The 54,060-nt window shown below is 62.6% G+C and carries 56 protein-coding genes and 1 riboswitch (1 of these 57 only partly in view); of the genes, 34 read left to right on the top strand and 22 right to left on the bottom strand.

Translation table 11 applies throughout. From position 1 onward, the window contains the following. Positions 1–817, bottom strand: the 5' portion of a protein-coding gene (gene ahpF / locus Q7P63_03670) for an alkyl hydroperoxide reductase subunit F (GenBank protein ID MDP0499177.1). The gene continues 761 nt to the left of window position 1, outside the view; the window shows 817 of its 1,578 coding nt (coding positions 1–817); it begins with the start codon at positions 815–817; its stop codon lies beyond the left edge, outside the window. A gap of 202 nt (positions 818–1,019) precedes the next feature. Beyond that, positions 1,020–1,583 (bottom strand): alkyl hydroperoxide reductase subunit C, encoded by a 564-nt coding sequence (gene ahpC / locus Q7P63_03665; GenBank protein ID MDP0499176.1) that lies wholly within the window; start codon positions 1,581–1,583, stop codon positions 1,020–1,022. A gap of 97 nt (positions 1,584–1,680) precedes the next feature. Here ahpC and Q7P63_03660 point away from each other — a divergent pair, with 97 nt between their 5' ends. Both Q7P63_03660 and ilvD read left to right on the top strand, forming a co-directional pair. Beyond that, positions 1,681–2,568, top strand: a complete 888-nt coding sequence (locus Q7P63_03660; protein ID MDP0499175.1) for a LysR family transcriptional regulator — start codon at positions 1,681–1,683, stop codon at positions 2,566–2,568. Positions 2,569–2,637: 69 nt separating this feature from the next. Then, positions 2,638–4,305, top strand: a complete 1,668-nt coding sequence (gene ilvD / locus Q7P63_03655) for a dihydroxy-acid dehydratase (protein MDP0499174.1) — start codon at positions 2,638–2,640, stop codon at positions 4,303–4,305. 218 nt (positions 4,306–4,523) lie between these two features. Here the strand turns inward: ilvD and Q7P63_03650 are convergent, their stop codons facing one another. Both Q7P63_03650 and Q7P63_03645 read right to left on the bottom strand, forming a co-directional pair. Next, positions 4,524–5,927: a hypothetical protein gene (locus tag Q7P63_03650; GenBank protein MDP0499173.1), complete on the bottom strand. Its 1,404-nt coding sequence runs from the start codon at positions 5,925–5,927 to the stop codon at positions 4,524–4,526. 37 nt (positions 5,928–5,964) lie between these two features. Further along, on the bottom strand, positions 5,965–6,642 hold the full coding sequence (locus tag Q7P63_03645) for a hypothetical protein (protein MDP0499172.1): 678 nt from the start codon (positions 6,640–6,642) through the stop codon (positions 5,965–5,967). Positions 6,643–6,782: 140 nt separating this feature from the next. Here Q7P63_03645 and Q7P63_03640 point away from each other — a divergent pair, with 140 nt between their 5' ends. Continuing rightward, positions 6,783–7,010: a TM2 domain-containing protein gene (locus tag Q7P63_03640; GenBank protein MDP0499171.1), complete on the top strand. Its 228-nt coding sequence runs from the start codon at positions 6,783–6,785 to the stop codon at positions 7,008–7,010. A gap of 108 nt (positions 7,011–7,118) precedes the next feature. Here Q7P63_03640 and Q7P63_03635 read toward each other — a convergent pair whose 3' ends face one another. Further along, positions 7,119–7,394 carry an HU family DNA-binding protein gene (locus Q7P63_03635; protein ID MDP0499170.1) on the bottom strand — a complete coding sequence of 92 codons (276 nt, stop codon included), beginning with the start codon at positions 7,392–7,394 and terminating at the stop codon, positions 7,119–7,121. Positions 7,395–7,630: 236 nt separating this feature from the next. On the opposite strand from Q7P63_03635, the gene Q7P63_03630 reads away from it, so the two are divergent. The 9 genes from Q7P63_03630 (at position 7,631) to atpC (ending at position 15,831) form a co-directional block, all read left to right on the top strand. Beyond that, positions 7,631–8,974 carry a YiiX/YebB-like N1pC/P60 family cysteine hydrolase gene (locus tag Q7P63_03630; protein ID MDP0499169.1) on the top strand — a complete coding sequence of 448 codons (1,344 nt, stop codon included), beginning with the start codon at positions 7,631–7,633 and terminating at the stop codon, positions 8,972–8,974. 266 nt (positions 8,975–9,240) lie between these two features. Then, the gene (locus tag Q7P63_03625) at positions 9,241–10,035 is read left to right on the top strand and encodes a F0F1 ATP synthase subunit A (protein MDP0499168.1); all 795 of its coding nucleotides are present in this window, start codon (positions 9,241–9,243) and stop codon (positions 10,033–10,035) included. A 74-nt stretch (positions 10,036–10,109) separates the two neighbouring features. Next, on the top strand, positions 10,110–10,301 hold the full coding sequence (locus Q7P63_03620; protein MDP0499167.1) for an ATPase: 192 nt from the start codon (positions 10,110–10,112) through the stop codon (positions 10,299–10,301). Positions 10,302–10,380: 79 nt separating this feature from the next. Further along, the gene (locus Q7P63_03615; protein MDP0499166.1) at positions 10,381–10,926 is read left to right on the top strand and encodes an ATP synthase F0 subunit B; all 546 of its coding nucleotides are present in this window, start codon (positions 10,381–10,383) and stop codon (positions 10,924–10,926) included. 26 nt (positions 10,927–10,952) lie between these two features. Continuing rightward, complete coding sequence (locus Q7P63_03610) at positions 10,953–11,345, top strand: F0F1 ATP synthase subunit delta (protein MDP0499165.1); 393 nt, start codon at positions 10,953–10,955, stop codon at positions 11,343–11,345. Positions 11,346–11,393: 48 nt separating this feature from the next. After that, on the top strand, positions 11,394–12,935 hold the full coding sequence (atpA, locus tag Q7P63_03605; protein ID MDP0499164.1) for a F0F1 ATP synthase subunit alpha: 1,542 nt from the start codon (positions 11,394–11,396) through the stop codon (positions 12,933–12,935). Between the two features lie 32 nt (positions 12,936–12,967). Further along, a complete protein-coding gene (gene atpG / locus Q7P63_03600; GenBank protein MDP0499163.1) occupies positions 12,968–13,861 on the top strand; it encodes an ATP synthase F1 subunit gamma in 894 nt (297 codons plus the stop codon). Between the two features lie 50 nt (positions 13,862–13,911). Then, on the top strand, positions 13,912–15,375 hold the full coding sequence (gene atpD, locus Q7P63_03595; GenBank protein ID MDP0499162.1) for a F0F1 ATP synthase subunit beta: 1,464 nt from the start codon (positions 13,912–13,914) through the stop codon (positions 15,373–15,375). 45 nt (positions 15,376–15,420) lie between these two features. Then, the gene (gene atpC, locus Q7P63_03590; protein ID MDP0499161.1) at positions 15,421–15,831 is read left to right on the top strand and encodes an ATP synthase F1 subunit epsilon; all 411 of its coding nucleotides are present in this window, start codon (positions 15,421–15,423) and stop codon (positions 15,829–15,831) included. A 109-nt stretch (positions 15,832–15,940) separates the two neighbouring features. Here atpC and Q7P63_03585 read toward each other — a convergent pair whose 3' ends face one another. The 5 genes from Q7P63_03585 to xylA form a co-directional block, all read right to left on the bottom strand. Further along, positions 15,941–17,152, bottom strand: coding sequence for an AI-2E family transporter (locus tag Q7P63_03585; protein MDP0499160.1), 1,212 nt, complete (start codon positions 17,150–17,152; stop codon positions 15,941–15,943). 25 nt (positions 17,153–17,177) lie between these two features. After that, positions 17,178–17,795 (bottom strand): YceI family protein, encoded by a 618-nt coding sequence (locus Q7P63_03580; GenBank protein ID MDP0499159.1) that lies wholly within the window; start codon positions 17,793–17,795, stop codon positions 17,178–17,180. Positions 17,796–17,862: 67 nt separating this feature from the next. Then, complete coding sequence (locus tag Q7P63_03575; protein MDP0499158.1) at positions 17,863–18,939, bottom strand: hypothetical protein; 1,077 nt, start codon at positions 18,937–18,939, stop codon at positions 17,863–17,865. 12 nt (positions 18,940–18,951) lie between these two features. Next, positions 18,952–19,854 (bottom strand): DUF2167 domain-containing protein, encoded by a 903-nt coding sequence (locus Q7P63_03570; protein MDP0499157.1) that lies wholly within the window; start codon positions 19,852–19,854, stop codon positions 18,952–18,954. Between the two features lie 211 nt (positions 19,855–20,065). Beyond that, positions 20,066–21,376 carry a xylose isomerase gene (gene xylA, locus Q7P63_03565; GenBank protein MDP0499156.1) on the bottom strand — a complete coding sequence of 437 codons (1,311 nt, stop codon included), beginning with the start codon at positions 21,374–21,376 and terminating at the stop codon, positions 20,066–20,068. Between the two features lie 154 nt (positions 21,377–21,530). On the opposite strand from xylA, the gene Q7P63_03560 reads away from it, so the two are divergent. The 6 genes from Q7P63_03560 (at position 21,531) to Q7P63_03535 (ending at position 27,985) form a co-directional block, all read left to right on the top strand. Next, entirely contained in the window at positions 21,531–22,688 is a 1,158-nt protein-coding gene (locus tag Q7P63_03560; GenBank protein ID MDP0499155.1) for a substrate-binding domain-containing protein, read from the top strand. A 353-nt stretch (positions 22,689–23,041) separates the two neighbouring features. Further along, positions 23,042–24,517 carry an FAD-dependent oxidoreductase gene (locus Q7P63_03555; protein MDP0499154.1) on the top strand — a complete coding sequence of 492 codons (1,476 nt, stop codon included), beginning with the start codon at positions 23,042–23,044 and terminating at the stop codon, positions 24,515–24,517. 225 nt (positions 24,518–24,742) lie between these two features. Continuing rightward, entirely contained in the window at positions 24,743–25,198 is a 456-nt protein-coding gene (gene fabZ / locus Q7P63_03550) for a 3-hydroxyacyl-ACP dehydratase FabZ (GenBank protein ID MDP0499153.1), read from the top strand. Further along, entirely contained in the window at positions 25,199–25,996 is a 798-nt protein-coding gene (locus Q7P63_03545; GenBank protein ID MDP0499152.1) for an SDR family oxidoreductase, read from the top strand. A gap of 6 nt (positions 25,997–26,002) precedes the next feature. Then, positions 26,003–27,037 carry a 3-oxoacyl-ACP synthase III gene (locus Q7P63_03540; GenBank protein MDP0499151.1) on the top strand — a complete coding sequence of 345 codons (1,035 nt, stop codon included), beginning with the start codon at positions 26,003–26,005 and terminating at the stop codon, positions 27,035–27,037. A 3-nt stretch (positions 27,038–27,040) separates the two neighbouring features. Beyond that, positions 27,041–27,985 (top strand): alpha/beta fold hydrolase, encoded by a 945-nt coding sequence (locus tag Q7P63_03535; protein ID MDP0499150.1) that lies wholly within the window; start codon positions 27,041–27,043, stop codon positions 27,983–27,985. Here the strand turns inward: Q7P63_03535 and Q7P63_03530 are convergent. The 3 genes from Q7P63_03530 to rplU all read right to left on the bottom strand — a co-directional run bounded on the left by Q7P63_03530 (position 27,976) and on the right by rplU (position 29,050). Then, positions 27,976–28,299, bottom strand: a complete 324-nt coding sequence (locus Q7P63_03530; protein MDP0499149.1) for a hypothetical protein — start codon at positions 28,297–28,299, stop codon at positions 27,976–27,978. The genes Q7P63_03535 and Q7P63_03530 overlap by 10 nt on opposite strands. Before the next feature lie 144 nt (positions 28,300–28,443). Further along, positions 28,444–28,713 carry a 50S ribosomal protein L27 gene (gene rpmA / locus Q7P63_03525; protein MDP0499148.1) on the bottom strand — a complete coding sequence of 90 codons (270 nt, stop codon included), beginning with the start codon at positions 28,711–28,713 and terminating at the stop codon, positions 28,444–28,446. Between the two features lie 22 nt (positions 28,714–28,735). Continuing rightward, positions 28,736–29,050: a 50S ribosomal protein L21 gene (gene rplU / locus Q7P63_03520; protein ID MDP0499147.1), complete on the bottom strand. Its 315-nt coding sequence runs from the start codon at positions 29,048–29,050 to the stop codon at positions 28,736–28,738. Positions 29,051–29,179: 129 nt separating this feature from the next. Between rplU and Q7P63_03515 the strand changes: the two genes are divergently transcribed. The 4 genes from Q7P63_03515 (at position 29,180) to Q7P63_03500 (ending at position 32,981) form a co-directional block, all read left to right on the top strand. Continuing rightward, positions 29,180–29,551 (top strand): iron-sulfur cluster assembly accessory protein, encoded by a 372-nt coding sequence (locus Q7P63_03515; GenBank protein MDP0499146.1) that lies wholly within the window; start codon positions 29,180–29,182, stop codon positions 29,549–29,551. 30 nt (positions 29,552–29,581) lie between these two features. Continuing rightward, a complete protein-coding gene (locus Q7P63_03510) occupies positions 29,582–31,024 on the top strand; it encodes a sugar transferase (protein ID MDP0499145.1) in 1,443 nt (480 codons plus the stop codon). Between the two features lie 136 nt (positions 31,025–31,160). Further along, positions 31,161–31,829 (top strand): translation initiation factor IF-3, encoded by a 669-nt coding sequence (gene infC / locus Q7P63_03505; protein MDP0499144.1) that lies wholly within the window; start codon positions 31,161–31,163, stop codon positions 31,827–31,829. 147 nt (positions 31,830–31,976) lie between these two features. Next, positions 31,977–32,981: an N-acetylmuramoyl-L-alanine amidase gene (locus Q7P63_03500; GenBank protein MDP0499143.1), complete on the top strand. Its 1,005-nt coding sequence runs from the start codon at positions 31,977–31,979 to the stop codon at positions 32,979–32,981. Here the strand turns inward: Q7P63_03500 and Q7P63_03495 are convergent. Next, positions 32,959–34,326 carry a voltage-gated chloride channel family protein gene (locus tag Q7P63_03495; GenBank protein MDP0499142.1) on the bottom strand — a complete coding sequence of 456 codons (1,368 nt, stop codon included), beginning with the start codon at positions 34,324–34,326 and terminating at the stop codon, positions 32,959–32,961. The two genes, Q7P63_03500 and Q7P63_03495, sit on opposite strands and share 23 nt — an antisense overlap. Before the next feature lie 123 nt (positions 34,327–34,449). Then, positions 34,450–34,535: riboswitch (Fluoride riboswitch) on the bottom strand. A 105-nt stretch (positions 34,536–34,640) separates the two neighbouring features. On the opposite strand from Q7P63_03495, the gene Q7P63_03490 reads away from it, so the two are divergent. Next, a complete protein-coding gene (locus tag Q7P63_03490) occupies positions 34,641–36,329 on the top strand; it encodes a TIGR03790 family protein (GenBank protein ID MDP0499141.1) in 1,689 nt (562 codons plus the stop codon). Positions 36,330–36,404: 75 nt separating this feature from the next. Here Q7P63_03490 and Q7P63_03485 read toward each other — a convergent pair whose 3' ends face one another. After that, positions 36,405–37,037, bottom strand: a complete 633-nt coding sequence (locus Q7P63_03485; GenBank protein MDP0499140.1) for an ATP-dependent Clp protease proteolytic subunit — start codon at positions 37,035–37,037, stop codon at positions 36,405–36,407. Between the two features lie 163 nt (positions 37,038–37,200). On the opposite strand from Q7P63_03485, the gene glpQ reads away from it, so the two are divergent. Both glpQ and Q7P63_03475 read left to right on the top strand, forming a co-directional pair. Beyond that, positions 37,201–38,235, top strand: coding sequence for a glycerophosphodiester phosphodiesterase (gene glpQ, locus Q7P63_03480; protein ID MDP0499139.1), 1,035 nt, complete (start codon positions 37,201–37,203; stop codon positions 38,233–38,235). 13 nt (positions 38,236–38,248) lie between these two features. Continuing rightward, positions 38,249–38,644 (top strand): hypothetical protein, encoded by a 396-nt coding sequence (locus Q7P63_03475; GenBank protein MDP0499138.1) that lies wholly within the window; start codon positions 38,249–38,251, stop codon positions 38,642–38,644. Between the two features lie 21 nt (positions 38,645–38,665). Here the strand turns inward: Q7P63_03475 and ubiE are convergent, their stop codons facing one another. After that, positions 38,666–39,367: a bifunctional demethylmenaquinone methyltransferase/2-methoxy-6-polyprenyl-1,4-benzoquinol methylase UbiE gene (gene ubiE, locus Q7P63_03470; GenBank protein ID MDP0499137.1), complete on the bottom strand. Its 702-nt coding sequence runs from the start codon at positions 39,365–39,367 to the stop codon at positions 38,666–38,668. A 39-nt stretch (positions 39,368–39,406) separates the two neighbouring features. Continuing rightward, on the bottom strand, positions 39,407–39,865 hold the full coding sequence (locus Q7P63_03465) for a ribosomal protein L7/L12 (protein MDP0499136.1): 459 nt from the start codon (positions 39,863–39,865) through the stop codon (positions 39,407–39,409). A 117-nt stretch (positions 39,866–39,982) separates the two neighbouring features. On the opposite strand from Q7P63_03465, the gene Q7P63_03460 reads away from it, so the two are divergent. Then, entirely contained in the window at positions 39,983–40,966 is a 984-nt protein-coding gene (locus Q7P63_03460; GenBank protein ID MDP0499135.1) for an aldo/keto reductase, read from the top strand. 76 nt (positions 40,967–41,042) lie between these two features. On the opposite strand, the gene Q7P63_03455 is transcribed toward Q7P63_03460, so the two are convergent. After that, positions 41,043–41,963: a hypothetical protein gene (locus Q7P63_03455; protein MDP0499134.1), complete on the bottom strand. Its 921-nt coding sequence runs from the start codon at positions 41,961–41,963 to the stop codon at positions 41,043–41,045. A gap of 25 nt (positions 41,964–41,988) precedes the next feature. Between Q7P63_03455 and hemW the strand changes: the two genes are divergently transcribed. Further along, a complete protein-coding gene (gene hemW, locus Q7P63_03450; GenBank protein ID MDP0499133.1) occupies positions 41,989–43,149 on the top strand; it encodes a radical SAM family heme chaperone HemW in 1,161 nt (386 codons plus the stop codon). 3 nt (positions 43,150–43,152) lie between these two features. On the opposite strand, the gene Q7P63_03445 is transcribed toward hemW, so the two are convergent. Next, the gene (locus Q7P63_03445) at positions 43,153–43,716 is read right to left on the bottom strand and encodes a L,D-transpeptidase (GenBank protein MDP0499132.1); all 564 of its coding nucleotides are present in this window, start codon (positions 43,714–43,716) and stop codon (positions 43,153–43,155) included. On the opposite strand from Q7P63_03445, the gene Q7P63_03440 reads away from it, so the two are divergent. Beyond that, positions 43,710–44,738: an aspartate-semialdehyde dehydrogenase gene (locus tag Q7P63_03440; GenBank protein ID MDP0499131.1), complete on the top strand. Its 1,029-nt coding sequence runs from the start codon at positions 43,710–43,712 to the stop codon at positions 44,736–44,738. The two genes, Q7P63_03445 and Q7P63_03440, sit on opposite strands and share 7 nt — an antisense overlap. A 58-nt stretch (positions 44,739–44,796) precedes the next feature. After that, the gene (locus tag Q7P63_03435; protein ID MDP0499130.1) at positions 44,797–45,036 is read left to right on the top strand and encodes a GxxExxY protein; all 240 of its coding nucleotides are present in this window, start codon (positions 44,797–44,799) and stop codon (positions 45,034–45,036) included. Between the two features lie 57 nt (positions 45,037–45,093). On the opposite strand, the gene Q7P63_03430 is transcribed toward Q7P63_03435, so the two are convergent. Next, entirely contained in the window at positions 45,094–46,584 is a 1,491-nt protein-coding gene (locus Q7P63_03430; GenBank protein ID MDP0499129.1) for an MFS transporter, read from the bottom strand. 227 nt (positions 46,585–46,811) lie between these two features. On the opposite strand from Q7P63_03430, the gene Q7P63_03425 reads away from it, so the two are divergent. The 3 genes from Q7P63_03425 to Q7P63_03415 are packed head-to-tail and all read left to right on the top strand — an operon-like array spanning position 46,812 to position 49,289. Then, positions 46,812–47,213: a YciI family protein gene (locus tag Q7P63_03425; protein ID MDP0499128.1), complete on the top strand. Its 402-nt coding sequence runs from the start codon at positions 46,812–46,814 to the stop codon at positions 47,211–47,213. A 4-nt stretch (positions 47,214–47,217) separates the two neighbouring features. Next, positions 47,218–48,444, top strand: coding sequence for an RNA polymerase sigma factor (locus tag Q7P63_03420; GenBank protein MDP0499127.1), 1,227 nt, complete (start codon positions 47,218–47,220; stop codon positions 48,442–48,444). A 47-nt stretch (positions 48,445–48,491) separates the two neighbouring features. Continuing rightward, positions 48,492–49,289, top strand: coding sequence for a hypothetical protein (locus tag Q7P63_03415; protein ID MDP0499126.1), 798 nt, complete (start codon positions 48,492–48,494; stop codon positions 49,287–49,289). Positions 49,290–49,353: 64 nt separating this feature from the next. Here Q7P63_03415 and Q7P63_03410 read toward each other — a convergent pair whose 3' ends face one another. After that, the gene (locus tag Q7P63_03410) at positions 49,354–50,385 is read right to left on the bottom strand and encodes a hemolysin family protein (GenBank protein ID MDP0499125.1); all 1,032 of its coding nucleotides are present in this window, start codon (positions 50,383–50,385) and stop codon (positions 49,354–49,356) included. 57 nt (positions 50,386–50,442) lie between these two features. Beyond that, the gene (locus Q7P63_03405; protein MDP0499124.1) at positions 50,443–51,219 is read right to left on the bottom strand and encodes a DeoR/GlpR family DNA-binding transcription regulator; all 777 of its coding nucleotides are present in this window, start codon (positions 51,217–51,219) and stop codon (positions 50,443–50,445) included. Positions 51,220–51,292: 73 nt separating this feature from the next. Here Q7P63_03405 and Q7P63_03400 point away from each other — a divergent pair, with 73 nt between their 5' ends. Together Q7P63_03400 and Q7P63_03395 are read left to right on the top strand one after the other, a co-directional pair. Continuing rightward, positions 51,293–52,252, top strand: a complete 960-nt coding sequence (locus Q7P63_03400; protein MDP0499123.1) for a class II aldolase/adducin family protein — start codon at positions 51,293–51,295, stop codon at positions 52,250–52,252. 146 nt (positions 52,253–52,398) lie between these two features. Next, positions 52,399–53,685, top strand: a complete 1,287-nt coding sequence (locus Q7P63_03395; protein ID MDP0499122.1) for an aminotransferase class V-fold PLP-dependent enzyme — start codon at positions 52,399–52,401, stop codon at positions 53,683–53,685. The last annotated feature ends 375 nt before the right edge of the window (positions 53,686–54,060 follow it).

Raw genomic sequence — 54,060 nt, 5'->3', positions numbered from 1 at the left:
GTTCCTGGCCGGTGGTTTTGCTGATGGAGGTGAGGTTTTCGATGCCGACGGTGTCGCGGACCTGGCCGCCGAATTTTTCCGCGACGAGGGTGACCGAGAGACCCTTGCGGGCGATGTAGATGGCGGCGGTGGCGGCGGCGGGTCCGCCTCCGATGACGACGCTGTCATGGATGGTGTCGTCGGCGGGTTCGGGCTCGGCCGGGTTGGTGTGGAACTCGTTGACGAGTTTCTCGATGATGGCGGCGGCGCTGATTTCACCGCTGGAGAAGGGCTTTTTGTTGAGGAAAACGGTGGGCACGCCCTGGATGTTGCGCTCGGTGACGAGGGGTTGGTGGAGTCCGCCGTCGATCATTTCGTTGGAAATGCGCGGATTGATGAGGGCGAGTTGGTTGAGGGTCTGGACGACGTCCGGGCAGACGTGGCACTCGAGCGAGATGAAGGTTTCGAACATGATGTCCGCATCGATGCCCCTGACCTGGCGCTGGAGGCCTTCGTCGAGTTTCACCGGGGTTCCGCCGGCCTGGAGGATGGCGAGGATGAAGGAGTTGAATTCGTGGCCGCCGGGGATGCCGGAAAAGAGGATGCCGGTGCGTTCGCCGTCGGAGAGGAGTTCGAAGGTGAGGCCCTCGCGGACGGAGATTTCGGTGTCCTGTTGTTCGGAGTAGCTGAGTTTGTCGGAGACCGAGGCGACTTGCTGGAGCATTCCGGCGAGTTCGGCGCGTTTCGGGTGTTGGCCTGAGAGCAGGCGGAGTTCGACGTTGCGGCTGAGGTTTTTGGTGTATTCGCCGAGGGTGTTGAGAATGGATGCGTCCAGCATGGTGTCAGGTGTCAGGTTTTGTGGGTGGAAAAATGGGTGGGGGGAGGGATGGGTGGGGGAGGAAAGGGAAAAGGGAAAGACGGAGAGGGAAAGGGAGCGGGGGGATGTGGGATCGGGGGAGTGGGAAAACGCGGGGCGGCCGAATGGGGGGGGAGGGAAGGGTGGCCGCCCCGCGTTTTACGGTGGTCAGGGGATGACCGGTTTAGATCTTGCCGACGAGGTCGAGCGAGGGCTTGAGGGTTTCCTCACCGGGTTGCCATTTGGCCGGGCAGACCTGGCCGTCGTTGTTGGCGACGTATTGGGCGGCCTGCACCTTGCGGACGAGGTCGGCGGCGGAGCGGCCGATGCCGAGGTCGTTGATTTCAGCGGCCTTGATGACGCCGTCGGGGTCGGCGATGAAGGTTCCGCGGAGGGCGAGGCCCTCTTCTTCGATCATGACGTCGAAGCCGCGGGAAATCGCGCCGGTCGGGTCGCCGATCATCGGGAATTTGATTTTCCGGATGGTTTCGGAGGCGTCGTGCCAGGCTTTGTGGGTGAAGTGGGTGTCGGTGGAGACCGAGTAGACTTCGACGCCGAGGGACTGGAGTTTTTCGTAGTGGTCGGCGAGGTCGCCGAGTTCGGTCGGGCAGACGAAGGTGAAGTCGGCCGGGTAGAAACAGAAGACGGACCACTTGCCCTTGACGTCGTCGGTGGAGACGGAGACGAAGTCGCCGTTGTGGTAGGCTTGAGCGGAAAATTCGGGGATCGTTGAGTTGATGATAGACATGTTTGGTTGCGGTTGCTTTGTGAACGCGGGCGGAGATTTGCAGAAAGTGATTCATTGTTGAAACACCGGGTTCCTATGCGTTGGATAGGCGCGTCCTATGGAATTCCAACAGATTCGGTATTTTCTGGCGGTGGCGGAGTTGCACAACTTCACGCGCGCCGCGGAGCGCTGCAATGTGGCGCAGCCGTCGCTTTCGCAGCAGATCAAGAAGCTGGAGAACGAGCTGGGCGGGCCGCTGTTTCACCGCTTGGGGCGCAAGGTGGTGCTGACCGAGCAGGGCGAGCTGCTGGAGCCGAGCGCGCGGCGGATCCTGCTGGAGCACGACAACGCGATCGACCGGCTGGGTGATTCATTTTCGCGGGGCGGGACGGTGGCGTTCGGGGCGACGCTGACGATCGCGCCGTATTTGATTCCGGGATTGCTGGAGAAGATCGGCAATGAGCGGGTGCTGGAGTTGCGGATCGAGGAGAACTTCACCGAGAAGCTACTGGAGAAGGTGAGGGCGGGGACGCTGGATTTCGCGATCATGTCGTCGCCGGTGGACGAGCCGGACCTGCTGGTGAAGGTGATCGGGAAGGAGAGTTTTGTGGCGGTGATGCCGCGCGGTCACCGGTTGATGGATCAGCAGGAGGTGGGTTTGTCTGATATTCTGGCGGAGCCGTTTCTGGAGTTGAGCCACATCCACTGTGCGGGCCAGCAGATCAACGAGATCTGCAACATGAACGCGGGGGTGAAGAACACGGTTTTCCTGAGTTCGCAGATTGAGACGATCCGGCGGCTGGTGCGGGAGAAGCAGGGGGTGACGATTCTGCCGCGGATGGCGGTCCGGTCGGCGGACGACGAGCTGGGAGTGAAGGAGATCAGCGGGGCGAAACTGGAGCGGGAGATCACGCTGGTGCAGCATCCGGACCGGTATTTGACGAAGTCGGCGCGCGGGTTGATCGAGCTGCTGGAGGAGTTCGCGCTTGATTACACGGCCGAGTGAGCGGGGTTTACTTTCGCGGCGGGTTTTTCTAGCGTTTCTTCCCCCGGGCAGATCTCCGGGGATACGATCATGCGCAGCGACAAAGTGAAGAAGGGATTGGAACGGGCCCCACACCGCAGTTTGATGCGGGCGACGGGGATGAGTTCGGAGGACATCAAGAAGCCGTTTATTGCGATCTGCAACGCGTTCAACGAGGTGATTCCGGGGCACGCGCATCTGGACCAGGTGGGCAAGCTGGTGAAGGAGGCGGTGCGCGAGGCGGGCGGCACGCCGATCGAGTTCAACATGATTGGTGTCTGCGACGGCATCGCGATGGGGCACAGCGGGATGAAGTATTCGCTGCCGAGCCGCGAGTTGATCGCGGATGCGGTGGAGACGATGGTGGGGGCGCACGCGTTTGACGCGATGATCTGCATCCCGAACTGCGACAAGATCGTGCCGGGCATGATCATGGGCGCGATGCGGGTGAACATCCCGACGATTTTCGCCAGCGGCGGGCCGATGAAGGCGGGGCGCACGGCGGACGGCAAGGTGGTCGATCTGATCAGCGTGTTCGAGGGTGTGGCGGAGAAGAAGCAGGGGACGATTTCCGACGAGGAACTCGAGGAGCTGGAGTGCAAGGGCTGCCCGTCTCAGGGGTCGTGCTCGGGCATGTTCACGGCGAACTCGATGAACTGCCTGTGCGAGGCGATCGGTCTGGCGTTGCCCGGCAACGGGACGATTCTGGCGGTGGATCCGGCGCGCCACGAGCTGTGGAAAGCGGCGGCGAAGCGGGCGGTGGAGATGGCGTATGCGGATGCTCCGCTGCCGCGTGACATCGTGACCCGGGAGTCGCTGGACAATGCGTTCGCGCTGGACATGGCGATGGGCGGCAGCACGAACACGGTGCTGCACACGCTGGCGATCGCGAAGGAGGCGGGCGTGGACTACGATTTGGCGCGGATCAACGAGGTGTCCAAGAAGTGCCCGAACATCTGCAAGGTGTCGCCGTCGTCGCACTATCACATGGAGGACGTGCACGCCGCGGGCGGGATCAGCGCGATTCTGGGCGAGGTGGCGAAACGCGAGGGCCTGTTGAATCTGGATTGCCCGACGGTGACCGGCAGGACGTTGGGCGAGAACATCGCCGGGGCGGAGAGCAAGGACCTGGAGTGCATCCGCAAGATCGAGAACGCCTACAGCCAGACCGGCGGGCTTTCGATCCTGTGGGGGAATCTGGCCGAAGGCGGGTGCGTGGTGAAGAGCGCGGGCGTGGACCCGAAGATGCTGGTGCACACGGGACCGGCGGTGATTTTCGAAAGCCAGGAAGAGGCGTGCGAAGGCATTCTGGCCGGCAAGGTGAAGAGTGGCGACGTGGTGGTGATCCGCTACGAGGGGCCGAAAGGCGGGCCGGGCATGCAGGAGATGCTGGCGCCGACATCCTACATCATGGGCCAGGGGCTCGGCGACAGCGTGGCGCTGATCACCGACGGGCGCTTCTCCGGCGGCACGCACGGCGCGTGCATCGGCCACATTTCGCCGGAAGCGGCGGAGGGCGGACCGATCGGGCTGATCCGCGAGGGCGACATCGTCGAAATCGACATTCCGAACAATCAACTATCCGTGCGGCTCTCCGACGAGGAGTTGGCCGCGCGGAAGCAGGCGTGGACGGCGCCGGAGCCGCGGTTCAAGACCGGCTGGCTGGCGCGTTATGCGCGGATGGCGACCAACGCCAGCAATGGCGCGGTGCTGGAGTGACGGGGGGCGGCGCGCAGGAGCGACCGATGAACCGGTGCCGCCGATGGTGAAAACCGCATTCTGCCGGCAGCTGCGGCGGGATGCGGCGGGGGTGTTGGGTTGGTGTTCCGGGGGCGCGCGGTGTGCCCCCCGGGTGACAGAAAAAGGACCCGGCGGAATGGTGTTCCGGCGGGTCCTGATCAATTGGCTGGTGCGGGGGCGGAGCCCCTCGGGTGTGCTCAGTCCTGGAAGATCACGACCTGGCCGACTTCGAGGCCGGAGAGGATTTCGGTTTGGTCGCCGGACACGCGGCCGCGTTTGACCGGGCGGCGTTCGCTTTTGCCGTTGGCGAGTTTGACCTCGACGGTCCAGCCTTCGGGGTCGAAGCGGAGTGCCTTGACGGGGAGGCTGACGGTTGCCTTTTTGTGATAGGGGATGAGGTGGACCTTGAGGGAGGAATTGGGTGCCGGGATGTGGTTTTCCGGCCATTCGGCGGTGAGGTCGACGCGGTATTTTCCTTCGGGGTTTTTGGTGGTGGAAAGCGCCTCGATGGTGACGGGGATTTCAGTTTCCTCGGCGCCCTGAGGGGTGGCGATGCCCTTCAGGCCGGTGTTGAGCGAGAGGGCGGTGCTTTCGTCGATGAAGGAGATGAGGGTGAGCGGGCTGGTGGCGGGGACGAAGGTTGCGAACGGTTTGTGCGCGGGGACCTTGCCGTGGGGGACCAGGGACTTGGCGACTGCGGCCGGCGACCACTGGCCGTCCATGACCGGTCCGTGGAGGAAGGTGCCGGCGGCGGGCGCCTTGATTTCAAACAGCTTGCGGTCGCTTTTGGTTTCTTCGAGCGTTTGTTGGTCGCGCTTGAGGCTTTCGCGGAGGCCGTCGATTTCAAGTTGCTTGAGTTCGATCTCGCGGGGGATGTCGGCCTTGAGTTTGGCGTATGCGAGTGCGGTGTCGCGTTGTTTTTCAGCGAGTTTGACGGCCTCGCGCGGGATGTTGACGTTGAGGTTGCGCTCGTGGCTGAGGGTGGCCATCCGGACGGCGAATTCGGCGGCGTCGACGGCGTCCTGCTGGCGGACCAGGATGATTTCCTCGGTGTCCTCGGTGAGGTCGTCGGCGAGGTACATTTGCTTGAGTTGGCGGAGTTCCTCGCGGTTGTTTTCGAGCATTTGTTTTTTACGCTCGAGTGACTGGGTGGAGCTTTCCTCTTCGGCCTTGCGGCGCACGGTGGTGAAGTAGGTGTTTTCCTCTTTGGCGATTTCGGCTTCGCGCTTGGCGGTTTCGAGGCGGTTGGCGGAGGTTTCCTTGAGGTTGGAGAAGTCGTCTTCGGCTTTGGCGAGCTGCACGGTTTTCGATGCGAGGGAGCGTTCGAGGTCGGCGATTTTGCGGTCGATTTCCTCGGTTTCGAAGCGGACGAGGATGTCGTCTTTGGCGACGTGTTTGCCGTGGTCGGCGATTTCGGTGATTTCGAAATCGGACCATGCGAGCGGGTCGAGTTTGAGCAGGTTGGCCTCTTCGTTGGGGAGGACTTTGGCGTCGAGCGACCGGCGGATGGTGAACGGCTGGAGTTCGACGGTGATCTCTTTGGCGGAAACGGGGGCGGCGAGTAGTGCGCCGATGAGGGTGAATTGAATCAAGCGGTTCATGATCTTGCGGGGAGGCAAGCATGTTCGCGACGGCAGATCAACCTGCGTATTTGCCTTTGCGACCGAGCCAGATCGGCAGCATGCGGCTTTTTTTCGCGCCGGGGGATGCGGGAACCGTGTATTCAGCGACGTCGAACCCGGTTTGGCGCAGGCGTTTGGTCATGGCGGCATCGGGTCGGGAAGCGGCGATGGCGAGCAAACCGCCTTGTTGCAGGGAGTCGTAGGCGGCGGCGAGCCAGGTGCGATGTTCCGGCCACGGGCGGTTGTCGGGCGCGAGGGGTGAGGCGTCCAGATGCAGCAGGATGGCGTGGAGTCCGCCCTGTTTGCGGGCGAGGGCGGCGGGGGTGCAGTCGTTTTCGAGGGACACCCGGGGGTCGGTGATGAAGGGGCTGTCCGGGAGGAATTCGCGGTGCCATTCGGGGATGGCGGTGACCGGTTCGGCGACGATGAAGTTGGCGCGTTTGGCGTGGATTTCGGACGCGGCGGAGGCGAGCATGTGGCCGAGGCCGAGGCCGGCGATCCAGATTGTCGGCTGGCGTGCCGGGCGGAACGGGGCGCAGCCGAGGCGGGCGAGTTCCGCTTCCGCGGAGCGCGTGGACGGGCCGCAGATTTGCTGGCCGTGCACGGTGAGTGAGCGGCGGCCGTCATGTTCTTCGAGGAGGAGTGTGGCGCCGTCGGTGAGTTGTGTTTCTGCGAGTGTGATTCTTGGTTTCATGGGCGTTCCGGCTTGCGTTGAGGAAGACGATTTATTAGAGATTCATCATTATGTCCACTGAACCTGAACAGACATCCGCTCAATCCCCCTCGTCACCACAACCCGGAGGAACCGGTCAGGTTCCGGGGGCCGAAAAGAAAATGGTCGCCGGGATTCTGGCGATCCTGCTGAATTGCCTCGGGATCCACAAATTCTACCTGGGCTATCAGAAGGAGGGCTTGATCATGCTGCTCGGCAGCATTCTGACCTGCGGCTTCGGCGGAATCGTCTTCGGCGTGATTGGCGTGGTCGAAGGTGTCATCTATCTGACGAAGACCGACGATGAGTTTGTGGCGACCTACGTGACCGGCCGCAAGGGCTGGTTCTGAGGGGCGTCTGCTGGCTTGATTTTGAAAAAAAACCCCGACCGGCGACGGTCGGGGTTTCTTCGGTTTTGATTCTGACAGATTTCGCGGGGACCGGAGTCCCCGTAAAATTTACAGCATGCCCTTGAGCACGGAGGAGGGCTTGAAGCCGACCGACTTGGAGGCGGCGATCTTCATGGATTCTCCGGTCTTGGGGTTACGACCCGTCCGAGCCGCGCGTTTTTTCACCTCGAAAGTGCCGAATCCGATGATTTGGACCTTCTTGTCTTTCTTCACGCCTTTGGCGATGGAGGAGAGGACGGCTTCGAGGGCTTCGTCGGCGGCACGCTTGGTGGCGTCCTTTCCGAGTGCGGCTTGGATGGTTTCGATGAGTTCAGCTTTATTCATGGCAGCGCGATTCTGCGCTGGTGAGGTCGCTACTTGGCAAGTGAAAATGTCTCGAAAACACGGGGATTTTTCGGTAACGGCGGCTTGACTTGGTGGTCGGGTGTGGCTTGGAGTCCCCTTTCCAGCAAGGATCGAGCGCCTCGCGAATCCGGAGGCAACAACTGTTAGAATCTGTTAGCTCGGATGCCGGGCATCCGGGTGATTGACTCGGTCCGTCGGCTTGTGGAGTCTGGGGGATGGAAGAGCCTGACGGGATGGGTGAGATTCTGCGCAGAGGGGTGCCTGCGATACTGGCGGCGGAGGCGGCGCTGCCGCTGCGGCATGAGTTGGCGGCGGAGGTGGTGATTCTGGAGGCGACGCAGGCGCGGGGGTATTTCCTGCCGGACGAGGATGATGCGGTGCGGATGAGGTTCCGGCAGTATCTGGGCATTCGGGCGGCGTTGCTGGAGACTCTGGAGGCGCTGACGGTGGAGACCGGTTACATGGCGTCGGGGTGGGAGCGCCGGCTTCCGGGGTTTGTCGCGGCATTCGCCTGTGCGTGTGTCTTGATGAGGGCGGACCGGTTTCTGGTGGATTTGGCCGCGAATCGTCCGGTGGTGTTCAAGAAGCTGGATGAGGAGGACCGGGCGGCGGGTGTTCGGCGCAAGACGTTCACGCGGATTTACCGGGCGATGTCGAATCCGCTGAATGCGGTGCGTTTCCTGATGGCGGCGGATTTTTACCGGAGCCACCGGGCGGAGATCGCGGAGTTGGCCGGAGATCCCGTGGTCGGGCGGGTGGTGGGGATGCTGCACGGGGAGGAGGAGTGGGTCGACCGGCGGAGGCGGGATGCGGTGAAGCGCCAGGTCGCCTACCGGCGCTACACGTTTTTGCGGCGCGGGCGGTCGGCATGGAAGAAGGTGATGTTCGGGATGTTCGAGGTCTCGGGTCGTGCGGTGGCGGATTTGCGGCAGCCGGGGGTGAAGGCGGCGGGGGCGCCGAAGCGGATCACGGCGGAGATGAGGGACGCGGTGTTGCGGCGGGCGAGGCCGGGGGATGTGTTCGTGACCCGGCATGACGACGCGCTGAGCAATCTGTTTTTGCCGGGCTACTGGCCGCACGCGGCGCTGTATCTCGGCACGGCGGAGGAGGCGGCGGAGTTGGGGGTCGGGCTGCCGGCGGGCGGCAGGTGGTTTTTGGAGGCGAAAAAAGACGGGGTGTTGGTGCGTCCGGCGGAGGAGACGATGCAGGTGGATGCGCTGGTGGTCGCGAGGTCGCCGCTCAAGGGGGAGGAGCTCGGCACGGCGCTGCGGAGGGCGCTCGCCAACGAGGGCAAGCCGTATGATTTCCTGTTTGATTTCCGCACGGCGGACCGGCTGGTGTGCACCGAGGTGGTGTATCGGGGGTTTCACGGCGTGGGGCCGGTGCGGTTTGCGCTGCGGGAGGTTGGCGGGCGACTTTGTCTGCCGGCCGAGGAGTTTTTGAATCAGGCGATGGACTGCGGATTCAGGGTGGTGGTGGCGGCGGGTTTGCAGGCCGACCGGGTGATGACGGGGATGCGTGCGGAATTGGCTTTTCATCACAGCAGACAGCCTGTTTGATGTTTTGCCCTGGATGTCAGGTATCAATCGATGCGGAAAAGATGAGAATAATTGATGAAAATACTTGCGGAGTTGGCGAGGGGTTTTTAAACACCCGCGCCCGCAAAGAGCGGGGCCTCCCCGGCATGTTTCGTCGATCACTCATTCTCACTCTCATTGCCTGGCTTTCATGCCTTGTTCCCGCCCTTGCGTCCGGTGATGGAGGACATCACGCACCGCCACTGTATGCGGAGCCCGTTGCGGACTGGCTGCCACTGACTAATTCGATGCTGATGTCATGGGTGGCAGTGGGGTTGATTGTGTTTTTCTGCCGGATGGCAACCGGGAAGATGAGTTTGATTCCGCAGGGCTTGCAGAACTTCTCCGAGTGGATTGTGGAGTCGCTTTATGATTTCCTGGGCGGGCTGTTGGGGGATCACCTGAACAAGCGGGTGTTTTGGTTTCTCGGTTCGGTGTTTTTCTTCATTCTGGTTAACAACTATCTCGGATTGATTCCCTTCATCGGCAACCTCGGGTGGCCGGTCGAGGATCCCGAGGGGCATCAGGTGGGCTGGCTGCCGTTGCTGCGCGGTGGAAACGCCGATGTCAACATGACTGCGGCGATGGCCTTCACGTTTGCGGTCCTCTGGTTCTACTGGGCGATCACCGAAAATGGCGTGAAGGGATTCCTGGCGCACATCTTCGCGCCGAAAGGGAATTTTGGCGGTCTGATGCGGATGTTGATGATTCCGATTTTCCTGTTTGTCGGCGTGTTGGAGATCGTCTCGATTTGCATTCGTCCGGTGGCGCTCACCTTCCGTTTGTTTGGTAACATCTACGGTGGTGAAACGACCATCGAGACGCTGGCGATGCTGGGCAAGGAAGCGGTGGCAAGCAAGGTGGCCGGCTGGCCCGGTTGGCTGCAGCCGCTGGCCGAGACGCTCGGCTCCGCGGGTGCGTCGCTGCCGATCTATTTCCTGGAACTTCTCGTCGGATTCATTCAGTCGCTGGTGTTCACGCTTCTCTGCGCGATCTTCATCAAGCTGATCTGCGACCACGGCGACGAAGAACATTCCCACTAACCCTCTCCGCCAGCTGACCATGGACCAAACCGTGGGGCTGGTAGAAAACAACACAAACAACCACATACAGTAACATGGCCACCAAATACGCAGTCGCCGCCCTCGCCGCCATCGGAGCCGGTATCGGCATCGGTTTCCTCGGAGCCAAAGCCGCCGAAGCCACCGGTCGCAACCCCGGTGCAGCTACCCCGATCCTCGTGATCTCGATCATTCTTGCCGCTCTCATCGAGGGTGTCTTCATTCTCTCGGCATTCGTCGTTTCATGATCTCCGAGCCGCGCGCGTCGAGTCGGCGCGCGCGGCACTTTTTCTTTTTCCATTGTTCAATCAGTCCTAGCCTCCTGCCATGAGTTTCATGTTCCTCGCGTCTGCTCCCGAAAGTGGCAATATTGTTGAAACCATTACCGGAACCTTTGGTGTCAAAGGTGTTCTTTTCGCTGCGGCACTGATCAATTTCTTCGTGGTGATCTGGGTTCTGAAGAAGTTCGCGTTCGGACCGGTGCAGGAGATGCTCGAACAGCGCCGGCTGCGGATTGCCGAAGGCGAGGAAAAACTCAAACGCATTGAAAAGCAGTTGGCCGAATCCGAGGAGACGACCGCCGCTGCGATCGCCAAGGCCAACGATGAGGCGTTGCGCCTGATCAACGAAGCGAGGGAGGGCGCGACCGCCTTCACCGAGCAGAAGAGCCAGGAGGCAATCAACCAGGCCCAGCAGATCCTCGTCAAGGCGGAGGCCGCGGCGAAAGCCGACCGCGAGCGCCTGAGCGCCGAGCTGAAAGGCGAATTCGGCCGCCTGGTCGCCGCCACCACCGCACAGGTGACCGGCAAGGTGCTGACCAGCGATGACCAGAAGCGCATCAACGAAGAAGCGCTCGCGAAGGTCGAAGGCTGAGACATTCCATCCCGATTTCCACCGCCATGAAGATTTCCAAATCCGCCGCCGCCACCGCCCGCCGACTTTTCGGGCTCTGTCAGACCGCGGGCCGATTGGATGAGGCGAACCTGCGCATGGTGTTCACCCGCATCGCCGAGGAAAAACCGCGCGACTACCGCGCGATCCTGTCCGCGCTGCACAATCTCACGCGGTTGGAAATCAACCGCCGCAAGGTGACGGTCGAAAGCGCCGTCGAACTCGACGAGCCCACCCGCGGGCGGATCGCCGCCGGCCTGGCCAAGCAATACGGGCCGGACCTCGACTTTCACTATCTCACGACTCCCGATCTGATCGGTGGTCTCCGGATTCGCGTCGGCGACGACGTGCTCGACGGGTCCGTCAAGGGCCGGCTCGACCGCCTGGCGACCGCATTCTGATCCATTTCCAACTTCCCTACTGACAACCCGACTACCCGCACTTCTCCCATGAGCAGCATCCTCCAGGAACTTGAACAACAGATCGCCGGCGTGACATCGGCTGTGGAAAAATCCAACGTCGGCACGGTCCGCCAGGTCGGTGACGGCGTGGCCAAGGTGGAAGGCCTATCCGAAGTCCAGCTCAACGAAATGATCGACTTCGGCAACGGAGTGATGGGCCTCGCGCTCAACCTTGAGGAAAGCGAAGTCGGTGTGGTGCTTCTCGGTGACTACTCCTCCGTGACCGAAGGGTCCGAATGCCGCACCACGGGACGCCTGCTCTCGGTGCCGGTCGGCGAAGCGATGCTCGGACGCGTGGTGAACACGCTGGGCGAGCCGATCGACGGCCAGGGCGAGATCGCCTCCGTGGACACCTATCCGATGGAGAAGATCGCACCGGGCATCATCAAGCGGAAGTCCGTCGGCGTGCCGGTGCAGACCGGTATTCTTTCGGTCGACGCGATGATTCCGATCGGCCGCGGCCAGCGCGAGCTGATCATTGGCGACCGATCGACCGGCAAGACCACCATTGCGGTGGACACCATCATTTCACAGGCCAAGCAGAACAAGGCCGCCGAGCAGGGTCTGCTGAAGGACCACAAGCCGCTCTACTGTATTTATGTGGCGATCGGCCAGAAGCTCTCGAACGTGACGCGGATCCACAAGATCCTCGATGACGCGGGTGCGATGGAATACACCACGATTGTTTCCGCTTCGGCGTCCGATGCGGCATCGATGCAATACCTCGCACCCTACTCGGGCTGTGCGATCGGTGAGTATCTGATGGACCAGGGCAAGGACGTGCTGATTGTTTATGATGATCTTTCCAAGCACGCCGCCGCCTACCGGCAGGTGTCGCTGATTCTGCGTCGTCCGTCCGGCCGCGAGGCGTATCCGGGTGACGTGTTCTACCTGCACTCCCGCCTGCTCGAGCGTTCCGCGCGGCTTGCGGACTCCGCGGGTGGTGGCTCGATCACCGCGCTGCCGGTGATTGAAACCCAGGCGGGCGATGTTTCCGCCTACATTCCGACCAACGTGATTTCCATCACCGACGGCCAGATTTTCCTGGAGACCGACCTGTTCTATCAAGGGATTCGGCCGGCGATTTCGGTGGGTCTCTCGGTTTCCCGGGTGGGCTCCGCGGCGCAGACCAAGTCGATCAAGTCGGTGGCCGGCACGATCAAGCTCGACCTCGCGCAATACCGCGAGCTGCAGGCGTTCGCGCAGTTCGGTTCCGACCTTGACGCGGCGACCAAGAAGAAACTCGACCGCGGTGCGCGGATCGTCGAACTCTTCAAGCAAGACCAATACAGCCCGCATTCGATGGAGCTTGAGGCGGTGCAGTTGTTCGCGATGCAGGAAGGCTACTTCGATGACATCGAGGTGAACGACGTGAAGAAGTTCCAGGCCGCGTTGATTGAATATTTCAACACCCGCAAGACCGAGATTCTCGACCGCATCCGCAACGAGCATCCGGACCTGAAGAAGGACGCCGGGATGGTCGACGCCCTCAAGCAGGCGATCGAGGACTTCAAGAAGTCCTACAAGTAAGCGCACCGGTTTCTAGATAAGGAGCATTCCCAATGGCTAATCTTCGCGACATCCGCCGGCGCATCAAGTCGGTCAAAAACACCTCGCAGATCACGCGGGCGATGGAGCTCGTCGCCGCGGCGAAGATGAAGAAGGCCCAGCAGCAGGCGCTCGCCGGGCGCGACTACGCCCAGCAGCTCACGCAGGTGCTCTACGACATCCGCCGCGAGTTCAGCGAGGAGAGCCACCCGATGCTGGAAAAGCGCGAGGGAAACCGCGAGCTGGTGCTGATCATTTCCACCGACAAGGGGCTGTGCGGACCGCTGAACACCAACCTCGCGCGCCAGCTCAAGACCGAGATCCCGACCGACGCGGACGTGGTCACCGTCGGCCGCAAGATGCGGATGGTGTGTGAGAAGGCCGGGATGAACCTGATCGCGGACTTCACGGTGAAGGATCCGGTTCCGTTCGCCGAGACGCGTGCGGTGTCCCGATTCCTCAGCCAGAAGTTCCTCAACAAGGAATACGACAAGATTTCCATCGCGTTCACCGGTTTTGTGAACACTCTCAAGCAGGAAGCCAAGGTGGTGACGCTGCTGCCGATCCAGGCCCATCAGAATGGCGAGGATCAGGCATTTGAAACCATCGGCAACGGCTTCAAGATCGAGGATCACCGCAACGATCCCGCCCACGATTACCGGTTCGAACCGGGCCCGGCGGAAGTGCTCAACTCGATCCTGCCGCTCTACATCAACTACGAGGTCTATCAGGCGCACGTGGAAAGCCGCGCGTCCGAGCATTCCGCACGGATGGTGGCGATGAAGGCCGCGACCGACAACGCGAAGAAATTCCTCGACGAACTCACTCTCGAATACAACAAGCTGCGCCAAGGTGCGATCACCGCCGAGCTGCTTGAGATCACCACCGCCATGAAGGCGATGGAATAACCGCCCGCAATTTTTCCAACCACCTTACCAAGAATTTTTCAACCCTACCCATGAGCAACCAAGGAACCATCGTCCAGGTCATCGGCGCGGTTATCGACGCCGACTTCTCCAAAGCCGACAAGCTGCCAGAGATTTACAACGCACTGGAAGTCAGCTACGAGCTGTATGGCAAGCAGACGACCCTGATCCTCGAAGTGCAGCAGCACCTTGGCGACGGCTGGGTTCGTGCCGTGGCCATGTCATCCTCGGACGGTCTCAAGCGCGGGATGTCGCTTGTCGATACCGGTTTGCCGATTTCGGTTCCGGTTGGCGATCAGGTGTTGGGGCGTATTTTCAACGTGACCGGCGATCTGGTGGACGAGAACAAGCCGCTGGTTGATCCTGACCTGCGCGCACCGATTCACCGCAGGGCACCGAAGCTGACCGAGCAGTCCGCGGAGGCCGAGATCCTGCCGACCGGCATCAAGGTGATCGACCTGATCTGCCCGCTTCTCAAGGGCGGCAAGGGCGGCATGTTCGGTGGTGCCGGCGTGGGCAAGACCGTGGTCATCATGGAGCTCATCAACAACATTGCGAAAGCGCACGGCGGTTACTCCGTGTTCGCGGGTGTGGGTGAGCGGACCCGTGAGGGCAACGACCTCTACTGGGAAATGATCGAGTCCGGCGTCATCGCCACCGAGAAGGATGAGAACGGTCATCCCAAGCTCGACGAGCGCGGCAATCCGGTGCTGGCCGAGGGGTCCAAGGTGGCGCTTTGTTACGGCCAGATGAACGAGCCTCCCGGAGCGCGTCTGCGCGTGGCGCTTTCCGCGCTGACGATGGCCGAGCACTTCCGCGACGTGAACAACCAGGACGTGTTGTTGTTTGTTGATAACATTTTCCGTTTCTCCCAGGCCGGTTCCGAGGTTTCCGCGCTGCTCGGCCGCACGCCGTCGGCGGTGGGTTACCAGCCGACGCTGGCGGAGGAAATGGCGGGACTGCAGGAGCGGATCACTTCGACCAACAAGGGATCGATCACCTCGATTCAGGCGGTTTACGTCCCTGCGGACGACCTTACCGACCCGGCCCCCGCAAACACCTTCGCCCACCTTGACGCGACCGTGGTTCTCGAGCGTTCGCTCGCGGAACAAGGGTTGTTCCCGGCGGTTGATCCGCTCGCCTCGACCTCCAAGGCGCTTGCGCCGGACATCGTCGGCGAGGAGCACTACCGGGTTGCCCGCGGCGTGCAGAAAGTGCTTCAGCGCTACAAGGACCTGCAGGACATCATTGCGATTCTGGGCATGGACGAACTGTCCGACGAAGACAAGATGACGGTGTTCCGGGCGCGCAAGATCCAGCGTTTCCTGACCCAACCGCTGCACGTGGCGGAGGTGTTCTCGAACCTTCCGGGCGTTCTGGTTCCGATCGAAGAGACCGTCAAGGGCTTCGCCGAGATTCTCGACGGCCAGCACGACAAGGTGCCGGAGGCAAACTTCTACATGATGGGCACGATGGACACCGTCGAGAAGGAGTAAGGACCGTTCAGCGATTCAGTTTTCAATCATCCAGCGATATTCGTCATGCCAATGCTCCTCAACATCGTCACACCGGAGAAAACCGTCTTTTCCGACGAGGTGGACAACGTCCTGTTGCCCGGTGAGGAAGGGGAGATTGGCGTGCTGCCGATGCACGCCGGACTCGTGACCGCACTGAAACCCGGCGAACTGCGTTACCATCACAACGGCCGGATCGTGACGCTGGCAGTCGGTTCGGGATACGCCGAAGTGACGCAGGAAAAGGTCGTGGTTCTCACCGACATGGCCCTCGATGAGGGCGAGATCGATGAAGCCTCGATGGAAAAGGCAATCCAGCGGGCGAAAGAGAAGTTGACCACGATGGACCATGACATGAATGCCGAGGAAGTGGCATTCCTGCAGGGGATCGTGACCAAGTCGACTGCGGCGATCAACTTCAAGCGGAAATACCGCTGAACCGCCGGGGCCGGCTGACCGGGCGTTGTGTTCCCCGGGGGGGCTGCGTCCTTGATTTGGATGTCTGCCGGACGGCGGATTGACCGGTTGTTGTTCGATTGATCGGTGGTTATTCGTCGTCACCGGTGGCTTCAGCCGGCTGATCCTCGGGTTGTTTCGGCTTGGATTTTTTCTTCCGGGCGGGGATTTTATACTGCCATGACTTGTCGGTGGCGGGCAGTGCCTGTTTGAAGGTTTGGCCGTAGATATCCCAGATGGTGAGGAATAGCCCGCAGATGACGGGGCCGACGATGATGCCGACGACGCCGAAGAGGAAGATGCCGCCGAGGGTGCCGATCAGGACGAGCAGGTCGGGCATTTCGGTGTCCTTGCCGACGAGGATCGGGCGGAGGATGTTGTCTGCGGTGCCGACGATGGCCGCGCAGTAGATGGCGAGCACGATGCCGGAGGTGACATGGCCGGTGGCGAGCAGGAAGATGACGCCCGGCACCCAGACGATGGCGGTTCCGAGTGCGGGAATGATGGACAGCACGGCCATGACGGTTCCCCAGAAGGCGGCGCCCTGGAGGCCGGCGAAATAGAATCCGAGTCCGCCGAGGGTTCCCTGGACGAGTCCGATGACGAGGGTTCCCTTGATGGTTGCGCGGGTGATCGAGGTGAAGCGGTCGAGCATGTGGCCTTCCTCGACCGGCCCCAGCGGGGTGAGATAGAGGATGCGGTCGACGATCTTCCTGCCGTCGATCAGGAAGAAATACATCGCGTAGAGCATCACGAAGAGGGAGAGGAAGAATCCTGCCGCGCCGGCGGTGAGTTTGGACACGTTGTTGACCACAAACTTGCCGAGGGCCTGGATGACGCCGCCGAATTTCTCGAGGATATCGCCTTGTTCCGGCAGCATCTCCCTGGCGAACGGGAGCTTGTCCGCGAGCTGTTGGCCGAAATCCAGCCGGTTCGGGTTGGCCGGATCGATCTGTTGTTTGACCCACGGGATGGCTTCGTTGCTGATCTCGATGGCCTGGGTGGCGATGAGGGTGACGAATCCGCTGAGCGGGCCGATGACGACGAGCAGCAGCAGGATGATGGTGGCGACGGATGCGAGTTTCTTGCGGCCACGGAACCACACGGCGAGTCGCCGGTAGAGCGGGGTCATGATGCCGCTGAAGACGGCCGCGAGAAACAGCGGCTTGATGAACGGGGTGATCATGGCGAGGAACACCGCCGAGATGGCGATCACAAGCCAGACCACGAATGTCCGGCGGAACCGGTCGGTATCAAGTTCACTCATCGTGCGGATGATATCGGTGCCGGATTCGCCGGACAAGCGAAAGGGTGGGGGCCGGAAATGGTTAGTTCGCGGGAGTCGCCTCGAGTTCGAGGGTGATGACGACTTCGTCGCGGATCAGGTCGTCCTGTTTGCCGGGGTGCACGATGCCGAAGTTCTTGCGGTTGATGTCGAAGGTGCTGGTGATGGCGACGGAGTCGCCCGTGACGGATGCGGTGGCGGGAAAGGTGATGTTCTTGGTTTCGCCGCGGAGCGTGAGGTTGCCCGAGACCTGATAGGCGGTGTCCGATGTTTTCTCCAGCGAGGTGAGTTCGAAGACGGTGGTCGGGTGCTCCGTGACGTCGAAGAAGTCGTCATTCTTGAGGTGGGTGGTGAGCTTGTCGTTGTCCGACCAGGTCGAGTCCATGTCGATTTCGACGCGGCCGCTGCTTTTGGCGGGGTCCTCCGGGTTGAGGGTGAAGGTGCCGGTGAACTTGCTGAAGCCGCCGCTGTGGCTGCCGGTGACTTTGGATCCGGTGAAGCCGATTTTGGAGTTTTCGGTGAGCGTGTAGCGGGTGCCGGCGGTGCTGGTGGTGACGGTTTCGGCCTTGCCGACTTCGGCGCTGGTGGTCTTGTCCGCCGGGTTTTCGCAGGAGCTGAGGGCGATGGCGAGGGCGACGGTTGGAAGGATGGTTGCTTTCATCAGCGGACCTTAAGCGCGAAATGAAATCAGTCAAACCGGCGGCGTGATGCCATTCCTGGGGCGCGGTCTAGCGGGTTTGCAGCGGCAGATCGGCGCATTCGGTGCAGTGAGTGACGCCGCTTTGATAGATGCCGTGGCACCTCGGGCAGTAGGACATCGGGCCGGGGTGGTCGGGGTCGTGCGGCGGCCGGTCTAAATCGGCGAAGGACGATTGCGCGCGCTCGAGGTGGCCGGTGATGACCGGCCCGACGGCAGCGGCGAGCAGGTCGTCTGCGGGGTAGCCGGGGCGCGGGTGGAGGAGCATGCGGGCGTAGCGGTGCAGGGCGCGGTTCCCGAGGTCGCCCGAATGAATGAGAAGTGCGGTGAAATGGGTGGTCGCCATGGCGTGGACGGCGGCGGACTCGTGGGCCCGCATGGCATGAAACGGGACGAGCAGTGAAAGGAGCGCGTCCATGTTGAGCTCGGCCGAGGCGTCCCGATAGACGCGCCGGGCCAACCAGTGGAGGTGGGCGGCGGTCCAGACCATCAGCAGCCAGATCCAGAGGGCGACGAGAGCGAGCTGCATGCCGCTGCCGAAAACATAGCTGGCGGGGAGCCCGGCGAAGAAGCCGAGGGTGATGAGCAGGCTGTTGATTTTGAGTGATTTGGATACGAGTTTCCATCGTTTCCATTCACGGCCGGCGCGCGATGGCGAGAGCGACAGGCGGTTCGCCAGGTCCGCCGCCTGAGCGAGGGTGAGGCCGCGTTTCCTGGCCCGCCTGAGGAGTTCGAGGCTGCGTCCGGATGACAGCCTGACGCGGTGTTGCGCGAGTTGCAGGTGGTGTGAGTCGTGTGAGAGGTCGGGCCAGTCCGCGGACGGGGTTTTCTGATAGTCACCGGAGTTCTTGCGGATCGCGAGGTTGCCGTGGCGGTCCGCGATGAGCGGCGGGCTCTGGCAGGGGGCGAGGCCGGAGTCCGGCATGACGGGGAGCAGCGGCACCACGCCGGTGGCGCGGGTGGTGAAGTAGCGTCCGGGGTCGAGCGCGCGCCAGGTATTGCCGGGCCACGAGTGTCTGAGCGCGGTCGTTCCCAGTGGAAGCCACAGCAGGGATTCCCAGAGGTAGAGGGCGGTGGCGACGAGGAGGAATTCGGCGAAGGCCGTCATGGCGGCGGAGCCTTAAACCGATTCGCGGGTTTTTCCAGTGACGATGCGTTTGATGAAGGCGCCGACGGCGACGAGGCCGATGGCGATGGGTTTCCACAATTTCGCGAGCAGTCCGGATTTGGCGGCGACGAGCAGGCCGCCCCCGAGGATGAGGCCGGTGAGGCCGTATTCGGCGATTTTGTCGCCTTTTCTGTAGGCGGCGTAGGATTCTTCCTGGGTGAAGGAGTAGCCGGTGAGGAGGTTCTGGTATTCGGGGATGATCGTGGAGATCTGCGATTCATCGCAGACGAGGGTGACGTCCATCACGCCCTTGCGGCCGAGGAGTTTGGTTTTGTAGTTGAGGATTGGCGAGCCTTCGGAGTCCATCAGGCGGATGGCCCATTCGAGGTTGTTGGTGGTCGGGTTGTAGAAGGGAGGGGTGTGCCAGCCGACGACCTGGAGGGTGGTCATGCCGCGTGCGGAGAGTTCCTTGTTGGCGGCCTGCTGGCCTGCGCGGAGTTGTTTGAGGATGGCATCGGCATCGAGCTTGTCCTTTTCATCATCGCTGACGTAGCCGCAGTCATCGAATTCGAAGACGGCGAACCAGCTCATGTCGTCGGGTGAGAGGTATCCGAGTTCGGCGCCGGAGGTGAGGTTGCCGTAGGCCTCCATGAGTTTGACGGTTCCGTCGTTGCCGGTGAACTGGTAGCCGGCGGGGACCTGGAGGGTGGCGCGCTGGCCGAGGCGGCCGGTTCCGTCGGTTGTCCAGTCGAGGCTTTTGACGAGGGTGACGAAGGGGTTTTCCTCCAGTTCCGCGGTGGTTTCCACGGCGCTGGAATCCGCGGGTGCGGTGGGCAGGGCCGGAATGTCTTCGGCTGTGGCGAGGGCGAGGAAAAGGGAGGTGCAGGCGAGGAGGGGGGCGGAGTGGACTTTCATGGACGGGAGGTGGTGGTGGTGAGTGGGCGGTCGTGAGCCGTCGATGCTATATGGGTTTATGAAGACATATCCAATCTCCAAAATTGCGGATTTTATCATCGCCGGCGGTGTGGGGTGGTGTGGGATGCAACAACGGCGTGGAATGCAACAAAAGACCCCGTCGCGGGCGGGCCGCGGCGGGGTCGATGGATGATGGGTTTTGCCGGGTCTCTCAGAGGTATTCGTTGAAGATGCCTTCGAGCATTTCCTGGCGGCCGGATGCGATGACCGGTTCGGGGTTTGCGAGTGCGTATGCCTCGAGGTCGGCGAGGGTGGCCTTGCCGGCTTCCACGTCGGCACCGATGCCGCTGTCCCAGGTGGCGTAGCGGGCCTTGATGAACTCGTCGATGCGGCCGTCCGCGCGGATGGCAGCGGCGGTTTTGAGTCCGCGGGCGAAGGCGTCCATGCCGACGACGTGGGCGTGGACGAGATCGACGGGTTCCCATGACTCGCGCCGGCGCTTGGCGTCGAAGTTGAGGCCGCCCGTCACGAAGCCGCCCGTCTTGAGCACCGTCAGCATGACTTCGGTCGTCAGGTAAAGGTCGGTCGGGAACTGGTCGGTATCCCAGCCCACCAGCAGGTCGCCCCGGTTGGCGTCGATCGAACCCAACGCACCGGCATTGGCGGCCACTTGCAGCTCGTGCTGCATCGTGTGACCGGCGAGGGTGGCGTGGTTGGTCTCGATGTTGAGCTTGAAGTGCTCCATCAGGTCGAACTCGCGCAGGAAATTGAGGCAGGCCTCGGCGTCGGAGTCGTATTGGTGGGTGGTCGGCTCCTGCGGCTTGGGCTCGATGTAAAACGGGCCCGCAAAACCGATCTGCTTCTTGTAGTCCACACAGAGGTGGAAGAAGCGGGCGAGGTGCTCGCGCTCGCGCTTCATGTCGGTGTTCCACAGGGTGGAATAGCCTTCGCGGCCACCCCAGAAGGTATAGCCGAGGCCGCCCAGGCGGTGCGTCACTTCGAGCGCCTTCTTCACCTGGCCAGCGGCGTAGGCATAGACATCGGCACTGCAGGAGGTCGCGCCGCCGTGCATGTAGCGGGTGTGGGTAAAGAGGCTGGCCGTGCCCCAGAGCAGCTTCTTGCCGGTGCGCTGTTGGGCTTCTTCCAGCGTTTGCACGACGGCGTCGAGGTTGCGGTTGCTCTCGGCGAGGTCCTTGCCCTCGGGGGCCACGTCGCGGTCGTGGAAGCAATAGTAGTCGATCCCCGTCTTTTCGAGGAACTCGAAGAACACGCCCACGCGCTTTTGCGCATTGGCCACCGAGTTACTCTTGTCGTCCCATGGCGTCTGTGCGGTGCCGGCACCGAAGGGGTCGCTCAGCTCATTGCGCATCACGTGCCAGTAGGCGGCACCGAAACGGAGGTGATCGGCCATCGTCTTGCCCAGCACGACCTCGTCGCGGTTATAATGCTTGAAGGCAAGCGGATTGCGGCTCTTCGGGCCCTCGAATTCAATCTTGGGAACGTCGGGAAAGGCTTCGCTCATGGTAGGGTGGGGTTGAAAAGGGCTGCAGCAACGCGGGGTAAGCTTGGGTAATGCTGCGATGGTGGCATAATACCAAAAATCCGGCCCAAAAGGAACCGCATCTTGCGGAAAGGATTTGCCGTTTTGCGCAAACAAGGGGAAGCTCTGCCTTTACATGAGCCATTCCCGACGCGTTGCCTTGGTGATTAGCGCCGTTTATGTGCGGCGTCTGGCCCAGGGCCTTCCCCCTCTGGTCGACCCCGGCCGCGACTTCTGGATCGTCGATGCCGAGCGCCCGGCGCACGAGCTCTGGCCCCTGCTCGATGCCCTTGATCCGAGCGGCTTCATCACCGAAATGCTGCCCGGCGTGACGGATCGCCTGCTGGAGCGGGGCCTGCCGACGGTGGTCAGCGCCTGGGACGGTCCCTTACCCGGCGCGGCCTGTGTGGATGTTGACGACGAGGCGGTGGGCGCGATGGCGGCCGAGCACCTGATGGCCCTCGGCTTACCGCATTTTGCGTTTTTCGGCAACACGAGCGCCTATTCGCCCCAGCGCGAAAAGGGCTTCCAGCAGGCCCTCGCCGCCCGTCAGGCTGAGCCCGCCGCCGTGCTGATCGAGCCCACGCCCTCCGACCGCCGCTACATCGAGCACTGGACTCCCTCCAATCGGGAAATGATCGACTGGCTGCAAGCACTGCCCAAGCCGGTCGGCGTCTTTGCGGTGCACGACCCGCAAGGGCGCAGCCTGGCCGAGGCCTGTCGCGACGCGGGCCTGCAGATCCCTGAAGAAGTTGCGATTGTGGGCGCCAACGACGACGCGCTCGTCTGCGAGCTGACGCACCCGCCCCTGAGCAGCGTCGCGATCCCGTGGCAGCGCATGGGCTTCGAGGCCGCCCGCCTCGTCGAGGCGATGATCCGGGGGGAGCCCGCGCCCACGGCCCCGGTGCTTTTGCCGCCAATCAGCCTGGTCGAGCGGCGCTCGTCGGACCGCCTGGCGGTGGAGCACCCGCAGCTCCGCCGCGCCCTGCAGCTCTTGCGCGACCGCCGCCTGCCGGATCTATCGGTCAAGGAACTCGCTGCCGCCGTGCCCATGAGCCGCCGCACGCTGGAGCACCTCTTCCGCCGCTACCTCGGCCGCTCCCCCAAGGAAGAGATCGACCGCCTCCGCCTCGACCGTGCCCGCGAACTGCTCACCCACACCAGTCTTCCTTTGAGTGAAATCGCCGAACGCAGCGGCTACTCCAGCCTCAGTCGCTTTTCCCACGCCTTCCGTCGCGCCCTCGACACAACCCCCCGCGACTTCCGCCGCGAAAGCCTCCTGGCCGGGCGCTAGGGTGGGGGGAAAGCAGAATATCTAGCCGCAGATGAAACGCGGATCTTCGCGGATGAAGAAGAATTGGTTGCGTGATGGGAATCTATCGATTGGCACCTGCCAAGAATTCTAGGAAAGGCCCGCTCTCCATCATTATTGAATGAAGGTATACAATAAACTCTTGGCGTCTCTGCGGCTTGGCGTGAGGCCCATTCCCTTCTTCTTTATCCGCGAAAATCTGCGTTTCATCTGCGGCTAAAATCCCGCTCCCAACACCCACCTCCTCCCGTTCCGCCCCTTCTCTCGACCGCCGAGCAGCTTTGCGGTTGCCCTGAGGCCAGAACGCGCACAACCTGCCCGTTTTCTCTTAGATCATGGCGAAAGACTGGTTGGCAGGCGTAGACGACGCATACGATGTAGTGGTGATTGGCAGCGGCCTCGGTGGCCTCACAAGCGCCAATCTGCTGGCAAAGCAGGGCCACAAGGTGCTGCTGCTGGAGCATCATTACCAGTTTGGCGGGCTCGCCACCTGGTTCAAGCGGCCCGGCGGCCACATCTTCGACATCTCGCTGCACGGCTTCCCCGTGGGCATGATCAAGAGCTGCCGCAAATACTGGACGAAGGAGATCGCCGACAGCATCCACCAGCTCAAGGACGTGCGCTTCATCAACCCGCAAATGGACGTGCGCACCACTTTCGACCGCGACGACTTTACGCGCATCCTGGTCGAGGACTTCGGGCTGGAGCGCGAGCAGGTGGAGGCGTTCTTCACGCACCTGCGCGGCATGAACTTCTACGACGACGACCAGCGCACCACGGGCGAGATGTTCGAAGAGTTCTTCCCCGGTCGCAACGACGTGCACCGCCTGTTGATGGAGCCGATCAGCTACGCCAACGGCTCGACGCTCGAAGACCCCGCCATCACCTACGGCATCGTCTTCAGCAACTTCATGAGCAAGGGCGTCTACATCTACCAAGGCGGCACCGATCAGCTCATTGGCCGCATGACCGCCGAGTTGAAGCGCAACGGCGTGGAGCTGCGCAAGAGTGCCCTCGTGAAGCAGGTGCTGACCGAGCAGGGCAAAGACGGCAAGCACCGCGTGGTCGGCATCGTGGCGCAGAGCCAGAACACTGGCGGCGAGCAGGCCGAGCACACCATTCGTTGCCGCGCCATCGTCTCCAACGCCAACATCAAGAACACGATTTTCCGCCTCGTCGGCGCGGAGAAGTTCCCGGCCGCCTATGCCGCCGAAGCCCAGGCCGTACGCGTTAACAACAGCTCGTGTCAGGTCTACATGGGCATCCGCAAAGGCGAGAGCATCCCCTTCATCGGCGACCTCGTCTTCACCTCCGGCGCCGAGACTTTTTCGACGCCCGAGCTGACGGGGATGCGCAGTAGCAGCCGGACTTTCTCGGTCTACTACCCGGAGACGCGCCCGCAGAGCAAGGACGAGCGCTTTGCCGTGGTCGCTTCGATCAACGCGCAGTGGAAGGACTGGGAAAGCCTCAGCGACGAGGAATACGCCCGCGAAAAGCAGTGGCTGATCGACAGCTCACTCGACGCGCTGGAGAAGTTCATCCCCGACATCCGCCAAAAGGTCGAGCACCTGGAGGCAGCCACGCCCCGGACGGTCAACCGCTACGTGCGCCACATCGGCGGCACCAGCTTTGGCACCAAGTTCGAGGGCCTGAAGGTGTCGCAAGAGCTGCCCGACCAGTTGCACGGTCTCTACCACGCCGGTTCGGTCGGCATCATTATGAGCGGCTGGCTCGGCACAATCAATTACGGCGTCATCGTCTCCAACAAGGTCGACAGCTTCCTGCGTAGCCCGCAGGCCGTGGAAGCGTAAAAAGCCCGGCCTAAACGCTGGCCGGGCAGGTAGGTGAGGGAGGAGGCCTCGAGCGGGGCACCTGTCTTGCGCCCCTCCTTTCTTGTATCGGCAAGCGGAGGGGTTGTTTAACCAGAAGCGTGTTCTGGTTTTCGGCTGCGAAATGTAAAAAGCGCGGTAAGCCGGTGCGATGGCCGCATTTTCGCATTCCCCCGCAGGCCCGAATTGTCTTATGTTACTCGCTTCATGAGCCTCGAAGCCATTTACCAGACGATTCCCCACCGCCCGCCGTTCCTTTTTGTGGACGAGATCGTGGAGGTGACTGATGAAGGGGCAACGGCCCGCCGCACGATCCGCGCCGACGAGCCGCAGTTCGAGGGGCATTACCCGAATAACCCCATCATGCCGGGCGTCCTGCTCTGCGAGTCGATCTTCCAGACGGCGGCCATCTACCTCGCGCAAAAGAAGATCTCCGCCGAGGTGGAGTCGACTTCCCTGACGCCTGTGCTCGTGCGCATCCAGGACGCGCGCTTCAAGCGCATGGTGAAGCCGGGCGACGAGATCACGATCGAAGTCACCTACCTCAGCCAGGTGCAACAGTTTCACCAGATGCGTGGCCGCGTGCTGAAAGACGGCAAGCCCGCGATGATGCTCGAGTGCACGTTGGCCCTGATCGACGAAAGCGCCGCCAAGAAAGCGTAAATGAGTTTCCTGCAAGTCAGCGGTAAGCGTTTTCTCGTCTTCGGCCTCGGCAACCGCAAGAGCGTGGCCTGGGTCATCGGGCAGACGCTGGAGCGCGAAGGGGCGATGGTCGTTTATGGCGTGCGCAATGCGGCCCGTCGCGACGAGCTGGCCAAGCTGCTGGGCGACCGGCCTACGGTGCTCTGCGACGTGGAGCAGGAGGCCGACCTGGCCGCACTACCCGCGCAGGTGGCCGAGCTGGGGCCGTTCGACGGCTTCGTCCACTCCATCGCGTTTGCGAACTACTCCGAGGGCTTCGTGCCCTTTCACGAAACCAACCGGCAGGACTTCCTGCAGGCGACGCAGATCAGTGCCTTTTCGCTCGTTGAGCTGGCCCGCGCGCTCAAGCCGCACCTGCAGCCGCAGGCCTCGGTGGTGGCGATCGGGATCTCGTCTTACGTCACCGCACGCACCTACGGCTACATGTCGCCGATCAAGAGCGCGCTGGAGGGCTGCGTGCGCTTCCTCGCCAAGAGCTTCAGTGAAGACAGCGAGGTGCGCTTCAACTCTGTCAATGCGGGCCCGCTCAAGACCAAGAGCAGCGCAGGCATTCCCAACTACCTCAACAATTACCTCTTTGCCGAAAAGCTGACCATGCGCAAGCGCGCGCTGACCACGCAAGAGGTGGCCGACACCGCCGTTTATCTGCTCAGCCCGCGCAGCAGCGGCATCAACGCCCAAGGCATCACCGTCAACGCGGGGATGGACTGGAATTACTTCGACGAAGAAGTGGTGCGCCTTGCGATGCGCCCCGAGTAAATTTACATGCGCTTTCAGCACGTCCGCATCGAGGCCACCGGCTACATCGTGCCGCCGCAGCCCGTGTCTTCGGCCGAGATCGAGGCCCGTCTTGCTCCCGTCTACCAGCGCCTGAAGCTGCCTGAAGGCCGCCTGGAGCTGATGACCGGCATTGAGACCCGCCACTTTTGGCCGCACCCGATCCGCCCGAGCGAAGCCAGCGCCCAGGCCGGCGCGCTCGCGCTCGAACGCTCCCGCTTTGGCAAGGACGAGATCGACTTGCTGGTGCACTGCGGCGTCTGCCGCGACCGGCTGGAGCCAGCGACCGCAGCCTACGTGCACGGGCTACTGGGCCTTGGCAGCCGCACGCAGATTTTCGACCTTTCAAACGCCTGCCTCGGCTTCGTGAATGCCATGACGATGGCCGCCGCGATGATTGAATCGGGCGCGATCCGCCGCGCGCTGCTCGTTTCGGGCGAAAATGGTCGCCCGTTGCTTGAGCGCACTATCCAGACCTTGCTGGAGCGCCCCTTGAGCCGCCGCGAGATCAAGCCCTACTTCGCCAACCTCACGATCGGCGCAGGCGCGGTCGCCATGGTGCTTTGCCATGCCGACGAAGCGCCCGCCAACGCTCCGGCCCTGCTCGGCGGGGTAGTGGAGACCGACAGCAGTGCGAACGAGCTGTGCCAGGGAGACACCGCCGGCGATGCGCTGGAGATGTTGACCGAGGCCGAGCAGCTGCTCGAAGCAGGCCTCAAGGTGGCGGGCCGTACCTGGGAGCGTTTTCAGGAGGCCTTTGGCTGGGGCCATGCGGAGGTGGACCACGTGATCTGCCACCAGGTGGGTCGCACGCACCAGCGCCGCCTGCTCGAAAGTCTGGGCTTGCCCTTGGAGAAAGATTTCCCAACGTATCCGTATATGGGCAATGTCGGCTCGGTCTCACTGCCGTTCTCGCTTGCGAAGGCGATGGAAGCCGGGGTGTTGACAAGCGGCGACCGGGTGGCCTTGCTCGGTATCGGCAGTGGCCTGAGCAGCGCGATGCTGGGCCTTACGCTTCCTTAGAACATGCTACCGCCTGAAGATGTCACCCATTTGGAGCCGATCCGTGCCGACGCCCTGCCGGTCTCGATCCGAGCCCTTTATCCCTTCGACGGTAAGCTGTACCTGCTGACCAACGGGCATTGCCTGCATTATGTGGACGAGGGCTCCGGCCCGCCGATCCTGATGCTGCATGGCAACCCCACCTGGTCGTTTTACTACCGCAACCTCGTGCTGGGCCTGCGCGACCAGTTTCGCTGTATCGTGCCCGACCATTTGGGCTGCGGCTTCTCCGACAAGCCGCAGGACTTCAATTACCGGCTCGACGCGCACATCCAGCACGTGGAGGAGTTGGTCGACCACCTCCGCCTCGACCGCGTGCACCTTGTGGTGCACGACTGGGGCGGCGCCATCGGGATGGGCTTTGCCACGCGGCACCCGGACAGGGTGGGGCGTATCACGGTGCTCAACACCGCTGCCTTTCACCTTCCGTCGATCCCGCGCCGCATCGCGCTTTGTCGCCACCCCTTCTGGGGCGGTCCGCTGGTGCGCGGCTTGAATGGCTTCGCTTGGCCGGCGACGTTTATGACGACCGTCCAGCCGCTGGCCGAGCAGGTGAAGCGCGGTTACCTTTTCCCCTATCGCAACTGGCACGACCGCGTGGCGATCCACCGCTTTGTGCAAGACATCCCGCTGGAGGCCGACCACCCGTCGCGGCCAGACTTGCAGCGCATCGAGCAGGGGCTGGAATTTCTCAGCCGTAGCGACCTGCAGATTCTGTGGGGTGGGCAAGACTGGTGCTTCCACGATGGGTTTTACGACGAGTGGTGCCGCCGCTTCCCGCGCGCGCCGACGCAGTATTGGGCCGACGCCGGCCACTACGTGTTGGAAGACAAGGCCTCTGAAGTGCTCGAGCGCGTGCGCAGCTTTGTGGAAGCCGACGAGCGCCCGGGCGTGACGCCTTACCGGTAGATCAACTGTGGCAGCGGCCAGAAAAACACGCCGATGAAAAGCAAGGTCGCGAGTACTGCGGCCATAACGCACCCGGCCTGCCAGGTCGAAGCCACTTCCTGTGCCTGTGATGCTTCGCGCGAGAGCAGGTAAGGCTCGTGAGTCGCCTCCGGTTTTGGCTTGGGGGGCACTTGTTCGACTGCTGGCGTTACCCTCTGCGTAGCGGGTGCGGTGGGCGCATCTTCGGCGGCGGCAATGGTGGCATCGAGCCACTCAAGGTGCTCGCGCACCAGTTCGCGTTGTCGCTTCAGCTCTGCCAGTCTTAGCTCATCCACGCTAGCACGGTATCAAGCTAAGCCAATTCGGTCAAGTTCGGGCAACGTAAGTTAGTTAAGTTAGCCGACTTGCACCTCTAAACAAAAAAAACCGGCACCCTCGAAAGGGAGCCGGTTGGGAAAGTGAACGGGGCGTAAAAACGCTTAGGCTTCGACGAGCTCGGCGACCGGAGCTTCGATGACGGCGACCTTGCGGTGCTCGGCATCCCACTTCACGCGGCCATCGACCAGGGAGAAGAGGGTGTGGTCGCGGCCTTGGCCGACGTTCGCGCCGGGGTGGAACTTGGTGCCACGCTGACGGATGAGGATGGTGCCCGCAAGGACTTCCTGACCGTCGTAACGCTTCACGCCGAGGCGCTTGGCCTTGCTGTCGCGGCCGTTCTTGGAGCTACTTTGACCCTTCTTGTGTGCCATGACGAAAAAGTATTAAGGGGGGTTAGGCAGTGATGGATTCGATGCGGATCACCGAGAGTTCCTGGCGATGACCGCGCGTGCGGCGGTAGCCGTGGCGACGCTTCTTCTTCTTGATGATCACCTTGGCGCCGCGCTTGTTTTCGAGGATCTTGGCGGTGACGCTGGCGCCTTCGAGCACAGGCGTGCCAAAACGCGTATCGGCACCCTCACCTACGGCCAACACGTCGTTGATCGTGACGGTGTCGCCAGCATTCGTTTCCGGGTAGCGGTTGACGAACAGGACGTCACCTTCGTTCACCGTGAACTGCCGGCCTTGGGTTTTGATCGTGGCTTTCATGTAAAAGTCTTCGGAAAAGCGATTAGAAAAAGATGAATTGCGGAGGGGGCGCAAGTTTTTTCCAAAAAATATCTGCAGGAAGCAGGGGCGCCCTTGATTTCCTTCCCGGCCATACCGTATCTTGCCCGCATGGCAGATGTAAAGGCATACCCCGAAGGCGTGCGGGTGGGCGACGAACGGCTGATCAAATTGACTGAAGCGGCGGCGGGCCAGATCGGCAAGCTGCGCCAGCGCGAGCAAAAGGGCGACCTGCTGCGGGTCAAGATCACCGGTGGCGGCTGCAACGGCCTGTCTTACAAGCTGCGCTTCATTGCCGAGCCCAAGGCGGGCGACATCGTGATCGAGGGCTTTGGCGAGCGTGTGGTGGTCGACAGCAAGAGCGCGCTCTACCTGCGCGGGATGACGCTCGACTATTCCAGCGCCCTGGTGGCCGGCGGTTTCAAGTTTCAGAACCCCAACGCCAAGGCGAGTTGTTCTTGCGGCGAGAGCTTCGCCGTCTAGCCTAGGGCAGACCGGTCTCGGTCTGTCTCCATGCGCGGTCGTCATCGCCAGGTTCTCGCTAATACCAGTTTCGCGGTCGACATTGTCGGCGGCAGCGCGCTGCTGGCCACGACCTATCATGCGCTCGACGCCTTCGGGCCTGCGCTGCAGCGGCTGCTCTCCCGCGTTACCGGCTATCCGTTTCATATCCAGACGGTGGACCACCTCCTGCGCGAGGGCTGGTGGTTTGGGCTGATCCTCTGCAGCCTCCTGCTGGCGCTGCGGCTCAACGGCTTTTACCGGCTCGACTTGTTTGCCTCTCGCCGTCGGGTGGCCTGGATCGCCACGCGCGCGGTGGCCATCGGGGTAGGGCTCGCCGTGCTGCTGCTCTACACCATCGGCTACGAAGGGCTCAACCGCTCGCTGCTGTTTCTCTTTGCAGGCTCGTTCTGGCTTTATCTGCTGCTGAAGGAGTTCCTGTTCCGCCATTATGTGATGGACCGTTTTTGCCGGCGCCACCCGCTGCAGGCGCTGCTCGTTTGTGCGGGTGATGCCGTGGCCCGGCGGCGGCAGGAGTTCCAGGCGCGGCACCTGCGCACCGTCCGTATTGCCGGGGTGCTGCCGCTGGGCGGGGTGGGGGAGCACGACGATTTGCCGGTGGTCAACGGCTTCGACGAACTCGGGCCGGCCTTGCGCTCCGGGCGCTACCAGCTGGTTTTTCTCCACCAGAGCGGCCACAACGCCTTCGAGCAGCAAGTGCTCGCGGTGGCGGAGGAGCAGGGCGTGGAGGTGTGGTATTTCACCGCCTTCCCCCTGCCGCAAAAAGCGCAGGCGGAGATGGACGAATTCGGGGGGCGCCCGGTGGTCGTCTTCAGCACCAACCGCCAGTATGAGGCTCAGCTCGCCCTCAAGCGCAGCCTCGATGTGACGGTGGCGACGCTGCTCCTGCTCGCCTTTGCCCCGGTGATGTTGCTGGCCGCCATGGCGGTGTGCTTCAGCTCTCCCGGCCCCGTGCTCTATAAACAGATGCGCACGGGCTGGCGCGGGCGGGCCTTCGCGATCTGGAAGTTCCGCACCATGTATGTGGATGCGGAGAGCCGGCGCGGCGAAATGCCCAACGAGCTGCGCGGACCCGTCTACAAGAGCCGCCGCGACGCCCGCATCACCCCCGTAGGCCGCTGGCTGCGCCGCTTCAGTATCGACGAGCTGCCGCAGCTCTGGAACGTGCTGCAGGGCCACATGAGCCTCGTGGGCCCGCGCCCACTCCCCTTGGCCGAGACGTCGGCTATGCCTTTGCCGCGCGACCACCGCCGCTACAGCGTGCTCCCCGGGCTCACCGGCCTCTGGCAGGTCTCGGGCCGGGCCGACCTCGAAGACTTCGCCGAATGGGTGCGCCTCGACCTCGAATACATCGACGGCTGGAGCCTCGCGCTCGATTTCCGGATCCTGGCCCGGACCGTCCCGGTGGTGCTCAGCGGGCGAGGGGCTCGTTGAAGTGGAGGTTTTTACGCGAAATGGGTTGAGTTCTGCCTCATATTGCCTAATTTCTCACTCTCTGACCACATATGTAACGAACCTGGCGGTAATGTGGCCGCCGCATCCCACCGAGAGACACCCCTAAACAGCATACATGGCGAATTTTCCTGGTTCTAAAGGACGAGGCCGCGGTCGCGGCCGTAGTGAGCCCCCCGTCCGTAAAAATGAACGCATTCGTGCACGTGAAGTGCGCCTCATTGGCCCCGATGGCAAGCAAATCGGGGTGGTCACGCGGGATGAAGCGTTGGAAGCGGCCAAGGCCGTAGGTCTCGATTTGGTGGAAATCTCACCCAATGCCCGCCCCCCGGTGTGCCGGGTGCTGGACTTTGGCAAGTACATGTACGAGCTTTCGAAGCGCCAGAAGGAGAACAAGGCCAAGGCGTCCAGCTCGTCCAAGATCAAGGAAGTCAAATTCCGGGTCCGCATCGACGAGCACGACTACATGACCAAGCTTCGCCGCGCCGAGCACTTCCTCTACAAGGGCAGCAAGCTCAAGCTCTCGCTCATGTTCCGTGGCCGCGAGATGGAGCACACCGAGCTCGGTTTCGAGATCGTGCGCCGCGCCGTCAAAGACCTCGAGCACGTCGGCCAGCCCGACCAGGCGCCCCGGCAAAGTGGCCGACACATCAACATGGTGATGTCGCCCCTGCCCACCAACAAGCGCCGCCTGCTGCTCGGTCGTGAAGACGAAGAGCACGACGAAGAGGACGATTACGACGACGAGGACGAAGATAATCTGGACGAGAACGAGAACAACCAGTAGGCCAGCCGCCATCAAGGCGCTGCCTGCCGTCCCTCACTTTCAGCCCGCCATCTCGGCGGGCTTTTTTGTGCCCGGGCAGCAGTGGGTTCGAGCCCCAAATTCAACGGATTTGCTTGCGACGGCGTGCGTCTCAGACACTCTGACGCTATGCAACGACGGCCCGACCGGAACTGGCTAGCCTGGTGGCTGGCTGTCCTTATCCTCTGCCTGGGGCCCGCACTGCACGCGGTCAAGACGGCCCGCATCAACGGGATCGACTACGTCTCGCTCAGCGAGGTGGGCGGCAGCCTCGGTATGGAGGCCCAATGGTTGAAAAGAGGTGAGCGCCTGCGCCTGAAGAGCCAGTGGACGACGATGGAATACACCATCAACCGTCGCGACTTCACGCTCAACGGCACTGCGATCAACCTCGGCTGGCCCATCGCCCCTTCCAAGGGCGACCTCTACATGAGCGAGGTCGACTACGAGAAGACGCTGCAGCCCGTGCTCACGCCCCAGGTCTTCAAAGACGTGCCCAAGCTCTACCGCATCGTGATCGACCCCGGGCACGGCGGCAAAGACCCGGGAGCGCAGAACACCGGCCTCAAGCTCAACGAAAAAGATGCTGTGCTCGATGTGGCCAAGCGCCTGCAAAAGCTGCTGGCCGCCCAAGGCTACGACGTCGTGCTCACGCGCGACAGCGATGTCTACCTACCTTTGAGCACGCGTTCCAGTAAAGCCAACGACGCGGGGGCCGACCTCTTTATCTCCCTCCACTTCAACGCCGTCGGCTCCTCCTCCGTCCAAGGGATGGAGACTTACGTCTTTACCGCGCAAAACATGCCCTCGTCCAGCCGCGGCAGCCTGCACTCCAGCGACCGCCGCACCTATGCCGGCAACCGCAGCGACACCTGGAACATGCTGGCCGGTTATTACGTGCAGCGCGCGATGACGGAGAAGACCAAGGCGACCGACCGCGGCGTCAAGCGGGCCCGCTTCACCGTGCTGCGCGACTTGAACATGCCGGGCATGCTGATCGAAGGCGGCTTCGTCACCAGCTCCCGCGAAGGGCCGAAGATCGCCAGCGCCAGCTACCGCCAGGATCTGGCCGAAGCCATTGCCGACGGCGTGATCACCTACCAGCGCACGCTCAATCGCCTGCGGGGTCGCTAGGTTCTTCGTCCTGCCGTCGCGGTCGAGGGTGGTAGCGGTAGGCCTCGCGCAGCGGCACCTCCGGCGGCAAGCCGGGATGAGCCTGCTTCGGAACGCCGATCCGCTGCGAAGCGTAGATGCCTGAGTGACCGCTGAAGAAGTAGGCCACGAAGCACGCCAGCGCGAAATACACGGTATAGTGGCCGCCAAACAGCTCGATCCCCATGATGGTGCAGGCGAGCGGGGTGTTGGTGGCTCCGGCGAAAACCGCGATAAAGCCCAGCCCGGCAAAAAGATCGACCGGCGCGCCGAAAGCGATTGCCAGCGTATTGCCCAGGGCTGCCCCGATGAAGAACAGCGGGGTGACTTCGCCGCCCTTGAAGCCCGCCGCCAGCGTCACGGCGGTAAAGAGCAGCTTCCACCACCAGCTCCACGTATCGGCCCCTCCGGGGGTGAACGAGGAAATCAGCGTCACGGCATGGGGATCCTGCGCGTGCACGCCCAGTCCCAGGTAATCGTAGGTCCCCAGTGCAAACGTGAGCGCAATCACGATCAGGCCGCCCAGCCCGCCCCGTAGTGCAGCCGAGGGGGTGATACGCTTGAAGACCTGCTGCAGCCCGTGGGTCAGCTCCGCAAACAGCTTGCTCGCGAGCCCGAAAGCGATTGCCGCGACCACGATTTTCGCCATCAGCCAGGCATCGAAATGCGCATGCAGGGAATCCGCTTCCAGCGCGATATGGTAGGACGTGTGGTGGATGCCCCAGGCCGAGCAGGTCCAGTCTCCCACCACGCTGGCCACCAGCACGGGGATCAGCGCGTCGTAGCGCACCCGCCCCATCACCAGCACCTCCATCGCAAAGACTGCCCCCGTCAGCGGGGTGCCGAAGACCGAGCCAAAGCCGGCGGCCACCCCCGCCAGCAGCAGGATCCGCATGTTGTCTTCCCCAAAACGGCAGATGCGGCCAAAGGCGCTGGCCAGGCTGCCGCCCATCTGCACCGCCGTGCCCTCGCGCCCGGCCGAGCCACCAAAAAGGTGCGTCGCGATGGTGCCCAGCAAGACCAGCGGGGCCATCCGGACCGGCACGCCGCCCCCCGGCTCATGGATGCGGTCGAGGATCAGGTTGTTACCGCCTTCCGCCGATTTGCCGATCCAGGTATAAATCAACCCCACCGCAATGCCGGCCACCGGCAGCAGCAGCAAGAGCCAGCGATGCGTCTGCTGGGTGGCGGTCACCTGTTCCAGCGACCAGAGAAAGAAGGCGCTGGCCGACCCCGAAAGCAGCCCCACCGGGATCACGAGCAGCGTCCAGCGCAGCAGTTGGAGGACATTGGCCAAGTGGCCGCGTAGATCGAGCAGCGATCTCATGACAGCAGGGAAAAGCGTTTGGGCGCTGGCAGGAGCGATTGGGCCCGGCTCTCACGACGAGAGGCGGCGGCGCAGGTCGGCGGGGTGGCTCGAAATACAGGCATGATGATTCCAGATGCGTAGTCTCGCGTAGGAATCATCAGCGTCGGCCACGGCCGGGGGCGGTTTTCCTCGGGCGGAGGAGGGCAAATTCCATTACCAGCGCCTAGAGTGGCGGCTGGCGGCGGGTTCGGCAAATTCAAAATCAGGCAGCCGAAGATGCGATCTGGGGTTCCGACTGGCCAGCGGAAGGCAAGCCTCTTAACGTCTCCACCATGCAGCGCCTTTGCCTCCTGATCTGTTTGTTGGTCGCCAGCTACGCCTCTGCAGCGGTCACGCACCCTTGGGCGGTCCGCACAGTCCTGGTCGTAAACGAAGCCGTGCCCGGCTCGCGCCAGGTCGCGGAGTTTTACCAGCAACTGCGTGGTATCCCGGGCGAAAACATCGTCACGATCAACACACGCGCTACGGGCAGCATCGACCGCACCGGCTTCGTCCAGAACATCTACAACCCGATCCTCAAGCAACTGCTGGAGCGGGAACTGCTCAAGGGCCAGTTGCTGGGCGACGTAACGCAGGACGGTCGCGAGCGTGCCCAGATCGTCAGCTCGCAAGTCCGCTACCTGGTGCCCGTTTACGGCGTGCCTTACATGATTGGGGAGAACCGCGATTTCCGCGATCCCGAGCAGCTCAAGGCGTTTTTTAATCGCTATGCCGCCGGCACCAACGCCCCGCGCTTCGAGGGCGGTCCGCTCGACGTCACCCGCGCTTCGGTCGATTCCGAGCTGGCGACGATGCCGCTCGACGGGGCGCCACTTGCCGGTTTTATCCCGAACCCGCTTTTCAAGCAGGAGGCCGGCTTCCTCGACGGCTCGGAGCCCTTTTTCCGTGTTACCCGGCTCGACGGCCCGTCGCCAGAGGTGGTGATCGAAAATCTGCGCCGCACTGTCGCTGCTGAGTCTGCCGGGCTGATCGGCTGCAGCGCCTTCGACCGCGACGGGCGGGGTGGGGGCTTCAAAATGGGCAACAACTGGATCACGGGCGCGCAGAAGGTGGCGGAAAACCTGCACTACCCCGTTTATGCCAACGACGCCCGCGAAGTCATCCCGCTTGGTACGGTCATGCCGCCCATCGCGATCTATTTCGGGTGGTACGCCCAGAATGTCACGGGCATGTTCGAGCAACCCGGGTTTCGCTTTGCGCCCGGCGCGATTGCCGCCCACCTGCACAGCTTTTCCGCCCAATCGATCCGTGGGAAGGACAAGTGGGTGGGGCCGCTGCTGGAGCGCGGGGCCAGTGCGGTCGTCGGCAACACCTCCGAGCCCTATCTCACCTACACGCATAATTTCGACCTCTTGCTGGAGGCTTTGGCGCGGGGGGCCACCTTTGGTGATGCTGCCTACTATTCCTACCCGGTGCTGAGCTGGCAGGGAGTGGCGATTGGCGACCCGCTTTACCGACCCTTTCAGGTGCCTCTCGCCGCGCAGGTGGCAGCTGTGGAGGCCAAGCGCGAGCGCGACTGGAATGAGCTGGATGCCTACGTGCTCGTGCGCGAGGTCAACCGCCTGCGCAATGTGGGTGAATCGGGCGATGCGAACCGCCTGGGGCGCCGGGTAGCCGAGGCCGTGCCGCTGCCGATGGTGCTCCGCGCTCTCGGCACCTTGGCCATGCGCGCAAACGAAGAAGGCGAAGCCCGCCGCTACCTCAAGACGATCGACCCTGCCAAGCTGAAGACGACGGGCATCAGGCCGCTCGACTGGCTGGCCTATGCCGACCTCGCCGCCCGCTTGAAGCTGGATGACCGGGCGGTCGCGGCCTACGATCTGGCGATTCCGGCCATTCAGCACCAGCAAATGCGCAAGGCCGCCGTGGAGCGAGCGGCGGCGGGCGCTGAGCAGGTGGGGGACAAGAAAGCGGCGGAGCGTTTCAAGGCAATGGACCCAGCGCCTGACTCAGCTCCGTAAGAGCCAGCCAGACGTAAAAAAGCCCGGTCGCGAAAGGTTCGCGGACCGGGCGGCAAAGTGCGGAGGTGACGCCTCTTAGATGGCCTGGGTCACGATCTCGTCGGCGAGGCCGTATTCGATCGCTTCCTTGGCATTGAGGTAGAAGTCGCGGTCGGTGTCGCGCTGGATGCGCTCCAGCGGCTGACCGGAGGCTTCGGCGAGGATGCGGTTCATCTCTTCGCGGATCTTCTCCATTTCCTGGGCCTGGATGTGGATGTCCACCGCCGCGCCGCGCATGGTGCCCATGATCAGCGGTTGGTGGATCAGCACACGGCTGTGCGGGTAGAGCAGGCGACGGCCCTTGGTGCCGCCGCAGAGGAAAATCGAGCCCATCGACGCGGCGAGGCCCACCACCACGACGCAAATCGGGCTGGTGATCAGCTTCATCGTGTCGTAAACGGCCATACCTGCGGTGATCGAGCCGCCGGGGCTGTTGAGGTAGATGGTGATCTCCTTGCCCGGGTCCATCGCCTCGAGGTAGAGGAGCTGCTCGGTGGCCACACGGGCGCTCTTGTCGTTCACGTCGCTCCAGAAGAAGATTTTGCGCTCTTCGAGGAACTTGCGCTGCATGACTTCGCTCAGGTGCGACGGCTTGGGCTTTTCCAGCTTCTCAGGGGTCTCTTCGGGAGACTCGTCATCGTCGTCGTCAAAACGCGGAAAAGGATTCATAGCGAAAAGAGTGCCACAGGAAGCTACTTACGCAAGTGCTTTGGCGTGGAAATCAGGTGCGAAGAACAGGCAGCAGCACGCATTATCGACCGCGAAAAAGCTGGCCCGCTCCGCCCCTGCCGTTTGAGTGGAAGGCACGGAAGCTCTCAACCTCCGCCTTGCCATGAAAAAGAACCTCTCGCGCGCCGTGCTGGCGCTGCTTACGCTGCCGCTCGGACTTATGGCAGCATCACCCATCGTCATCGCCCACCGGGGTGCCAGTGGCTACCTGCCCGAGCACACTCTGGCGGCCAAAGCCCTCGCCCACGCCATGGGCGCCGACTACCTGGAGCAGGACGTCGTGCTGACCAAAGACGGCGTGCCCATCATCCTCCACGACATCCACCTCGACGGCACGACCGACGTGGAGGCCAAGTTCCCCGGGCGCGCCCGCGAAGATGGCCACTATTACGCGATCGACTTCACGCTCGACGAGGTTCGCCAGCTCAACGCGCACGAACGCCAGAGCGAGCGCACGGGCGAGCTGGTCTTCCCGCAGCGCTTCGGTCTCGGCCTGGCCCGCCTGCCGGTGCCGACCCTGGAGGAAGAGATCGACTTCATCCAACGCCTCAACCGCACGACCGGACGCAATGCGGGCCTCTACGTCGAGCTCAAGCAGCCGACCTTTCACACCCGCGAAGGGCAGGACATCGCCGCCATCGTTGCGGAGCTGCTCGCCCGTTATGGCTACGCGCAGGCCGACGACAAGTGCTACATCCAGTGCTTTGAATCCGGCGCGCTCAAACAACTGCGCGAGGCAGGCTGCGAGCTGCCGCTGGTGCAACTCATCGGCCGCCCCGGTAGCGAAGGCGACCCGCAAGACGACTTTGCCGCCATGCAAACGCCAGATGGGCTGAAACAGGTGGCCACCTATGCCAACGGTCTCGGCCCTTCCATCGGCCAAGTGATCGCGCCAGACGAAGACGGCACCTACCGCCCTCTACCGCTTACCGCCGACGCCCATCGCGCGGGCCTCGTCATCCACCCCTACACGCTCCGCCGCGACAGTCTGCCCGACGGCATCAGCGAAGACGACCTCTTCAAGCTGCTCTTTCACACCGCCGCCATCGACGGCCTCTTCACCGACTTCCCCGACGACGCGGTGAATTATTGGGTAAAGAAAGGCGGGCAGCCTCTTGGCGAAGTTCGGCTGCGATAGATAACATCTGTCGATGAGTAATCCGAAAGAAAAACATCTCGACTACATCCGGAGTGAAATTTCAGCTTATGAATTGCGCTCCTACGGCTTCAAGAAGATATGTCTAGGTATCGTTATTGCCCTGTTCGCTTTTGCTGGAACAAACTCAGATCAAATTGGCCCGCTTGCTTACGTGGGAGTTTTGACGGTGTGGTTACTCGATATGAAGGCAGCTTCATATGCACGACGTTATCAGGATCTTTATAATAGTGTTAGAACTAAGCCTGCTGGAAGTATCGACTATGACATGAGTCTGCCAAAAGCACGCGCTGACACGTGCATTTTCTCAGGTGTATTTTCGCTGGAATCTATTTTTTATGCCGTTATCTTCGCCTTGGTATTAATGCTTCCAAGGGTGATTTTGGGCTAGTTTGATGCGCGAGTAACCCCTCTACCCCTTCACGCTTGCCTCGTGGAGGGCGACGATGCCGCCGGTGAGGCCGCGGTAGGTGACGTGGTCAAAGCCGGCGGCGCGCATCTCTTCGGCGAGGGCCGGGCGGGCGGGGAAGCTCGCGATGCTGCCGCCGAGGTATTCGTAGGCCCCCTTGTCGCTCGTGATGGCTTTGGCGACCAGTGGTAGCACCCCTTTCAGGTAAGCATAGTAGAAGGGGCGCAGCCAGGCGTCGGGTTGGGTAAACTCCAGCACGAGCAGGGCACCGCCCGGGCGCAGTGCGCGGCGCATCTCCTGCAGACCGCGGTGGCGGTCCTCGAGATTGCGCAGGCCGAAGGAAATCGTGATCACATCGACGCTCTGGTCTGCCAGCGGCAGGTTGAGGCAGTCGCCAAAGGCAAAGCGGATGCTTTCGGTCAAGGCGTCGCCTTTTTGCTTGCGGCGGGCCTCGTCGAGCATCGGCTCGCAGAAGTCGAGACCCTGCACGGTCACGTCGGCACCCAGGCGCTTCTTGAGCGCAAAGGCGACGTCGCCGCTGCCGGTTGCGAGGTCGACCACGTCCTGCGGACGGCGTGCGGCCACGCGGTTGACCAGCACTTTGCGCCAATGGTAATCGACGCCAAAGCTCAGCAGGTGGTTGGCGACATCGTAGCGCCCGGCAATGCCGGCGAACATGGACTGGACGGCCTTCCCTTCAGGCATAAACGACCTTCGCTGGCCCCGGTGCGCAAGTCAAGCCGCTCAACTGCCACGTAGCTCGGCTTCGATCTGCTCGACCAGTTTTTTGGCTTCGGCGAGGCCCAGTCCGGTGTCTTCCTTTACCGTCTTGATCGCGCCGATCTTATTGCGCGCCTTAAGCTGGCGGATGGCTTTATCGCGCGTGTCGGCGGGGATTTGTACGCCGGCGGCGGAGCGTTGGGGAGCCGGGCTCAACGGTTCGCTTGCCGCCAGTTGGTCGACATGGCGCTTGGCGTCGCGCAGGCTCATGCCGGTGCTGCCGCGCAGTTCCTTTACCGCCTTGATCTTGTGGCCCTCTGCCACCAGTTGCCGCAGCCGCGTTTCGAGCAAGGGCGAGACGCGCGCGTTTTTTACGCCCAGGCTGCCCCGGATCACGACAAAGGCGGCGATGACCACGGCCACCACGGCGAGCAGGATCCAGAGGCCGCCCGTCAGCAACTGTTGTTGGGTTTGTTCGTCCACGCCGCAACTGTAAGGGCGCAATGTGTTTCCGGCAAGAGCCTTGATTGGCATCGGGATTTGCATTTTACCCCTGCAGGCCTTTGGCTGTGGGCAGTTACCCGAACTCCCTTATACCTCATGCAACGTCGCATCTTTGATCATCTGGGTACCCCCGTTTCTGAAATTGGCCTCGGCTGCTGGCAGCTAGGAGGCGACTTCGGCCAGAATGCCCCGCGCCAGGCCGAGCAGATCCTGCGCACTGCGGTGGAGCAGGGGATCACCTTCTTCGACACGGCAGACGTCTACGGCGCGGGCGAATCGGAAAAGTTCGTCGGCAAAGTCCTGAACGAGCTGGGCCGCGAACGCTTTTTCATCGCCTCCAAAGTGGGGCGCACGGGCGACCTTTACCCCGACCAGTATACGGAGGCAAAGGTGCGTGCACATGTCGAGGAGTCGCTGCAGCGGCTGCAGATCGATACGCTCGACTTGATCCAGTTGCACTGCATCCCCAACGAGGTGGTGGAGCAGGGGGAGATCTTCCAGTGGCTGCGCAGGCTGAAGGAGGAGGGCAAGATCCGCTCCTTCGGGGCGAGCGTCGAGTCGATGGACGACGCGCTGAGCGCCCTGAAGCAGCGCGACCTGTCCTCGCTGCAGATCATCTTCAACATCTTCCGTCAAAAGCCGGTGGAGCGCGTGCTGGAAATGGCGCACCAGCAAGGCGTCGCGATCATCGTGCGCCTGCCGCTGGCCAGCGGGCTGCTCTCCGGCAAGATGCGTTACGATACCCGGTTCGAGGAGCAGGACCACCGCCACTACAACCGAGATGGCGCGGCTTTCAATGTGGGTGAGACTTTTGCGGGTCTACCGTTCGAGCAAGGGGTGGAGCTGGCTGATCAGTTGAAGGCCTATGTGCCCAACGGCTACACCATGGCCCAGTTCGCTCAACGCTGGATCCTCGACCAACCGTCGGTCACGACGATCATTACTGGCGCATCGCGACCGGATCAGGTCGTGGCCAATGCGGCCGTCTCGCACCTTCCGCCGCTTTCGCCGACCTTGCACGCGCAGTTGGCCACTTTCTACCAACAGCGCGTCGTGCAGCACATCCGCGGGCCGTACTGAGGCTCTGGCCATCAAAAAGCCCGCAGCCATTTCTGGTGCGGGCTCTTTCGTGGGAAAATATGAAACGCCAGGCAGCTTAGTTGACCTGGATCGGCACGGTGACCGAGTTGTAGCCGGGGACTTCGAACTGGATAATGCCACGGCCCGGGCTGCCGCCTTCGACGTTGATGTTCACGCTGCGGGCGCCGGCGGGGATCACGACCTCGGGCATGATCACGCTGTCCGGGATGTCCGTCATCACTGAGACGGGCATGCCGCCGGGAGGGGCCTCGCCGCCGACTTCGAGCACCATCAGTACGATCTCGCCGGTGAAGAGATTCAGCTTTTCGGGCTGCACTTGCAGTTGGGCGGCGTCGACGCGGAAGGTGCCGACCTCCATATCGCCGTCCATCGTGCGGATGGTGACGGGGTAGGTCTGGCCCGGCTGGAGCGGGGGCACGGTAAATTCGATGTCGCGCGGCGTATTGACGGTCGTGTCGGTTTCGGTGCCGCCCACCACTACGGTATCGCCGGGGGCAAAACCGCGACCGGTGAGGCCGATGCGGGCACCGACGGGGCCGCGGCTGCTGATCAGCTCGATGGCATAGCGGTTGGCCAGGTCAGCATAAAAGAGATCGCCCGATTCGTTAAAGCTATCCTTAATCGCCGTTTTGCGAATGCCGCTATTAATATAATCGTATTTCAGAATATAGTAATACTTGGCCTTGTTGACGCCCGGGGCCATCCGGTAGTCATAGGTAAACATCATGGGATTGCCCGGCTGGCGGGACATCTCATACGTGTCGCCATTGATGACGATCTGCGCCTGCACGGAGTCTTCGACCACGTTGGTGGAGTCGAATTTCGCCGCGAACGAAAAGGTGTAAATCCCGGAGGCATTCTGCGGGATTTTCGTGGGCGTGTAGTTGTTGAAGAGGTTGTTACAACCACTGAGGGTAAAGCCGATTGCCGCCAGTGCGGCGAGGGCTGCCCACGTTTTGCCTTTAAAGCGTTTCATTATTCGCTACTTAGCCCATGAACAAATGATTCTGCAAGCAAAAGCTGAATTCTGCCGCCCGCTCGGCCTCTACCTGCACGTGCCGTTTTGCGCCCGCGCGTGCGACTTCTGCAACTTCTATCAGGAAGCCCCTAAACGGCAGGAGTTGGACCGTTATCTGGCTGGCATCGAGCGCGAATTGCAGCTCCGCCCGCCTAGTCGCCCCGTCGATACCGTTTTCTGGGGAGGGGGCACACCTAGCCTGCTGGCCGCGAAGGATCTGGAGCGCCTTGGCCGGGCCATGCTCGCGGCGCTGCCGCAGCCACCGCAGGAGTGGACGATCGAGATGGCCCCGAGCACCGTGAAGGCCGACAAGCTGGAGGTGCTGCGCGAGCTGGGCGTCAACCGCATCTCGATGGGCGTGCAGAGTTTCGACCCCGTGCTGCTCGACCGGCTGGGCCGCTCGCACTCGCCCAAGCAGGTCTACCACGCGATCGAGCTGATCCGCGCCGCCGGTTTCGACAACCTCAACCTCGACCTGATCTTCGCCGTGCCCGGTCAGACGCTCGATAGCTGGGAAGCCGATTTGCGCGAGGCCTTGCGCCAGGAGCCCCAACACCTCAGCACCTATTGCCTGACCTTCGAGGAAGATACCGCGCTCTGGGTGAAGCTGCAGAAGGGCCAGACGACCAAGCTGAGCATCGAAGACGAGAGCGACTATTACACGCGAGCCTGGGAAGTGCTGGAGGGCGAGGGGCTGCCGCAATACGAGATCTCCAACTTCGCGCGACCGGGCCGGGCCTGCCGGCACAACCTCAACACCTGGGCGATGCACGAGTGGCTGGCCTACGGGCCGTCGGCCTCCGGCCAATTTGGCGGTCGCCGCTGGACCAATGCCCCGAATATCGACCAGTGGCTGCAGGGCGTCGAAAGCGGCCAACCGGCGGAGCAGGAGATCGTGCCGTTGACCCCGCAGTCGCTGCTCGCAGACGCGCTGGTCTTTGGCCTGCGCATGAACGAGGGGGTAGACCTGGCCGAGCGCGAGTCACGCTTTGGCCTCCCGCTGCCGGATGCCCTCCGCACCTTGTTCGACGACTTGACCGAGGAAGGCCTGATGACGCAGGAGGGCCGGCGGGTGGCGCTGACCCTCGAAGGTCGCCTGCTGGCCGACCGCATCGGCACGGCCATCCTGGAGGCACTGGAGTAGGGGCTACTCGTCTACTCCGTAGCGGTCGATCAAGACGTGCGTGCCCACCGGCGTGGCGTCGAAGAGCGCGATCAGGTCGTCGTCGCGCAGCAGGAGGCAGCCGCTGGAGTCGCGCTGCGGGAAACGCTCGGGGTGGACGGTGCCATGAATATAGACGTAGCGTTTGTAAGTGTCGCAGTTGCCACCCTGGTTCAGGCCCGGCTCCAGGCCCGTCAGCCAGAGGATGCGGGTGGCGACGTAGGCGGGCTGGTCGGGCCCGTAGTCATCGCGCTCCCAGTAGAGCCCCTGCGGCACGCGGCCGATGAAGACCGTGCCCGGAGCCGCGCCGTCGCCATGCTTTTCCGCCACCGCGTGCAGGCCCCACGGCGTGCCTTCGGAGTTGGCGGTGCAGGAGACCGGCTTGCGGCTGAAGCTGACGGGGTAGGTGGCCATTAGCTGCCCATCCCGTACGCGCCAGAGAATTTGCTGGCCAAGTGACACGAAAATCGCATGGTGCGAGGGTTCAATTTGCCACTTCTGGCAAGTTCGAACATACGTTTCCCACAATAGTTCCCATTCCAATGGCATACCGTGTAGGCATCGTCGGCGCGACCGGCGCCGTAGGTCAAGAGTTCATCCGCTTGCTGAATGAGCGCAATTTCCCCATGTCGGAGCTGCGCCTGTTCGCCTCCGCCCGTTCTGCGGGCAAGACCGTGACTTTTGGCAAACACACTTACACGGTCGAGGAAACCACGCCGGAGATTTTCCGCGAGCTCGATCTCGCGCTCTTCAGCGCCGGGGGCGACATTTCCGAGAAGTTCGGCCCGATCGCGGTCGAGGCCGGCTGCGTGGTGGTGGACAACAGCTCCGCTTTCCGCATGGACCCCTCCGTGCCCCTCGTGGTGCCGGAGATCAACTCCCATGCCCTGGCCGAGCACACCGGCATCATCGCCAACCCGAACTGCTCGACCGCCATCACGCTGATGGGGCTCTACCCGCTGCACCAGAAGTTCAAGCTGCGCCGCTTCACCGCCGCGACCTACCAGGCCACCTCCGGCAGCGGAGTCGAAGGCATGGAAGAGCTCGACCAGCAGGTGAAGAGCCACGCCAAGGGCGAAGAGCTGAAGGTGGAACACTATCCTTATCAGATCGCGTTCAACCTGATCCCGCAGGTCGACAAGTTTACGGACAACGGCTACACCAAGGAAGAGCTCAAGATGCTCAACGAGAGCCGCAAGATCATGGGCCTCGGCGACCTCGCCTGCTCCGTCACTTGCGTGCGCGTGCCGGTCTTCCGTGCCCACTCCATCGCGGTCAACGCCGAGTTCTTCGAGCCGGTGGACCTCGAAGAAGCCCGTCAGGCCATCCGCGACTTTGCCGGGGTGGAGCTGTTCGACGAGCCGAATGCCAAGCAGTACCCCATGCCCCTGCGTTACAGCGGCATGAACGACTGCGGCGTCGGTCGCCTGCGTAAGGACACCGCCTTCGAAAACGGCCTCGCCTTCTGGGTCGTCGGCGACCAGCTCCTCAAGGGCGCCGCGCTCAACGCCGTCCAGATCGCGGAAGAGCTGCACAAGCTCGACATGCTCCGCGTGCCGGCCAAAGCGTAAGGCCTCAGATCACGTGTTTTCTAGCCGCAGATGAAACGCGGATTTTCGCGGATTTCTGATGCTGGAGCACGAAGACATTACTCGAGAAGTGATCGGTGCGGCCTTTGAGGTGCACCGATCACTTGGTTACGGCTTTCTGGAAAAGGTTCACCAAAAGGCACTGCAAGTCGAAATTCTGAGCCGTGGGCTTGCTTGCGAAACTGAGAAGGCGATTCGGGTCTTCTATAAAGGCCACATCGTCGGCGACTACTTTGCCGAATGGAAATTCGCGTTAACCAGGTTTTGCATCCGGGCATAAAAAAGCTCCTGCCGCAGAGGCAGAAGCTTTGCATGGAGACCTGGCGGAACCTCGGGCTCAGGTCGCTGCGCTTGCTTCGCGCTGGCGGCGGGCGATGAGTTCGGCCTGCATACGGTGGCTCATGTCTTTGGTGATGGGGTAGAAGAGCATGATGACCGCCGCGAGGCCGAGCGCGAGGGCCGGGTAAGCGGTGGCGGAGAGGCGGATGCCGAGCAGGCTGGTCTCCGTTTGGGCCACGCCCGCCGCATAGCCGTAGGCTGCCAGCACTTGACCACCGAGGAATCCGCCGATGCCGAGCCCTGCCTTGAGCGCAAAGACGACGCCCGCAAAGACGAAGGCGGTCGAGCGGCGATGGTTGCGCCACTCCGAGTAGTCCGCCGCATCGCCGATCATCGACCACAGGAGCGGGATCGAAGGGCCGTAGCAGAGCGACCACAGCATGCCGACGAGGAAGTGCAGCGTCACCTGCTCTGCCGGCAGGAAAAACGGCAGGATGCCAGCCACCGCCGTCGCGGCCAGCGAGACGGTGAAGACCCGCCGCTTGCCGAACCACTCCGACAGCTTTTTCGACATCAGCACCCCCAGGATCGTGATGAACGAGCCTGCCATGTTGAAGAACCCGAACCCGACGGAGACCGCGTTGGAATTGTCGTCGCGGATGAGGAGGCCGAACGCGTTGAGGATCTGCTGCCCGATATTGAGCGGCCCCTCCGGCGCGCCCAGGCCAAGCCCGCGAGCGAAGTCGGCCAAGGCAGGCTGCGACAGGTAATAGTCGAAGAAATAGGAGTAGGAGCCACCCCGGAACGACAGCATGGTGAAGATCATTAGCGTGGCGAAGAACAGCGTCAGCCACGGGCGGTTGGTAAACGCATCGTTGAAGTCGGCCGCGATGGAGTTCTTCTGCTCCTTGGGTGGGCGCACGCGCTCCTTGGTCGTGAAAAACGTGATGACGAAGAACACGAGCGCCACGGCGGCGAAAATCCCCATCGTGATCGACCAGCCAAGCTGGTTGTCGCCCTGCCCAAACTTGTCCGCCAGCGGGCGCACGAGGCCCTGCACGAGCAGCGCGGCGGCCATCGCGGCAAAGAAGCGGAACTGCGAGAGGCTCGTGCGCTCATCCACGTCGGCCGTCATCACCCCGTTGAGCGCTGAGTAGGGCACGTTGTTCACCGTATACATCATCATCAGCACGATGTAGGTGATGTAGGCGTAGAAGAGCTTGGCGGTGTCTCCCCAGTCGGGCGTCGTGAACGCGAGCCAGAACATGAGGCAAAACGGAATGGCCGACCAGAGGATCCAGGGGCGGAACTTGCCCCAGCGCGTTTCCGTGCGGTCGGCAATAATGCCCATGATCGGGTCGGTTATGGCATCGCTGAAGCGCACCAGCAGGAAGAGCCAGGCGGCGGCGGAAGCCGAGATCCCGAAGACGTCGGTATAAAAATACGACTGGAAGATCAGGAGCGTCTGGAACACGAAATTGGCGGAAGCGTCGCCGAGGGAGTAGCCGGCTTTCTCGCGAAACCGCAGTTTGTGCGCTGCGTCGGTCATAAGGAGGGAGAGGGGTAGGTCGGGGTGGGGTAGCGGCTTGCCTTGGGGTTGCGGCGCCGCCAGTTGGCACGTTGTGGGAACCTCCACCCGGGGGCAAACGGAGACTTGTTCTAATATTAGAACGGTGGTGTGCACTTGCAGCCCAAAGCGGCGCTTATTAAAATTTTTCTCACCTGCTGTCGTTTTGGCGGGTGCGCGTTCGTCTAGGGAGTGAATCAAGGAAACCTATGCAATATCTTCTGATGATCTGTTTGGACCGGGAGGCGTTCGACGCGCTGCCGCAGGAAGAACGCATTGCCATCCACCGCGATTGCGGTGCCTGGCACGAAGAGCTCGTCCGCAGCGGGCACACGCTCAACTTCGCTGGCCTGCATGGCCCTTCGGCTGCTACCACGATCCGCCAGCGCGGCGGTCAGACCTTCGTGACTGACGGGCCTTACATCGAGAGCAAGGAGCTGCTGGGCGGGTTTGAGTGGATCCAGGCCGACAACCTCGACGAGGCGATCGCCATTGCCAGCCGCTTTCCGGGGCTGCGGGCGGGTATCGCGGTGGAGGTGCGCCCGGTGGTGAGCGACCACGAGCGCGGCAAGTTCTGCCCCAAGTCGATGGAAGAGGTTGTCGCGCGGTAGGCGCATGGACTTGGATACGCTGTATCGAGGCTCCTACGGTCGCATCCTCGCCAGCCTGATTCGTACCGTGCGGGATATCGGGCTGGCGGAGGACGCCCTGCAGGAGGCTTTTCTGGCCGCGCAGCAACGATGGTCCCACGAGGGCTTGCCTGCGCAGCCGGAGGCTTGGCTGCTCACGACGGCCCGGCGCAAGGCCATCGACCATATCCGCCGCCGCGTCTGGGCCAACGAGCGCCAGCACGACATCGCCGAAGCCCTCACCTCCGCCGAGGAAGGCCCCATGCCCACCGATACGCTGCGTCTTATCTTCACCTGTTGCCATCCGGCCTTCGCACCGGAGGCGCAGGTGGCGTTGACCCTCAATACCTTGGGCGGCCTCTCGACACCTCAGGTGGCCGCCGCCTTTCTCGTGCCGCTACCGACGATGGCTCAGCGCCTCACCCGCGCCAAGGCCAAGATTCGCGACGCGGGCATCCCTTATACCGTCCCGCCGGAGGAGGCTTTGCCGGAGCGCGTGACCCGTGTGTTGAAGGTGCTCTACCTGATCTTCAACGCTGGCTACTCGGCCCCCGCCAGTCTGGTGCCGGAGGTTTCGCTTTGCGATCAGGCAATCCGGCTGACCCGGCACCTGATCGAGCTGTTGCCGCGCGAGGCCGAGGCGCAGGGCCTGCTCGCGTTGATGTTGTTGCACCACTCCCGCCAAGCCACCCGTCTGGATGCGAACGGCGAGATCGTGCTGCTGGAGCAGCAGGACCGGACGCGCTGGGACCGGGCGCAGATTCGCGAAGGCATCGGGTTGGTGGGGCTGGTGCTGCGCAAATCCTCCGGCCCCTACGCCCTGCAGGCTGCGATTGCCGCACTCCACGCCGAGGCCCCGAGCGTGCAGGCGACCGATTGGCCGCAAATCGTGGCGCTGTATACGCTGCTGGTGCGGCGAGATCCATCCCCCGTCGTCGCGCTCAACCGCGCGGTGGCGGTGGCGATGGCTTCCGGCTACGAGACGGGTCTGGCAGAGTTGGAGCGGCTACCGCTGCATGATTACCACCCTTGGCACGCCGCCCGAGCCGACCTCCTGCGCCGTCTCGGTCGCTGGCCCGAAGCGCTGGGCAGCTACGAAGCGGCTCTCACTCTGGCTACCGACCCGGCGGAAGTGCGTTTCCTTCAGCGGAGGCGAGGGGATTTACAGGATCAAATAGATAAGAAACTTTATTGTGACGAGCGCGGAAACTGATAAAGAGGTAAGCCGGTCCTGCGATATTTACGCAACTTCCTACGCTTATGAAACACCTGCTTCTGCTCGCTACGTCTTTGAGCATCGCGGCCTCGTTGAGCGCCGCTGTCGAAATCGACTTCGACAACGCCACCGATCTGGATCAATTCGTCCGCAACTCCCCCGACGGCCCCGGCTTCACGCCCGTCGTTGGCGCAACGGCTGGTCTTGGCGGCGCGGGCGGCGTCGACTTGAGCTCCGCCGATCGACGCGAAGCGTTTGTCTACCAAAGTGGCTTTGCCCTCACGACGGGGACGCCTTACGCCGTCAGCGGCTATTTCCAGCAAACTGGTGACACGAACTTTGCCGGGGTGGGCTTCACCGACAGCGTGAGCAGTGTAGGTGGCTACGCGATGGATCCCATGTTCCTGCTCAATAGCTCTATCTCGGAAGTGTATCTGGCAAATTATACGACGGTAGAGCAGGACTGGAGCCGCTATAACACGTTCAGTGACGTTTTGGAGGCGGGTGACTGGTATTACTCGTCACTGTCGCTCCTCTACATCGGCGCAGACAGCTTTACCGTCGATATACTGCTCCAGCGGTCGGCTGCCGATGGGACGCTGGGGGATGTGCTCTTCTCCAGCTCCTATACGCTCGACAACCCTGCGTTGGCGGGTGCGGAAAACCTGTTCGCGTTCTTCTACGTGGATGCGGGGGGCGATGGTACCCCTGTAACGGCCTTCGACTCCTTCCGTGCGGGCGAAGTGGCTCCGGTGGTGCCCGAACCGGCGGAGACGGGCCTCGCGCTGGGCTTGGCCGGTCTGTTTGGCCTCGGGCTGCGCCGCTGGCGCAAACAGGCGTAGTTCGCGCCGCTTTTTGATGATTTTCAGGCCATTTCCCAACTGCGGAGATGGCCTTTTTTGTCTCTTACGCTCCGCTTTGCTCGCGATAGGGAGAGGCTTGGCGGGCGAGTTCGCGCAAGTCTTCCACGTCGTCGGCCTCGTCCATGATTTCGTGGCCGATGAGGGATTCGATCACATCCTCCAGCGTTAATACGCCGGCAAAGCTGCCAAACTCGTCCACCACCACGGCCAAGTGGTCGCGCTGGCGCAGGAAGCGTGAGAATGCGCGCTTCAGCGTCAGGTTTTCCGGCATCACCAGTACCTTGCGCACAAAATCGTCGATCGGGCGGTCCCACTCGTCGTTGGCGGCCGCCACGAGGATGTCGCTCTTCAGCACGTAACCGGCGATGGTGTCGCCCTCGCTCATCACTGGATAACGCGAGTAGGTGAGATCCGGCGTCTGGTCCATCACTTCGCGGACCGTGCACCGCGATTTCAGGATCACCGCCACCGTGCGGGGCGTGAACACGTCGTGGACCTTCAGGGTCTGGAATTGCACGATGCTGCGCAGGGCCTGAGCGTCGGAGCTGTCGATCACGCCCTCCTGGTGTCCCAGCTCGGCCATGGCAAACATTTCGTCGCGGCTGATGGCGGCCTCGGCCTTGCCCGGGCGCAACATCTTGGAAATCCCCTGCGAAAGCACGACCAGCGGCCACAGGAGGATCGTCAACCAATGGATGCAGTAGGCGGAAGATACGGCGAGAGCGCGCCAGTAGGTGGCTCCGATGGTCTTGGGGATGATCTCCGAAAAAACGAGGATGATCAGCGTCAGCACGCCGGAGATGACGGATACCGGCACGCTGTGGAAGACCACGTGCGCCTGTGCGCCCACGCCTGCTGCGCCGACGGTGTGCGCAATCGTGTTGAGGCTGAGGATCGCGGCTAGCGGGCGGTCCACGTCGCGCTTCAGGTCGTCCAGCATCTTGCCTGAGCGCTTGCCTGCCTCCTTGGTCGCGGAAATGAACGAGGGCGTGAGCGAGAGCAGCACGGCTTCGAGAATGGAACACAAGAATGAAACGGCAACCGCCAGAGTCAGGTAGAGGATGAGGAGAGTCATCTGTTGCAGGGCAAGGTAGCCGGCTCTGCTCAAATCTCAAGGCATGGCGAACGGTTGCTAAACCGCCAGGTAGCGCTCAGCCGGCAAGCCTCCGCCGCCTTCGGCAAACTCTGCGTGGGGCAAGTCCGTCACGAGGTAGTCGAGCGAGAGCCACGGGCAGAGGAATTCGCCTGCCGTTCGGTTCCACTTGCTGGCATCGAGGGCAAAGAGCGCTCGCTTGCTCTGCTCGATCACGGCCTGCTGCAGCTCCACGATCTCGGCGTCGGAATTCCAGATGCCACGCTCGTTCATCGCTTCGGCCCCCAACAGGCAGAGGTCGAACTGGTAATCCTTCAGGTGCGCCTTGGCCTCGCGCCCCAGCAGGGCGGATTGTCGGCCAAAATAGCGCCCGCCGGAGAGGATGGTGTGGATGCCCGGCTCTTCGCCCAGCAGCTCGGCGACCGCGATGTTGTTCGTCACCACCGCGAGCGATTCGAAATCGCGGCGGCAGAGGGCGCTGGCTACGTAATAAATAGCCGAGCCGGCGTCCAGAAAGCACGTCATGCCGTCTTCGACAAACTCGGCGCAGCGGTCGGCAATACGCCGCTTCTCTGGCTCACGCTTGCGCACGCGTTGCTGAAACGAGTCGAAGTCGCGGTCGAAATCCATCAACGCGCCGCCGAAGTGCCGCTTGATCTGCTCGTGTTTTTCGAGGAAACGCAAGTCGCGGCGGGCCGTAGCTTCGGAGATGCCGAAGCGGCGGCACACCTCCGCCACCGGGATGAAGCGCTCGCGCCGGATGGCTTCGGCCAGCTCGCGGCGGCGTTGATCAATTACTTGTTGAGGCTGGCGCATGACGAAGATGGGACTGCTTTATGATTGAATTCGATCATAAAAGCGGTTGATTGGACCCTGAACTATCTTGGCGATGAGTATGCTCTATACGGTGGAAGATGTCGAGGCCGTGCTGGCGGCGGGCCTCAAGCTCAATGATTTGCCCCCCGGCGTGCGCCTGACCCGCGACGCCGCCCGGCTGATGCGCGAGCGGGGCGCGATCGACGACACTGTGGGGGCGCGCCCCTCGGTCATCGACTACAAGTTTACCTGGGAGCCGGGGTCCGATCCGCAGACGCCGGCCGACATTCAGGACTTTTTCCACTCGGCCCGGATCGAGGCCCAGAAGCGCTGGATGTGCGACATTGGCCGCCGCATGTGGGAGCGCGAATATACCGACGGCAATGGCGGTAACCTCACCGTGCGGGTGGGGGATAGCCTCGTGCTCTCCACCGCCACCATGATCTCCAAGGGCTTCATGGAGCCCGAAGACATCTGCCTCGTGGACCTGCAGGGCAACCAGCTGGCGGGCACCCGCCGCCGCACCAGCGAGTGCAAGACCCACCTTGGCATCATGCGCCACCAGCCGCTCGCGTTGGCCTGCTGCCACGGCCACCCGGCGCACGCCACCGCCTTCGCCGTCGCCAAGGTGCAGCCGCCCAGCTACCTCATCCCGGAGGCGGAAGTGTTTCTCGGCGAGATCGGCATGTGCCGCTACGCCACCCCCGGCGAACCCGAGATTGCGGAGCTGATCGGCCAGACTGCGCGCCAGCACATGTCGATCCTGATGGAAAACCACGGTGTCATCACCTGGGGCCGCAACATCGAGGACGCTTACTGGAAGCTGGAGAATACCGACGTCTACTGCCGCACGGTTTGGGTATCCTCCCAGCTCGGCAAGCCTTTGACGCCCATCTCCGGCCCTCACGCGCGCGACTTGCTGGAGCTGCGCCGCCGTTACGGCATGGACGACCGCCGCTTTACCCTCCGCGACGACGAGCTGCGCGACACCAGCAACTTCCAGGCAGGCTTTGTCGGTACGGACGAGGCGTAGTTGAGTAGGCCTTCTCCGCCCCTATCTGTGCAGAATTGTGCGCATGTAGGGTAGTTGAATCGCTAAAAATGTTCGCTTTTGCTCAATTCCGGGGCTGATGGAGCCGATTAGCGGCGATGGTGCATATTGTGCTGGAGCTGCCGCTTATGCTCCGTCGCAATTTCTTCAAGACGGCCGCCGTGGGTGGGTTGGCCGTGGGTATGAGCCGAGGCTGGTTGGCCTCCGATTTGTCGGCTGCCGCCGGTCCGATCGACACGGGAGGCAAGGCTCCGCTCGCGCTGGCCAAGGACGAACTGTTCTGGCAGCGCGTGCGCCGTGAGTTCGCGCCGCGTCCTGATTTCGTCAACCTCGAATACGGCTACTTCTGCCCCTCCGCCCTCTCCACGCTGGAGACGACGGTGCGTGGCGCGCGCGACATCAATTCCGGAGGCTCCTATTTCATGCGTCGGGAGATGCACGACGAGTTGGAGGAAGCTCGGACCGACCTCGCCGCCCTCGCGGGGGTTTCGACGGAAGAAATCTGCATCACGCGCAACACGACCGAGTCGATGAACATCATCGTCAACGGCCTGGATATGGAGCGGGGCGACGAGATCGTCTACTCCGACCAGGATTACGGCAGCATGGTCGAGTCGATGGAGCAGAAGGCGAAGCGCTACGGCGTGGTGCTCAAGCAGGTGGCCATCCCGCTCGATCCGAAGAGCGACGACGAGATCGTGGCCATCTGGGAGCGTGCGATCACGCCCCGGACGAAGCTGCTCCACGTCACCCACCTGATCAACATCACCGGACACATCTTGCCGGTGCGCAAGATTTGCGACATGGCCCACCGCCACGGCGTCGAGGTGCTGGTCGACTCCGCCCATGCCTTTGCCCACATCGACTACAAGATCGAGGATCTTGGTTGCGACTACCTCGGCACGAGCCTGCACAAGTGGCTGTGCTCTCCCGTGGGCCTCGGCATGCTCTACGTAAAGCGGGAGAAGATCGAGAAGATCTGGCCGCTGATGGCCGACACCGGCAAAAAGGTGGACGACATCCGCAAGCTGGAAGAGCTGGGCACGCGCCCCTACAACCACCACCGCGGGCTGCGTACCGCCATCGAGTTTCACAAGCAGATCGGGGGCAAGGCGAAGGAAGAGCGCCTGCGCTACCTCAACACCTACTGGACGCAGGACTTCCGCGACCACGACCGCATCTACTTCAACACGCCGACCGACCCCTCCCGCTACGTCGCGATCTCCAACGTGGGCGTGCGGGGTGCGACCCCCAAGCAGCTCGGTGACTTCCTCTGGGACAAGCACAACATCCTCATCGCCGGCGTGGACCACCCGGTCGTCAAAGGCGTGCGCGTCACCCCCGGCCTGCCGACCCCCCTGCGCCACCTCGACCTGATGAAGGTCGCGATGGAAGACGCCGCTAGGAAGCTATAAGTTTGCTTCGTTCTGGTTCGGGATTGGGCCTCACGCCAAGCCGCAGAGCCGCCACGAAATTCATTGAAGCTTGAGCCTCTCTTCTCAACACCCGAAGTAAAGGGAATCGAAATCCCTACTTTGCGCCTTGTAGGTTTCCGTGTGTTCAGATTTTGCCGGGAATCTTCTGCGGGTATGGCCATCTGGCCTGCTCAAGAAGAGATTGGCGATGGCCTCAGCCTGTTGGCAGGCTTGGGGGGGCCAGGGATCAGCGGGGCCGGTGGCCACCGGCCCCGCTGAAGCTTCGGGAGAGATCATTTTGCGTCTGGAACCGCTCCGATGTCGGAGCGAAGTTCATCGCCGAGCAGGGATCGCTCGAAGCGTCCTGGCTTAATC

This window comes from Verrucomicrobiota bacterium JB022, from assembly GCA_030673845.1.
In the GTDB taxonomy this organism is placed as follows: domain Bacteria; phylum Verrucomicrobiota; class Verrucomicrobiia; order Opitutales; family Oceanipulchritudinaceae; genus WOUP01.
The sequence above is the reverse complement of the archived record's forward strand: the minus strand, read 5'-3'. Positions and strand labels throughout refer to the sequence as shown.

What these genes read in the sequence shown, in the direction of transcription:
- ahpC (MDP0499176.1), bottom strand. Translation starts at nt 1,583, where the DNA reads ATGTCTATCATCAACTCAACGATCCCCGAATTTTCCGCTCAAGCCTAC.
- Q7P63_03660 (MDP0499175.1), top strand. Translation starts at nt 1,681, where the DNA reads ATGGAATTCCAACAGATTCGGTATTTTCTGGCGGTGGCGGAGTTGCAC.
- ilvD (MDP0499174.1), top strand. Translation starts at nt 2,638, where the DNA reads ATGCGCAGCGACAAAGTGAAGAAGGGATTGGAACGGGCCCCACACCGC.
- Q7P63_03650 (MDP0499173.1), bottom strand. Translation starts at nt 5,927, where the DNA reads ATGAACCGCTTGATTCAATTCACCCTCATCGGCGCACTACTCGCCGCC.
- Q7P63_03645 (MDP0499172.1), bottom strand. Translation starts at nt 6,642, where the DNA reads ATGAAACCAAGAATCACACTCGCAGAAACACAACTCACCGACGGCGCC.
- Q7P63_03640 (MDP0499171.1), top strand. Translation starts at nt 6,783, where the DNA reads ATGGTCGCCGGGATTCTGGCGATCCTGCTGAATTGCCTCGGGATCCAC.
- Q7P63_03635 (MDP0499170.1), bottom strand. Translation starts at nt 7,394, where the DNA reads ATGAATAAAGCTGAACTCATCGAAACCATCCAAGCCGCACTCGGAAAG.
- Q7P63_03630 (MDP0499169.1), top strand. Translation starts at nt 7,631, where the DNA reads ATGGAAGAGCCTGACGGGATGGGTGAGATTCTGCGCAGAGGGGTGCCT.
- Q7P63_03625 (MDP0499168.1), top strand. Translation starts at nt 9,241, where the DNA reads ATGCTGATGTCATGGGTGGCAGTGGGGTTGATTGTGTTTTTCTGCCGG.
- Q7P63_03620 (MDP0499167.1), top strand. Translation starts at nt 10,110, where the DNA reads ATGGCCACCAAATACGCAGTCGCCGCCCTCGCCGCCATCGGAGCCGGT.
- Q7P63_03615 (MDP0499166.1), top strand. Translation starts at nt 10,381, where the DNA reads ATGAGTTTCATGTTCCTCGCGTCTGCTCCCGAAAGTGGCAATATTGTT.
- Q7P63_03610 (MDP0499165.1), top strand. Translation starts at nt 10,953, where the DNA reads ATGAAGATTTCCAAATCCGCCGCCGCCACCGCCCGCCGACTTTTCGGG.
- atpA (MDP0499164.1), top strand. Translation starts at nt 11,394, where the DNA reads ATGAGCAGCATCCTCCAGGAACTTGAACAACAGATCGCCGGCGTGACA.
- atpG (MDP0499163.1), top strand. Translation starts at nt 12,968, where the DNA reads ATGGCTAATCTTCGCGACATCCGCCGGCGCATCAAGTCGGTCAAAAAC.
- atpD (MDP0499162.1), top strand. Translation starts at nt 13,912, where the DNA reads ATGAGCAACCAAGGAACCATCGTCCAGGTCATCGGCGCGGTTATCGAC.
- atpC (MDP0499161.1), top strand. Translation starts at nt 15,421, where the DNA reads ATGCCAATGCTCCTCAACATCGTCACACCGGAGAAAACCGTCTTTTCC.
- Q7P63_03580 (MDP0499159.1), bottom strand. Translation starts at nt 17,795, where the DNA reads ATGAAAGCAACCATCCTTCCAACCGTCGCCCTCGCCATCGCCCTCAGC.
- Q7P63_03575 (MDP0499158.1), bottom strand. Translation starts at nt 18,939, where the DNA reads ATGACGGCCTTCGCCGAATTCCTCCTCGTCGCCACCGCCCTCTACCTC.
- Q7P63_03570 (MDP0499157.1), bottom strand. Translation starts at nt 19,854, where the DNA reads ATGAAAGTCCACTCCGCCCCCCTCCTCGCCTGCACCTCCCTTTTCCTC.
- xylA (MDP0499156.1), bottom strand. Translation starts at nt 21,376, where the DNA reads ATGAGCGAAGCCTTTCCCGACGTTCCCAAGATTGAATTCGAGGGCCCG.
- Q7P63_03560 (MDP0499155.1), top strand. Translation starts at nt 21,531, where the DNA reads ATGAGCCATTCCCGACGCGTTGCCTTGGTGATTAGCGCCGTTTATGTG.
- Q7P63_03555 (MDP0499154.1), top strand. Translation starts at nt 23,042, where the DNA reads ATGGCGAAAGACTGGTTGGCAGGCGTAGACGACGCATACGATGTAGTG.
- fabZ (MDP0499153.1), top strand. Translation starts at nt 24,743, where the DNA reads ATGAGCCTCGAAGCCATTTACCAGACGATTCCCCACCGCCCGCCGTTC.
- Q7P63_03545 (MDP0499152.1), top strand. Translation starts at nt 25,199, where the DNA reads ATGAGTTTCCTGCAAGTCAGCGGTAAGCGTTTTCTCGTCTTCGGCCTC.
- Q7P63_03540 (MDP0499151.1), top strand. Translation starts at nt 26,003, where the DNA reads ATGCGCTTTCAGCACGTCCGCATCGAGGCCACCGGCTACATCGTGCCG.
- Q7P63_03535 (MDP0499150.1), top strand. Translation starts at nt 27,041, where the DNA reads ATGCTACCGCCTGAAGATGTCACCCATTTGGAGCCGATCCGTGCCGAC.
- rpmA (MDP0499148.1), bottom strand. Translation starts at nt 28,713, where the DNA reads ATGGCACACAAGAAGGGTCAAAGTAGCTCCAAGAACGGCCGCGACAGC.
- rplU (MDP0499147.1), bottom strand. Translation starts at nt 29,050, where the DNA reads ATGAAAGCCACGATCAAAACCCAAGGCCGGCAGTTCACGGTGAACGAA.
- Q7P63_03515 (MDP0499146.1), top strand. Translation starts at nt 29,180, where the DNA reads ATGGCAGATGTAAAGGCATACCCCGAAGGCGTGCGGGTGGGCGACGAA.
- Q7P63_03510 (MDP0499145.1), top strand. Translation starts at nt 29,582, where the DNA reads ATGCGCGGTCGTCATCGCCAGGTTCTCGCTAATACCAGTTTCGCGGTC.
- infC (MDP0499144.1), top strand. Translation starts at nt 31,161, where the DNA reads ATGGCGAATTTTCCTGGTTCTAAAGGACGAGGCCGCGGTCGCGGCCGT.
- Q7P63_03500 (MDP0499143.1), top strand. Translation starts at nt 31,977, where the DNA reads ATGCAACGACGGCCCGACCGGAACTGGCTAGCCTGGTGGCTGGCTGTC.
- Q7P63_03495 (MDP0499142.1), bottom strand. Translation starts at nt 34,326, where the DNA reads ATGAGATCGCTGCTCGATCTACGCGGCCACTTGGCCAATGTCCTCCAA.
- Q7P63_03490 (MDP0499141.1), top strand. Translation starts at nt 34,641, where the DNA reads ATGCAGCGCCTTTGCCTCCTGATCTGTTTGTTGGTCGCCAGCTACGCC.
- Q7P63_03485 (MDP0499140.1), bottom strand. Translation starts at nt 37,037, where the DNA reads ATGAATCCTTTTCCGCGTTTTGACGACGACGATGACGAGTCTCCCGAA.
- glpQ (MDP0499139.1), top strand. Translation starts at nt 37,201, where the DNA reads ATGAAAAAGAACCTCTCGCGCGCCGTGCTGGCGCTGCTTACGCTGCCG.
- Q7P63_03475 (MDP0499138.1), top strand. Translation starts at nt 38,249, where the DNA reads ATGAGTAATCCGAAAGAAAAACATCTCGACTACATCCGGAGTGAAATT.
- ubiE (MDP0499137.1), bottom strand. Translation starts at nt 39,367, where the DNA reads ATGCCTGAAGGGAAGGCCGTCCAGTCCATGTTCGCCGGCATTGCCGGG.
- Q7P63_03460 (MDP0499135.1), top strand. Translation starts at nt 39,983, where the DNA reads ATGCAACGTCGCATCTTTGATCATCTGGGTACCCCCGTTTCTGAAATT.
- Q7P63_03455 (MDP0499134.1), bottom strand. Translation starts at nt 41,963, where the DNA reads ATGAAACGCTTTAAAGGCAAAACGTGGGCAGCCCTCGCCGCACTGGCG.
- hemW (MDP0499133.1), top strand. Translation starts at nt 41,989, where the DNA reads ATGATTCTGCAAGCAAAAGCTGAATTCTGCCGCCCGCTCGGCCTCTAC.
- Q7P63_03440 (MDP0499131.1), top strand. Translation starts at nt 43,710, where the DNA reads ATGGCATACCGTGTAGGCATCGTCGGCGCGACCGGCGCCGTAGGTCAA.
- Q7P63_03445 (MDP0499132.1), bottom strand. Translation starts at nt 43,716, where the DNA reads ATGCCATTGGAATGGGAACTATTGTGGGAAACGTATGTTCGAACTTGC.
- Q7P63_03435 (MDP0499130.1), top strand. Translation starts at nt 44,797, where the DNA reads ATGCTGGAGCACGAAGACATTACTCGAGAAGTGATCGGTGCGGCCTTT.
- Q7P63_03430 (MDP0499129.1), bottom strand. Translation starts at nt 46,584, where the DNA reads ATGACCGACGCAGCGCACAAACTGCGGTTTCGCGAGAAAGCCGGCTAC.
- Q7P63_03425 (MDP0499128.1), top strand. Translation starts at nt 46,812, where the DNA reads ATGCAATATCTTCTGATGATCTGTTTGGACCGGGAGGCGTTCGACGCG.
- Q7P63_03420 (MDP0499127.1), top strand. Translation starts at nt 47,218, where the DNA reads ATGGACTTGGATACGCTGTATCGAGGCTCCTACGGTCGCATCCTCGCC.
- Q7P63_03415 (MDP0499126.1), top strand. Translation starts at nt 48,492, where the DNA reads ATGAAACACCTGCTTCTGCTCGCTACGTCTTTGAGCATCGCGGCCTCG.
- Q7P63_03410 (MDP0499125.1), bottom strand. Translation starts at nt 50,385, where the DNA reads ATGACTCTCCTCATCCTCTACCTGACTCTGGCGGTTGCCGTTTCATTC.
- Q7P63_03405 (MDP0499124.1), bottom strand. Translation starts at nt 51,219, where the DNA reads ATGCGCCAGCCTCAACAAGTAATTGATCAACGCCGCCGCGAGCTGGCC.
- Q7P63_03400 (MDP0499123.1), top strand. Translation starts at nt 51,293, where the DNA reads ATGAGTATGCTCTATACGGTGGAAGATGTCGAGGCCGTGCTGGCGGCG.
- Q7P63_03395 (MDP0499122.1), top strand. Translation starts at nt 52,399, where the DNA reads ATGCTCCGTCGCAATTTCTTCAAGACGGCCGCCGTGGGTGGGTTGGCC.